We start from the raw sequence: 57671 nt of genomic DNA on the forward strand, positions 1-57671 counted from the left end.
AGTAGATTTCTGGGCTGAATGGTGTGGTCCATGTAAGATGATAGGACCTATATTTGAAGAAGTTGCAGGAGAATTAACAAATGCTAAGTTTGTTAAAGCTAATGTAGATGAATGCCCTAATTTAGCTGGTAAATATAGAGTTGCAAGTATTCCAACAATAATGGTATTTAAAGATGGTGCTCCAGTTGATACTTTAGTTGGATTTATGCCTAAAGATCAATTAAAGAATGCAATAGCTAAACATCTTTAAGATATAGAGGTGCTAAGTGGAAAGAGTCGATATTGCTATAATTGGAAGTGGGCCAGCAGGATTATCAGCAGCATTAAATGCAAAGATTAGAAATAAAAGTTTTATTGTATTTGGGAATAATAATTTATCAAATAAGATAACTAAAGCATCAAAGATAAATAATTATTTAGGTTTTTATGGTGTTACAGGAAAAGACCTAGCGGAAAAATTTAAAGAACATGTAGCTTCAATGGATATTAAAATTACTGAAGAAAGAGTTAATAATATTTATGCAATGGGTGAATATTTTGCTCTTATGGTAAATGAAAAAATGTATGAAGCTAAAGCTATTATTTTAGCCACTGGAATGGAAGTTGGTAAGACTTTAGAAGGTGAAGAAAGACTGCTAGGAAAAGGTGTAGGATATTGTGCAACTTGTGATGCACCTTTATATAGAGATAAGGTTGTAACTGTCATAGGATATAATAAAGAAGCTGAAGAAGAAGCAAATTATGTTAGTGAATTAGCTTCTAAAGTAAACTATGTTGCTATGTATAAAGATGAATATGATCTTAAAGATGACATAGAAGTAGTAGTTGATAGACCGTTAGAAATACTAGGAGATACAAAAGTAAATGCTGTTAGATTTAAAGATAAAGAAATTGAAAGCGATGGAGTTTTTGTATTAAGAGATAGTATATCACCTGGACAGCTTGTTCCAGGGCTACTGATGGAAAATGGCCACATTAAAGTTGATAGAACTATGGCTACAAATATACCAGGATGTTTTGCAGCTGGAGATTGTGTTGGAGTACCATACCAATATATAAAATCAGCAGGTGAAGGTAATATTGCTGCTTTAAGTGCAGTTAAATATTTAGATGGATTAGCTAAATAATATATTATTTAAAGATAGGTTATCGTTAAAATTATTTAATGATAACCTATTATTTTTGTGAATATATGTTACAATTATACATATATGGTGTAAAAAGGGGGAAGAGATATGGTTGTAAATAAATTATATAAAAATTTAATGGAACATTGGAATAAATATGGATATAGCGTTTATAAAAATCAGGATTTAAGTGAAGCGGGTAAAAATGATTGTGAAGAATTATATCTAAATGACCCTCTAGAAGCAGAAGTGAAAAATCAGTTAGCTACAGAACTTATTGAGATGTTCTTTGAAAATAATGATAGACAATATGTTGATGATGATATAATAAATTATTTAAATAGTAATCCTTTAGTAAGATATTATTTTGCCTTTGAAGAAAAATTAAATGTTTATATTAAAGAAGGATTAATAAGTAAGAATAATATTTTTTCAGCAGCACAAAATTATTTATTAGATAGTGATGATGTTGAAGGAATAAAATTTGCGTTATCACTGTTGAGATATTGTGCCAATGAAGAGGCAGAAGAAATATTAAAGGCTTTTTCAAATCATAATGAATTTATCTTTTACTGTATAGAAGGACTTAAGGAATATGATAAATGCAATAGCATAATTTTTGAAATAGCAAAAGCATCAAGAGGTTATGGCAAGATAATGGCCATAACTAATTTAGAATATATAAATGAAGAAATAAAGAAATGGGTAATTGAAGCAGAAGCAGATAATGAAATGTTGGAGACTGTCCTTGTGGCAATGACTTATAATAATGATTATTATATTGAATACTTCTTTGGTGATGAATATACAGAAGAAAAGTATAATTTATTGACTAAAAAGCTGAAAGAATTGTACACATTAAAAGGATTTTTTATTGAACACATAACTATAGATATAGTATATGGATACTGGAATTATTATAGAAAGTTTGGTAAGAATTTTAATTCTCTATATGTAATGTGTGAATTATTATCATTATTTTTAAAGGAAGATAAAGATGATGTACAGCTGATGGAAGTGATATCAATGTCATCTGATGATAAGATAAAGATAGAGGAAATGAAGAATATTATAATGAGTGACAATAATGATGGTGTTATTAAGAGGGCGCTTTCTGATGAAAGTAGTGATGTGGATGAAATAGTTGATATAGCATTAGCTATAAATGTATGTCTTCAATATGGCGATTTTGAAGAACGATTATGGAAGGATTCGTCACAAGTTAGCATTTACAATTATATTATGACTGAATGTGATAAAGAATCAAAAGAAAAGCTTATTGAGTTTGCAAAAGTATATTTGGATATAGATAGGGTCACAGGAGGAGCGGAACCTTTAGATGAGGAAAATCTAGATTATAGATATATTGTTGATAGCTGTTTATATTTAATTGTGTCATATATGGATGAACTAAAAGATAAATATATTGATATAAACATAAAGGCTTTAAGTGCAAGATATACTCCAACTAGACGAGCAGCACTCAATAATTTAAGGGGCATAAATTATGAATATTTAAACAACTATATTCATATTCTTGAAGGGTGTTATAAAAGAGAAGTAAATAAGGAGCTTAAGCAAAGTATTATAAGATTTTTAGATGGATTTAATAGCAAAAAGAAAAGGCAATATGAAAACATTGGTGATGTAAGGGTATCTCCATATACAAAAGATGCATTTTTAACTATAACCAAGGTGGAAGATATGGATAAATTTGATTTGACCATTGTAGAAAATAAAATAAGATCAGGAGCATTAGTTTATTTAAAGAGGGATAAGGATAATGCTGAAGCTGAAAATGCTATTATGGTGTTAACAGAAAAGGGATATTTACTAGGTTATGTATCAAAAGAAAATAATTATATATTAAAAAATTTAATGGATTGGGGTAAAATCTTATATGGACAGATAAAGAAAGTAGATGAAGATTATAAGTCTATGGAAATAAAGGTATATTTAAGTTATGTTGATGTAATGAGAGAAGTTAAGGATACATTTAATATGGTAACAGATCAATCAATGGGATATTTAAATTAAAAGATATGTAATTAAAAATGACGGATAGCAATCTCCGTCATTTTTAATTATCTAAAGCTTTTAAATGAAGCATCTGAAGGCATTCTCCAGTCTCCTCTTGGGCTAAGAGAGATAGAACCAACCTTTGGACCATCTGGAAGGGCACTTCTCTTAAATTGTTGAGTAAAGAATCTGTAAATAAACTTATCTAGCCATTTGGCAATTTCTTCTGGAGAGTAATCATCCTTAAAGGCCACTTCTGCTAAGAATTGAATTCTTTCTTTTGAAGAACCATGTTTAATAAAATGATATAGGAAGAAATCATGTAATTCATAAGGTCCTACTATATCTTCAGTCTTTTGAACAATGTCTCCATCCTTTCCTTTTGGAAGAAGTTCAGGGCTCACAGGAGTATCTAATATATCTAAAAGAGTTTCTTTAACTTCTTCAGTAGATTCCTTTTCTGCCACATATTTTACAAGATATCTTACTAAAGTCTTAGGAATTGACGGATTTACTGAATACATGCTCATATGATCTCCATTATAAGTACACCATCCAAGGGCAAGTTCAGATAAATCACCAGTACCTATTAATAATCCGCCTTCCTTGTTGGCAAGATCCATAAGTATTTGAGTTCTTTCTCTAGCTTGAACATTTTCATAAGTAACATCATGAATATCTTTATCATGACCAATGTCTTCAAAATGTTGCAGAGCAGCTTTTACTATATTAATTTCTCTTAAATCACAGTTTAATTCTCTGCAAAGAGTTAAGGCATTGTTATAAGTTCTATCTGTAGTACCAAAGCCTGGCATTGTAATGGTAATTATGTTTTCATGGTTTATTCCAAGCATATCAAATGTTTTCACTATTACAAGAAGAGCTAAAGTTGAATCAAGACCTCCTGAAATACCAATGACAGCTTTCTTTAAATTAGTGTGTTCAAGACGTTTTGCTAAAGCTGAACATTGTATATTGAATATTTCCTTACATCTTTCATCTCTTGCAAGAGGATTTGAAGGAACAAAAGGATGTTTATCCACATATCTGTCAAAGTTAGTAATCTTAGTGTTTTTAAAGGAAAAATCTATAGTTTTTATATTAAAAGGTAAAAGCTTGTTCATATCTCTAAAGCTTAGATTTTTTAGCCTTTCAGAATTTAATTTAAATAAATCAATAGATGTTGTAATAACTTCATTATTTCTTTGGAATCTTTCATTTTCTTTTATTATTGAGCCGTTTTCAGCAACTATTAAATGACCACTAAATAGTAAATCAGTAGTAGATTCATGAACTCCAGATGATGAGTATACATAAGCTCCAAGGCATCTAGCACTTTGATTTTCAATAAGTGATAATCTATAATCTTTTTTACTTACCAGTTCATTAGAAGCTGAAGGGTTACCAATAATATTAGCACCAGCTATTGAAAGGTATGAACTAGGTGGAATTGTTACCCATAAATCCTCGCAAACTTCCACACCAAATCTTGCTTCGCCAGCTGTAAATATTAAGTTTGTTCCAAAAGGAATATTATCTTGGAAAGGTAATGATGTGGTTTCATCAATTACGTTAACACCTTCAGTAAACCATCTTTTTTCATAAAATTCACTATAGTTAGGTATATATGATTTTGGAACAATCCCCAATATTTTACCGTTAAATATCATATAAGCACAGTTATATAATATATTATTATGTAAATGAGGTGCTCCTATGGTTATAAGCATATCTTTGTAAAGAGAGTGTTCAACTATATTTTTGATACCGTTTATAGAGGCATTTAATAAAGCAGAGTTTAAAAATAAGTCACCACATGTATAAGAAGTTACAGCAAGTTCAGGGAATACTAAGTACTTAACTTCTTTATCATAAGCTTCATCAATACATAAATTTATATTTTCTACATTAAAATCAACATCTGCAACTTTGGTTACAGGACATGCAGACCCTACTTTTATAAAATTCATAATATCATCTCCGTTATTTTAAATTTTAAATAAATTAAGTGATTCAATTTCTCCATAAGAGTCTGTCTCTTATCTTTAGTATTATATTATATAACTAATAAAATACATAAGCGGAGGTTTGTTTCATATATAATGATAAAAGGAAAACCTTAGAAAATCAATGATTTATATTGTGTAATGTGGTTAAAATACAAGATAAAATGCCAAAGTAAGGAATATAAATAAAAAGTATATAGGAATATTAAAAGAGTTAATAAAAAACTTATTTAATAATAAAAAATATCTTGATAAGTGTTAAATAGTATGATAATATAAGAATATACCAGTTAATGGTAAAGATAATATACTATTTTATACCAATATGATATATAATTTAATATAACAAAAGATAAATATAAGAATGGATTAATGGTTGAAAGGGGGAATAATTAGTGTTTGAAATAATAATTTGGTTATTAATTGCATTTTTAGTTGTAGTAATAGATATAGTAACTAGCAGCTTTATATTTATGTGGTTTTCCATTGGGGCAATTGTAGCAATAATTTTATCATTACTAGGACTAGCAATAAAAATACAAATACTTGCATTTTTGATTATAGGAATTGCTATGGTGTGTGTAGGATACCCATGGGTAAAGAAAAAATTTAAAGTTGAAAAGAATCATATACCATTGATGGAACAAACTTATATTGGAAAAATAATGATAGCAGAAAAAGATATTGATGAAAAAAGTGAGATAAAGGTAAGCGGTATATATTGGACAGTTATCAATAAAGGATCTAAGATCAATAAAGGTGATAAATTTGTAATTACAGGTATTGAAGGGAATAAATTAACTGTAAAATTAAAGGAGGATTAATATGGGATTAATAGTTTTAGTAATAGTACTTGCGATAGTATTGTTTGTAGTATTATCATCAGTAAAAGTAGTAAACACAGGATATTTGTATGTGGTAGAAAGATTAGGGCAGTTCAGTAGGATACTTGAACCAGGTTGGCATTTCATCATTCCAGGTATTGATTTTGTTAGAAAGAAAGTTTCAACTAAACAACAAATTTTAGATGTACCACCACAATCAGTAATTACTAAGGATAATGTTAAGATTTCAGTTGATAATGTTATTTTCTATAAAATGCTTAATGCAAAGGATGCAGTTTATAATATTGAAGACTATAAATCAGGTATTGTTTATTCAGCAACAACTAATATAAGAAATATATTAGGTAACATGACACTAGATGAAATATTAAGTGGAAGAGATTTGATTAATCAAAACTTATTAAGCATAATTGACGAGGTTACAGATGCTTACGGTATTAAGATACTATCAGTGGAAATTAAAAACATAATTCCACCAGAAGAAATACAAGAAGCTATGGAAAAACAAATGAAAGCTGAAAGAGATAAGAGAGCTATGATCCTTCAAGCAGAAGGGTTAAGACAATCTCAAATTGAAAAAGCAGAAGGTGAAAAACAAGCTAAAATATTAGCTGCAGAAGCTGAAAAACAAGCTAATATTAGAAGAGCAGAAGGTTTAAGAGAATCTCAATTACTTGAAGCTGAAGGTAAAGCTAAGGCTATTGAACAAATTGCCAAAGCAGAAGCTGAAGCAATTATGAAAGTTAACCAAGCTATTATTAACTCTGGTACTGATGAAAGAGTTATAGCACTTAAACAAGTTGAAGCTCTTAAAGAAATGGCTAATAATCCAGCTAATAAGCTTATATTACCAAATGAGACTTTATCATCATTAGGTAGTATTGCTGCCATTGGGGAAATGCTTAAAAAAGATAAATAATAAATTATGTTAATTAAGGAACTCTTGTGAGTTCCTTTTTTAGTTACATTATCATTGAAAAGGTATTGAAATATAGATATAATAACAATTAATTGAAAATATGTAATATTTTATAAGGTGATAAAAATGGATATCAGAAAGATTAAAATGGAAGATGCAAATAGTTATTTAGAAATGCTTTTAAATTCAGAACTTGATAAATGGGCTAGAGAAAATAATCTAACAAGGCTTGAACTTACTGTTGTTTCTTCTAATATAGTAGCTAAACATCTTTATGAAAAGAATGGATTTAAAATAGAAGGCACTAGAAAAAATGCAATGATTATAGATGATAAATATGTAGATGAATACTATATGGCCAAGCTATATAAAGATTAATGTTATTTCATAAAAAGCTTATCTTCAGTTTTAGCAGTTTTAATTTATTATATTCTACTGTATAATTATGTATAAAATGTAAAAGTAAAGAGGGGTGGGGATTTAAATGTTAGATAGAATTGTAATGTATTTAGTGCAAGCTAGGTACTATTTAGAAAGTTCCCTTGCTATAGGTTGAAGAAGATAAGATGAAAGATGAATATATCTTACAAGTGCGGAATATGTGTAAGATATTATATCCTCTTAATATTAATATAGATTATTTTCCAACCAATTTTATTGTGAAAGATGAAGTGCTTTGGTATATAGATTATGAGTGCAATGAATATATGGAGCAGTGGAATTTTGAAAACTGGGGAATAGAATACTGGTCTAAAACTAAAGACTTTAGGGAATATGCTCTAAAAGATAAAAAGGAAAAAAATAATATGGAATAAAGGGGAGGAATAAGTGGAGATAGGAATGTGGACAAAGCTTGCAATTATCGCAATGCTTATAGTGTTATTTATTTGTACAGTGTATTTTAGCAGTAGTAAAAGAAAAGAAAAATTGTTTTTAAAATATAATAAGAGTTTTGGTAAAGAACCGCAAAACTATAATAAAGAAGCTAATATAGAGTTTTTAAAAGATTTTTACAAAGCCAGGAAAGAAAATGAAAATGAAAATGAAGAAGAGGTAATTGATGAAATTACCTGGAATGATTTGGATATGAATAATGTATTTCAAAGGATAAATTATACTAATACTACCCTAGGTGAAGCATATTTATATAAAAGTATTAAGGAAATAAAGTATAGTAAAGAAAAATGGGATGAATTAGAAGGGCTTATTAAGGTGTTTTCAGAAAATGAAGACTTAAGAAATGAAATTAGATACAATCTTTCTACCATTGGAAAACTAAATGATCCAAAAGTATTTAATTTTATATATAGACCACAATTTAATAAGGTGCAAGGATATTTTAAATATCCTATTTTAGCAGGAGGATTTATTGCTTCGCTGCTGTTATGTATTATAAATTCTAAAATAGGAATTGGATTATCCATATTTTTCTTTTGTGCCAATATACTATTTTATCAAAGTGGTAAAACTGTCTTAGAAGATAGCTTTAAGATTATGAATTATTTAATAAATAATGTTATTGTTTGTCAGAAGTTATGTAAAATAAATCATAAGGAATTTAGAAAATATAAAAAGAAATTTAGAAAGATATTAGCTAATTGTAGAGAGTTAAATAAGATAAAGAGATATAGCTATTCATTAGTAAGAAAAAATAGTTCAGCATTGCTAGATGCTGATTTAGTTTTAGAGTATTTAAAGATGTTTTTTATGGTAGATATAATAGCATATCATAATATGGCCTCCATATTAGAAAAGAATAAAAAAGAATTCCAAGAAATATATGATTTAATAGCAATGATAGATTTTGCCTTATCTGTAGCTTATTATAGGGCAAGCCTTCAAGAATTCTGTCAGCCTATATTTTTAGAGAAAGATTATATAGAGTTGGAAAACCTTTATCATCCTCTTATTGATGAGCCAGTGAAAAATTCCATTTTCATAAAGGACAACATAATATTTACTGGGTCAAATGCTTCAGGAAAATCTACTTTTATTAAAGCTATAGCTTTAAATTGTATTTTGGCACAAGGATTGAATACAGCTTTATGTTCTAGCTATAAATGTAAGTTTTCTAAGGTTGTGACATCAATGGCCATTAAGGATGATATCTTAGAAGGAGATAGTTACTTTATTGCAGAAATAAAAAGTTTAAAGAGACTATTAAATTCATTAAATGGTGAAATACGTGTTTTAGCTTTTATAGATGAAATCTTAAAGGGGACAAATACCGTTGAAAGAATAGCTGCCTCTGCATCTATCTTAGATTATGGCAAAGAATCAAAGGCTAAGATTTTAGTGGCTACCCATGATATGGAACTTACAGAGATGCTAGGAGAAAAATATGATAATTATCATTTTAGAGAAACAGTGACAGATAAAGAAGTGTTATTTGATTATAAGCTTCATAAGGGGCCTTCTAAAACAAGAAATGCCATTAAATTGTTAAAGGCAATGGATTTTGATAAAGAGGTTGTAAATACAGCCAATGAAATCTATAGTGATTTTATAATTAATAAGAAATGGGACAGGCTATAAAGGGTAGAAAATGATTTATTTAAAGGATATTAGTGAATTTATTTTTTTATGTAATGAACCAAAAAAAGCAGATATTATTTTTTTGCCAGGAGGATCATATCCAGAGATTGCAGAAGAGGGTGCAAGGCTTTGGAAAGAAGGATATGCACCATATGTATTGCCCTCTGGAAGGTATAGCAAGCTTCTAGGGAGTTTTTCTGGCGTAGCTTCCAAGAATCATATATATAATAAAGAATATGAAACAGAATGGGAATTCCTTAAAGATGTATTAATTAAAAACGGCGTCAAGGAAGAGGCAATATTAAAAGAAGATAAAGCAACTTTTACATATGAAAATGCTTTATATTCAAAAATGGTTACCGATAAATTAGATATGGAAATAAAAACTGCAATTATCTGTTGCAAAAGCTTTCATGCAAGACGTTGTCTTATGTACTATGAAACTGTATATGAGAACACTAATTTTATTATTTGCCCTTCAGAAGTTAAAGGGATTAATAAGGAAAATTGGTTTAGTAGTGAAGAAGGTATAATTACTGTTTTGGGAGAGCTTGAAAGGTGTGGAAATCAGTTTAAAGATATATTTAAAGATAAGTATATAAGAAAATAGAGTGGAAAAAACACTCTATTTTACTTTGTTAAACTTTATTTTTAAAAGGTAAATAATATGTTATACTAAATAATAATTAATATTAGGAGTTGAAAAAGTATGAACATAATTATTTCACCAGCAAAAAAGATGAATGTAAATAATGATGATTTAGTTAATGAATATAAACCAGTATTTATGGATAAAACAAATATCCTTTATGATAAATTGAAATCTCTTTCTTATGATGAATTAAAGAAGCTGCTTGTATGTAATGATGATATAGCAGAATTAAATTATGATAGGTATAAATATATGAATTTAGATAAAAATCTATCGCCAGCAATTTTGACATATGAAGGAATTCAATATAAATATATGTCGCCAGATTCTTTTTCTGAAGAAGAATTTAACTATATAAAATCTCATTTAAAGATTTTATCAGGATTTTATGGTGTGCTTAATCCTTTTGATGGAGTAGTACCTTATAGATTAGAAATGCAAGCAAAACTTAAGGTAGATGATAAGAAAAATCTTTATGAATTTTGGGGGGATAGCCTGTACAATGAATTAAGAAAAGAAAGTAATGTGATCTTGAATTTAGCATCAAAGGAATATAGTAAATGTATAGAGAAATATTTAAGTGAAGATGATGTTTTTATAACTTGTGTCTTTGGGGAACTTAATGAAGATGGAAAAATAAAAGTTAAAGCTACAGAGGCTAAAATGGCTAGAGGACTAATGGTAAGATATATGGCTTCTAATAATATTACAGAGATAGATGATATTAAGAAATTCGTTGACTTATCATTTAAGTATTCAGCAGAATATTCTACTGATAAAGAATTTGTTTTTTTAAAACAAATATAAGCTGAGGAGGGTAATATGGGATATTTAATGATTTTAATTATAGTTATTTTTGCAGTATATTATGTAGTAAATGACAAAAAAGGAAAATTAGAAGTTTTTAAAAGATATCATGGAGAGGAAAAGAGGATAGTTACAGCTATAGATGACATAAGATGCTTTTTTGATATGAGAGAGGAAGATGAATATACATTAGATGATCAGACTTGGTATGATTTGAATATGGATGAAGTATTTAGAAAAATAGATAGAAGTTACTCCAGTGTGGGAGAAGCAATTTTGTATAGTATGCTAAGAAATCCTCTTATTAATAAAGAAGAAATAGTTGAAAGAGGAAAGAATATAGAAGCTATAAAAAATGATATAGACTTAAGAGCTAAACTAAAGTTAATTTTCTTTAACTTGGGATATGATAAGAAGAATAGGTTTATTGAAATGATTGAAAGCGAAAGAAAACCTAATAAGAGTAAGTATATAATATACAATATCTTAGGGAAAGTAATGCCCATAACATTTTTACTACTGTCCATATTTCTACAAAGACCAGAATTTTTAGCTGCCTTGGCTTTAAATATGTGGATTAATCTTTTTATTGCAGAAAAGGAACGTAAAAATGTTTCCACTGGAGGCCTTATTTATTTAAATAGGATGCTAGATGCAGCAGAAAAGATAGGTAAACTTAAAGGTGAGAGTATAGTAAATAATGAAGAAATAAAAAAGGTTATGAAAGGGCTTCAGGGAGTTGTAAGTAAGATAAGCATAATACATATTTTTACCATGTATGGAGGGTTTCTTGAAATATTTTCAGTACCATTTTTAACTGTTGAAAGTGCTTACTATGGAGTAATTAATGAATTAAATGATAAAAAGGAAAGTATCTTAAAGCTATACGAACTTTTAGGAGAAATAGAAGCATATATATCTATATGTGGATTCATAGAGGCTAAGGAAGAATATATAACAAAGCCTGTGTTTAAAAATCAGGTTAATATAAATATAGTAAATGGAATACATCCATTACTAGAAGAACCTGTTGCCAATACAATACATTTAAATAAAAAGGGAATGGTGCTTACAGGAAGCAATATGTCTGGTAAATCAACATTCTTAAGGATGGTGGGAGTAAATATTATTCTTGCGCAAGTTTTTGATTTGGTACTAGCAGAAAAATATGAAGGCTCAATATTTAATATAGTTACTTCAATAAGTCCTAAGGATGATGTTAATGCTGGAAAAAGCTATTATATGGCAGAAGTTGAGGGGATTCTTAGAATTATTGAAGCACTTAAAAAAGAAGTACCTGTATTTTGCATGATAGATGAAATATTTAGAGGGACAAATCCTATTGAAAGAGTTGCATCATCGGCTGCAATTTTAGAATATATAAACAGATATAATGCCATAACATTTGTGGCTACTCATGATAGAGAGCTAACGGATATGTTAAATGATAAATATGAATTTAGGTATTTTGCTGAAAATGTTGATAAGAAAAATGGAATGACTTTTGATTATAAGATAAAAAATGGAATATCTAAAACTAGAAATGCCATTAAGGTGTTAGAATATGTAGGATATCCTAAGGAAATAACTGAATATTCTAAAGAATATGCTAAAGAGCTTGATAAAATAATCTGATTTATGTATCTTTAAGAATATAAAGCGTCCAAACTGTACAAAATAATAAGGAGCCGGAGCAGGGTTACGTATTTTTTTGCTGCATGCATAAGCATGTGGCTTTTTTTATATATAAATATATATATTTATATATGAAACTGCCGATAATATTCGTAAAATGTATAAATTAAATTCCTTAATTGGTATAAAAAGAGAAAAATGCATTGACAAAGTAAAAATTCATTGTTAGTATAATAATATAAACGAAAAATAATTACATAAAATAAATTAATATTCGTATTCTCAAAACTGAATGGAGGCATGAAATGATAGGGTGTAAAAGTATATTTGTTGAAAAGAAAAATAGATTTAATGTTGAAGGTAAGAGCCTTTTAGAAGATTTTAAGACAAATCTTAGAGTAGAAAGTTTAGAAAATGTAAGAGTAGTAAATAAATATATTTTAGGAAAGGTCAATGAAGAAGAGTATAAAAAATCATTATATTCAGTTTTTTCAGAGAAAACTGTAGATAATCTTTATGAAGAGAAGATACCTATGGACAATGAAGAAATAGCTTTTGCTGTTGAATATTTACCAGGTCAATACGACCAAAGAGCTGATTCAGCATCAGAATGTTATGCATTATTGACTGCAGGAAAGAGAATAGAAGTGAAAACTGCTAAAGTAATTATTTTAAAGGGAAATTTAAGTGAAGAAGAAGTTCAAAAAATTAAGCATTACTATATTAACCCAGTTGATTCAAGAGAAGTAGATATATATAGTAAAGAGCTTTTAAGTGAGCTTGAAGATCCAAAAGATGTGGAAATAGTAAATGGATTCATACAAAAAAATGACGAAGAAATTGCTTTTTACCATAAAGAATTAGGATTAGCTATGAGTGTTAATGACCTTCTTATGATAAGAGATTATTTCAAGAATGAGGAGAGAAATCCAAGTATCACTGAAATAAAAGTAATTGATACTTATTGGTCAGACCATTGTAGACATACAACATTTTCAACAGCTATAGAAAATGTAGAAATAGAAGAAGGAAAGCTAAATAATCCTCTTATTAAATCTTATAATGCATATTTAAAGTCAAGAGATTTTGTTTATGGCAAGGAAACTACTAGAGATGAAAATCTTATGGATATAGCAGTAATTGTTATGAAGGAAATGCGTAAAAAAGGTTTATTAGAAGATTTAGATGTTTCAGAAGAAATAAATGCTTGTTCTATAAATGTAAACATAGAAACTGATAATGGTAATGAAGAGTACCTTGTAATGTTTAAAAATGAAACTCACAATCACCCAACAGAAATTGAACCTTTTGGTGGTGCAGCAACTTGTCTTGGAGGAGCTATTAGAGATCCATTATCAGGTAGAACATATGTATATCAAGCTATGAGAGTAACAGGAGCAGCTGATCCAACAGTAGAAATTGATGAAACTTTAAATGGAAAGCTTCCACAAAGAACTATCGTTTTAGGGGCAGCTCATGGATATAGCTCATATGGTAATCAAATTGGACTTGCAACAGGACAAGTATCAGAAATATATCATCCAAATTATGTAGCTAAAAGAATGGAAGTAGGAGCTGTTATAGCAGCAGCACCAAAAGAAAATGTTGTAAGAGAAGAACCAAAAGCTTCAGATTTAGTAATCCTTTTAGGAGGAAGAACAGGAAGAGATGGTATAGGTGGAGCAACAGGTTCATCAAAAGAACATACTGAAGAGTCAATAAATACATGTGGAGCAGAAGTTCAAAAAGGTAATCCACCAACAGAAAGAAAAATTCAAAGATTATTTAGAAATGAAAAAGTAGCTAAGATGATCAAGAGATGTAATGACTTTGGTGCTGGTGGAGTTTCAGTTGCAATAGGTGAATTAACAAGAGGATTAGATATAAACTTAGATATGGTTCCTAAGAAGTATGAAGGTTTAGATGGAACTGAGATAGCAATATCTGAATCACAAGAAAGAATGGCAGTAGTAGTAAATAAGGAAGATGCTAAAGAATTTATCAGTCTTTCAGCAGAAGAAAACTTAGAAGCTATTGTTGTGGCAGAAGTAACAGATACTGAACGTCTAAGAATGTTCTGGAGAGGTGAAAAGATAGTAGATTTAAAAAGAGAATTCTTAGATACAAATGGAGCTAGACAAACTACTGATGTAAAAGTAGAACTACCAAAAGAATATCCATTAGCTATAGGTGAAGAAGTTAATGTTAAGGAAAGATGGATGAAAACTCTTACAGAACTTAACGTGGCTTCACAAAAGGGGTTAGTTGAAAGATTTGACTCTACCATTGGATCAGGAACAGTAATGATGCCTTTTGGTGGAAAGTATGCATTAACTCCAGCAGAAGGTATGGTAGCAAAAATACCAGTTTTAAATGGTGAAAGTAAAGATGCTACACTAATGAGTTATGGATTTAATCCTGAACTTGGTATGTGGAGTCCATATCATATGGCTTATTATGCAGTAATAGAATCTGTAACAAAAATAGCTGCTATGGGTGGAGATTATAGAAAAATAAGATTAACATTCCAAGAATACTTTGAGAGATTAGGTAATAATCCATCAAGATGGGGTAAACCATTTGCTGCATTACTAGGTGCATATCAAGCTCAAAGTGATTTAGGACTTCCAGCTATAGGTGGAAAAGATTCAATGTCAGGAAGCTTTGGTCAATTAGATGTACCACCAACACTTGTATCTTTTGCAGTAGCTGTGGAAAAGGCAAGTAAGATAGTTTCTAATGAACTTAAGAAAGTTGGAAGTAAATTAGTATTACTAATGGCTGAGAAAAATGATGATTATACATTAAATGTTGAAACATTTAAAAACAACTTAGAAGCATTATATAAATTAACTTCTAATAAAAAAGTGTTATCAGCTTCAACAGTTAGATTTGGTGGAATAGCAGAAACACTTTCTAAAATATCATTTGGTAATAAGATTGGTATTAAATTCAATAGTTTAAGCAAGGAAGAGTTATTTGGCTTAAATTATGGAAGTGTAATAGTAGAGGTAGCAACTGATGAAGACTTAAATAAAGCCTTTGAGGGATGTAGCTATAAAGTAATTGGTGAAACTATAGAAAAGCCTGTAATTATATCAGAAGAATATGATTTCACTTTCAATATAGATGATTTAATAAATGTATATGAAAAGAAATTATCTACAGTGTTTAAAATTAAAACTGAAAAGTCACAAGAATCAGTTCTAGAAATTAAGGTTGAAGAAAAGAAAATAATATTACAAAGTAGTCCAAGCATCAAGACTGCTAAACCAAGAGTAATTATACCAGTATTTCCAGGAACAAACTGTGAATATGACTGCAATAGAGCATTTACTAAGGCAGGAGCTAAAACTACAGAATTAGTGTTTAAGAATTACTCTAAGAGTGCATTACTTGAATCAATTGAAGCACTGGAAAAACAAATAAGAGAAAGTCAAATAATAATGATTCCAGGAGGATTCTCAGCAGGAGATGAACCAGATGGATCAGGAAAGTTTATTGCTACAATCTTTAGAAATGAAAGAATTAAAGATGCAGTAAATGATTTACTAAAAAATAGAGATGGATTAGTATTAGGTATCTGTAACGGATTCCAAGCATTAATTAAATTAGGTTTAGTACCATATGGTGAAATAGTTGATATAGAAGAGAATATGGCAACATTAACTTACAATAATATCAATAGACATATGAGCTCAATAATAAGAACTAAGATTACATCTAACAAATCACCTTGGTTTAGTGAAGTAAATGTAGGGGATATTCACAATGTAGCAATATCTCATGGGGAAGGTAGATTTATTGCAAATGAAGAGCTATTAAGACAATTAATTGCTAATGATCAAATAGCTACTCAATATGTGGATTTAGAAGGACATGTATCACTGGACATGCCATTTAATCCAAATGGTTCAGTTTTAGGAGTAGAAGGAATAACAAGTCCTGATGGAAGAGTTTTAGGGAAGATGGGACACTCTGAAAGAATTGGAGAAGACCTATATGTAAATGTTCCTGGAAACTTCGATCAAAAGATCTTTGAATCAGGTGTTAAATACTTTAGATAGGAGCGTTTTTTATGAGAGTTGCAATATTTTTTGGATCAAAATCTGATACGGAAATAATGAAGGGAGCTGCTAACTGTTTAAAGGAATTTGGTATTTCATATAAAGCATATGTTTTATCAGCTCATAGAGTTCCTGAAAAGTTAGAAGAAACTTTAAGAGATATAGAAGCTGAAGGCTGTGAAGTAATAATTGCTGGTGCAGGCCTTGCAGCACACCTTCCAGGTGTAATTGCTTCACAAACAGTAATTCCTGTCATAGGAGTTCCTTGTAAAGGAGCAATAGAAGGTCTTGATGCATTATTTTCAATAGTGCAAATGCCAAAATCAATTCCAGTGGCAACTGTAGGTATCAATAATGCTTACAATGCAGGAATGTTGGCTGTACAAATGTTATCAATTGGTGATAAAGAGCTTAAAGCTAAATTAATTAAATATAGAAAAGATATGAAAGAAAAATTTATTGCTGAAAATGGTGAAGGAGTGGATCTATAATGGAAAAATTAGAAATGATGTACGAAGGTAAAGCAAAGAAAATATATGCTACAGATAAAGCTGATGAAGTAATTGTATATTACAAAGATGATGCAACTGCTTTCAATGGAGAAAAGAAAGGTCAAATAGAAGATAAAGGTGTAATGAATAATGCTATAACAGCTACATTATTTGAAATTTTAGCACAAAATGGAGTACCAACTCACTTTATTGAAAAGTTAAATGATAGAGAACAATTATGTAAGAAGGTAGAAATAGTACCTCTAGAAGTAATAGTTAGAAACGTGGCAGCTGGTTCAATGGCTAAGAGATTAGGATTAGAAGAAGGAACAGAGCTTAAGACTACAGTATTTGAATTATCATATAAAGATGATTCTCTAGGAGATCCATTAATAAATGACTATCATGCAGTAGCCATAGGAGCAACTACTTTTGAAGAGTTAAATAAGATATATGAATTAACAGCAAAAGTTAATGATATTTTAAAGGGATTATTTTTAAAAGCTAACATTAATCTTATAGACTTTAAATTAGAATTTGGAAGATATAATGGTGAAATAGTTTTGGCAGATGAAATTTCACCAGATACTTGCAGATTTTGGGATGCGACAACTGGAGAAAAGCTTGATAAAGATAGATTTAGAAGAGACTTAGGAAATGTTAAAGATGCCTATGTTGAAATATTAAGCAGACTTCAAAAATAATTTATAATGAAAAATTAAAAATTGAGGATGAAATTTTCTCCTTAATTTTTAATTCTACATTTTACATTAAGTTTCGGGGGTATTAAGAATGAGTCTTAAGGTAGACAATATTATAATGGATCCAAGTAATGATAAGTTTAAGGATGAATGCGGTGTATTTGGTGTTTATTCAAATAAGGAAATGGATGTTGCTTCAATGACTTATTATGGATTATATGCACTTCAACATAGAGGGCAGGAAAGTGCTGGTATAGCAGTTGCCAATGGAGCTGAAATAAATATGCATAAAGGAATGGGGCTTATTACAGAAGCCTTTTCACAAGAAAGTCTTGCAATATTAAAAGGGAATATAGCTATTGGGCATGTTAGATATTCCACATCTGGTGATACAAGGATAGAAAATGCGCAGCCACTTTTAAGTCAAAGCAAATTAGGATCTATTGCAATGGCTCATAATGGAACGCTTGTTAATGCAGATGTTATAAGAGAGTTATTGGAAGAGGCTGGACATGTGTTCCATACATCAATAGATTCAGAAGTTATAGCAAACCTTATAGCTAGAGGAGCTAAGAAAGGTGTTGAAAAAGCAATTTTAGATGCTATTCAGGCAGTAAGAGGTTCTTTTGCCATGGTTATCTTAACAGAAAATAAGCTTATAGGTGTTAGAGATCCACATGGAATAAGACCTTTATGTTTAGGAAAGATTGATGAAGGATATATCTTATCATCAGAAAGTTGTGCCCTTGATGCTGTTGGTGCAGAACTAGTTAGAGATATAGAACCAGGTGAGATAATTGTCATAGATGAAAAAGGTATTAATTCATACAGATATTCAGAAAATACGCAATGTCAAACTTGTGCATTTGAATATATATACTTTGCTAGACCAGATTCGATAATTGATGGACTTGATGTACATGAATCAAGAATAAGAGCTGGGGAGCAATTGTTTAAAGAACATAACATTGAAGCAGATGTGGTAGTAGCAGTACCAGATTCAGGAATACCAGCAGCTATAGGATATTCTAAAGCTTCAGGAATACCATATGATACAGGTTTTGTAAAAAATAGATATGTAGGTAGAACTTTTATTACTCCTTCTCAAGAAATAAGAGAAAGAGCTGTAGCAGTAAAATTAAATCCATTAAAAGCTAATGTAAAAAATAGAAGAGTAATTTTAATAGATGATTCAATTGTACGAGGAACAACCTCTAAGCATTTAGTTGAATCTTTAAGAAGAGTAGGAGCAAAAGAAGTACATTTCTTAGTGGCATCGCCTGTGGTTAAATATCCATGTTACTTTGGAATAGATACTCCATACAGAAAAGAGCTTATAGGAGCAAATCATTCATTAGAAGAAATCAGAGAAGCAATTGGTTGTGATTCTATTGGATACTTATCAATGAAGGGTATGTATAATTGTTTTAAGGAAGATCAAGGTTATTGTGTAGGATGTTTCAATGGAGTATATCCTGTGGCAACTCCTATAGAAGAAAAAGGTGCATAAGAAAGGTAGGATTTAATAATGATAACATATAAAGAAGCTGGAGTTAATATAGAAGAAGGTTATAGATCAGTAAAGCTAATAAAAGAATATGCCAGTAGAACAATGAGTGAATATGTGTTAAATGGTCTTGGAAGTTTTGCTGGAATGGTGGAATTACCAGAAGGATATAAAAAACCAGTTTTAGTGTCAGGTACAGATGGAGTTGGTACCAAGTTAGAATTAGCTTTCAAAACAAAGAAATATGACACTGTAGGTATTGACTGTGTGGCTATGTGTGTTAATGATATCTTATGTCATGGTGCAAAACCACTATTTTTCTTAGATTATATAGCTTGCGGAAAACTAGAAGCAGAAGTGGCTGCTGATTTAGTCAAAGGAGTATCAGATGGATGTGTAGAGTCAGGTTGTGCTCTAATTGGTGGAGAAACTGCTGAAATGCCAGGGTTCTATAAAGAAGGAGAATATGATATTGCAGGTTTTGCTGTAGGTATTGTAGATAAGGATAAAATCATCAATGGAAAAGACATTAAGCCAGGTGACAAGCTTATAGGTATAGCTTCATCAGGAGTACATTCTAATGGATTTTCTTTAGTAAGAAAACTATATACTGATTTAAATGAAGAGTTTAATGGTGAAGAGGTATGGAAGACGCTTATTACACCAACTAAATTATATGTAAAGCCAGTATTAAGCTTAATTGAAAAGTTTAATATTAAAGGGATGAGCCATATAACAGGTGGTGGATTTATAGAAAATGTTCCAAGAATGTTTAATGGAGCAGAGCTTACAGCTGAAATAAGAAAAGACAGCTATCCATTGCCAGCAATCTTTGAAGATATGATTAGCAGAGGCGTTGCTAGAGATCATATGTATAATACATTTAACATGGGTATAGGATTTGTTTTATGTGTAAATGAAGCTGATGTACAAGCTATTTTAAATGAATTAGAAGCTATGGGCGAAAAGGCATACGAAATTGGCGTTGTTACAGCTGGAGGTGAAGGAGTTTGCTTAAAATAGCAGTACTTGTATCTGGTGGAGGTTCTAACCTCCAGTCAATTTTAGATTATGAAAACAAAAACTATCAAGTGGAAATGGTTATTGGCAGTAAGGAAGGTATTTATGGCTTGGAAAGAGCAAAAAATGCAGGTGTTGAAACTTTTGTTGTATCTAAAAAAGAATATGGCAGTGAAGTTTCAAATAAAATACTAGAGCTGACTAAAGGTAAAGTAGACTTAATAGTTTTAGCAGGATATCTTTCAATTTTGGATGGGGAAATACTGAGAGAATTTAAAAATAGAATAATCAACATCCATCCATCATTAATTCCAAGCTTTTGCGGTGATAAGATGTATGGAATGCATGTTCATAATGCAGTAAAGAAATCAGGGGTAAGATACACAGGATGTACAGTGCATTTTGTTAATGAAGAAGTAGATGGTGGAGCAATCATCTTACAAGAAACAGTACCGGTGTATTTTGAAGATACTGCAGAAGATATACAAAAAAGAGTATTAGTACAAGAGCATAAATTGTTACCAAAGGCAATAGAGCTTATTGGTGATAAGAAAATTCAAATAATAGACGGAATAGTAAAGATAGATAAATAGGAGGCTTTTTATATGATTAAGAGAGCGTTAATTAGTGTGTTCAATAAGGAAGGTATATTAGATTTTTCTAAATTCTTATCAGAAAATGGTGTTGAAATAATTTCAACAGGAGGAACTTACAAGCACTTAAAGGATAATGGGTTAAAGGTTACTGAAGTTAATGAAGTAACAAATTTCCCAGAAATGTTAGATGGAAGAGTTAAAACATTACATCCTATTATTCATGCTGGTATTCTTGCAATAAGAGATAATGAAGAGCATATGGAAACTATCAAGGAAAGAAATATAGATACTATTGATATGGTAATAGTTAATTTATATCCATTCTTTGAAAAGGTTAGAGAGAACTTATCTTTTGAAGAAAAAGTTGAATTCATTGATATTGGTGGACCAACAATGCTAAGAGCAGCAGCTAAAAACTTTCAAGACGTTGTAGTTATTTCAGATGTAGCTGACTATGAAGCTGTTATGAATGAAATAAAGGAAACTGGTGATGTAAGTTATGCTTTAAGAAAGAAATTAGCAGGAAAAGTATTTAACCTTATGAGTGCATATGATGCAGCTATTTCTAACTTCCTATTAGGAGATGAAGAATATCCAGAATACCTTTCAGTATCATATAAGAAGAAACAATCTTTAAGATATGGAGAAAATCCACATCAAAACGCAGCATATTACACATCAACTGAATTTGATGGAGCTATGGAAGACTTTGAAGTTTTAAATGGTAAAGAGTTATCTTATAACAATATTAAAGATTTAGATATTGCTTGGAAAGTAGCTAATGAATTTGAAGAAATAGCTTGTTGTGCATTAAAACATAATACTCCTTGTGGTGTAGCTATTGGAGAGTCTGTTTTAGAAGTTTATAAAAAAGCTCATGATGTAGATCCAGATTCAATCTTTGGAGGAATTGTAGCAATTAATAGAACTATTGATAAGGCAACTGCAGAAGAGATGTCTAAGATATTCTTAGAAGTTATTGCAGCTCCAGGGTATGATGAAGATGCTTTAGAAGTATTAAGAGCTAAGAAGAATTTAAGAGTAATTAAATGTAATACTAAACCATGTGCTAAAAAATATATGGTAACAGTTGATGGTGGTATTTTAGTACAAGAAGAAGACACTAAGCTTTTAGATGAAATGAAAGTTGTAACTGAAAAAGCTCCAACTGATGAAGAAATGAGAGATATGATCTTTGGTATGAAGGTTGTTAAATACGTTAAATCTAATGCCATAGTAACAGTGAAGGACGGAGTTGCTGTTGGTATTGGTGGTGGACAAGTTAATAGAATTTGGCCAACACAAGATGCACTTAGAAGAGGTGAAGGGGCAACTATATTAGCTTCAGATGCATTCTTCCCATTTAATGATATTGTTGATGAATGTGCTAAGTATGGTATAAAGGCAATAATTCAACCAGGTGGATCAATAAGAGATCAATTATCAATAGATGCCTGCAATAAACATGGAATTGCTATGGTATTTACAGGAGTAAGACACTTTAAACACTAAAAAAATTAAAAATTAAAAATGAAAAATTAAAAGTTAATCCATCATATTGATATAATGTAAGTTAATTTTTCATTTTTAATTCTACATTCAATTATTTATAATGTTCGAATGATGGAGGATTTATAATGAAAGTTTTATTAGTTGGTTCTGGTGGTAGAGAGCATGCATTGGCTTGGAAGATGGCTAAAAGCAATAAGGTTTCTAAGATATTTGTAGCTCCTGGTAATGGTGGAACTGCCATAGAAAATAAATGTGAAAATATAAATATAACAGATATAGATGAATTAGTTGTTTTTGCTAAGAACAATGATATAGCATTAACTGTTGTTGGACCAGAAGACCCATTAACTAAAGGGATTACAGATAAATTTAAGGAAGCTGGCCTAAAATGTTTTGGGCCAGATAAAAATGGTGCACAGCTGGAAGGTAGCAAAAGCTTTTCTAAAGACTTTATGAAAAAGTATGGAGTTAAAACTGCCGAGTATGGTACTTTTACTGACTGTAATGAAGCAAAAGCATATTTAGAAAGCTGTGAATACCCAATAGTTATCAAAGCTGATGGTTTAGCAGCTGGTAAAGGTGTTGTTATAGCAGAAACTAAGGAGATGGCTTTAAATACCATCGATGATTTTATGGTATCTGATATATTTAAAGGTGCTGGACAAAAGGTTGTTATAGAAGAGTTCTTGGAAGGTGTAGAAGCATCAATACTTTCAATTTGTGATGGTAAAACTATAATACCTTTTATTTCAGCTAAAGACCATAAGCAAATTTTTGATGGTAACAATGGTCCAAACACTGGAGGTATGGGAGTTGTGGCTCCAAACCCATACGTTACAGAAGAGGTAATGAAGGATTTTGAAGAAAATATCATGACAAAGACTTTAAATGGTATTAAGGAAGAAGGCTTTGATTTTAAAGGAATAATTTTCTTTGGTCTAATGATTACTAAAAAGGGAACTTACCTTTTAGAGTATAATGTAAGAATGGGAGATCCTGAAACACAATCAGTTTTATCTTTAATGGAAAGTGATTTGGTGGAGATTATTGAAGCTGCACTAGAACAAAGGTTAAATGAAGTGGAAGTTAAATGGATGGATGGAGCTTGTGTTAATGTGGTTTTAGCATCAGGTGGCTATCCAGGAAGTTTTGAAAAAAGCTTTGAAATTACCATTGATGAATCTATAAAAGATAAAGTATTTTTAGCAGGAGCACAGCTACAAGATGAAATTTTAAGAACTAGCGGTGGTAGGGTATTATCTGTTGTTGGTTTAGGAACTACAGTAGAAGAAGCAAGAAAAGATGCATATGAAAAAGTGGAGTTAGTTAACTTCCAAGGGAAATACTATAGAAAAGATATTGGCATAGCAAAATAAAAGTATTTTTTACCCTATAATAGTAATTTTATAAATATGGTCAATAATGAGAAAAAGCGGATTAGTAATAATCCGCTTTTTAATATGGGGATTTAATGAATGAAAATTTATCTTTATGAATAGTATATATTGCAAATAAAAAAGCAATTAGGAGCGTTATGAAGAAGAAAATTGTTAGTGTGATAGTGGCAATTGTTTCGGTAGCTTGTTTTATTGGATGTAGTAGGCCAGCTGATAAAGAAGAGGTAGACATAGAATCAATAAAAGAGCAAGTACGGGCAGAGCTTGAAGAGGAAAATGAGAAAGCTAAGGAAGAAGAAGAGGAAAAACGTCAAGAGGAAGAACGGATAAAAGAACAAGTTAAGGAAGAGGTAGAACGACAAAACGCTAAAAATGATAATAAGGATGTAAATATTAATATAACTGAGGATTCTAAACCAGATTCAGTGGTGATTGTACAAGAAAAGCCACAACCTGTATATTATAGTAGTGATTTTATTTTTCCACAAAGTAGCACCGAATATTTATCTCAAAGTCAAGTAAGTAGTCTTTCTGATTATCAACTTGGCATAGCAAGAAATGAAATTTATGCAAGACACGGATATATATTTAAGTTAGATAGATTTAAAAGTTATTTTGAATCACAAAGCTGGTATGTACCAAGATATTCAGATGCCAGCAGCATAAGTTTAAATGAAATTGAAACTTATAATGTTGCCCTTATTAAGGCTGAGGAAGATAGCAGAGGAATACAGTGGTAAAAAATTTTATATTATCAATATAAAAGGCTTTGTTTTAATAAACTGTTGAAATTTGATTAACCTCTATAAATATGGTTATAATATATAATATAACTACTATTTAGGAGGTTTTTTATGCCAAGAGTTAATAATGTTATTCAGCAAGTTTCACAATTAAATACATATGAGCAAGAGAAGGTATTTGATTTTTTAAAGACTGTATTGATGTCAAATGGAATAACTAACTCTATAGATGAAGAAATCGCTGAAAATAGATTTAACAAGGGGAAGTGCTGTCCTTTTTGCAATCATGATAAAATATCTAAGTATGGAAAATATCATTGTAAGAATGGCGTTAAACAAAGGTATAAATGCCAAAATCCAGAGTGCAAAAAAACTTTCAATGATTTTTCTAAATCCCCAGTTTCAAGTAGTAAAAAGGGATTAGATAAATGGCTACTATATGCTCAATGTATGATAAATGGTAACACTATTAGGCAATGTGCCGAAATTGTTGAGATTAATATTGCAACAGCTTTCTTTTGGAGACATAAAATTATAGACGCTATTAGAAAATTTATTGGCTACGGCTCTCTTGAGGGTGTTATTGAACTCGATGAGACATACTTTGCCCTTAGCTATAAAGGGAATCATAGCAAAAGTTCTAATTTTACTATGCCAAGGGAATCAAGAAAGCGTGGTAAAGAAATAAATACAAGAGGTATATCAAAGGAATTTGCCTGTGTATTATGTGGTGTAGATAGATTAGGAAATATATATACTGGTTTAATATGTGATGGCAGACCTAACTATACTGATATAAATAGGGCTTTATCAGAGGTTGTTGAAGAAAATTCTATTTTATGTACTGATAAACATAGGAGTTATATCCCATTTGCGGCTCAACATAATTTTGAATTACATCAAATTAGGGGCGGGAGAAAAACTGTGGATATTTATAATATTCAAAGAGTCAATGCTTTTCATAGTAGCTTAAAAAGATGGATAAGAAAGTTTAATGGTGTTTCAACCAAGTTCCTAACAAACTACCTATTTTGGTATAAATGGACCCAATTATTTAAAACAGAAATGGAAAGGAATAAACCTAAAAAAGTTCTTTATTCATGCTAATTCAACACATTCTGTATCTTTAATAAAGGATTTTAAGATTAGAAGACCAATATATGTATAAAGGTAAAATTTGTTTTAATTTTACTATTTTTAGTGTACAATAAATATAATGATTGATGAACAATTGTATTATATTGTGAGGAGATTTGAAATGAATAAAAAGCTAATTTTAAAATTATTATTATTAACATTATTATCTTTTTCTCTTATCTCATGCGAACAAAAATATAACATTTCTAAATCTAATAAAGAAACTCAAACATCTATAGAAAAAGAAGAAGGTAATAGAAATCAAGATAGTTTACCTGGAGAAGAAGAAAAGAATAATATAAATCAAGGTAGTGACAATGTTATAGATGAAGAGAATACTGAAAATAAGAATATTAACAATCCTGAATTGTTTGTTGTTGCAGGAGGACGTAATAAAGTTTCTGGAATCTGTGAATATTCTTTAGCTGAAATTAATGCGGGTCGAAAAATTAAGCCTCCAATTAGCAACAAGAACTCTACCACCTATATTGTAGAAAGTGATGAGAATATCTATATAGATGTAATCTTTGAAGTATATAGCTTGATGAATAAAGCTGAAGTAGCTGGAGATATGATAAATACAAGAATAAAAATCAAAAATGTTGAGTATCCTTGTCTTTTCCTTGTAGAAAGTACTGATGGAACTAATTTAGAAAAATATGCTTTAATAAATCCTTTGGAAACAAAAAGAATTCATTATCTATCCCAAGTACCTACAGCAGACGCAACTACTGGTGAATTTGAAATTATTTTAACTATAAACGGAAAAGACTTCAGCAATAAGTTTAGTTTAGACAGTCTTCAATATTCTATAAAGGAAAATATGCAGGAAGATGTAAAACAAAGCTTAACAGAAGAAGAATATTATAAGATAATAAAAGAAGCTAAACAACGTCAACAGGATTATATTGATTCTATTGATGATTCTCATATTAAGCAGTCAGTACAAACCTCATACTCTGCTGCTATTGCAGAATCAACAGCATTGCATATAAAATATCCAGATGATACGGATACTATAGATTCAGCTTTAAAGAGAGTTCTTAATGGAGAATAATATTAATATATTGCGATTCAAATAGGATGTCCAAATGGACATCCTATTATGTTATGCTAATTTCAACACTATTTTAAAACAAAGCCATATAAAATAAAAGCGGATACTTTTAATCCGCTTTTTAATTATAACACAATATACAAATTTTCATATAGGAATATAATATATTATTAATGTTCATTGAGGAAAAGTAATGGGGCATAAATATAAAAAACATCATAAAGCAGAGAAAAAGAATATATCTGAAAATGATAAAAAAATTTTATATTTATTAAATATTCAGTTGCAATCAATAATGATATATTTAACTGCAGATGTATTCTTTTATAATTTTGCACTTATATTACTTGAATCAGCATGTGGCAATAAATCAGACTATAAGCCCAATGAAAATGTATTTTTAGTTAATGGTTGTGTTTTAGCACTTATAGCTAGTATATTAATATCCCATGTAAGTTTTACGGCTTATGAGAATATACACTTTAGAGATTTAAATGGGGAAATTGATTATAGTACCAATCCAGAAGAAAGTATAGCCATTTCTTCATTATATCTAATATTACTTTTTTTTATTAATTTAATTGGTGCTATAGAGTTATACAAAAGAGTGAACATTTGCACAATAAAAGTAACTCCTCAATGGATTATGGTACTAAAGATTCAGCTTCAAGCATATAAAATTAGATTTTTAGGAGATTATTCATTTTTAATTGCTACTTTAGAAAGTTTTGAACTTATAAATAGTAAGTATGATAATAGTAAAAGTAATGGTAAAAGTAATATTCAAAATCCAGATATTCCAGCATTAATTGGAGCATGTTTATACTTAGTTGAAAGAATTATGTTATTGTATGTAAGTTATCAAGTGTATTCACACTTAGTTAATGAGTGTGGTGATGTTATAGATTCTAAATACTTAGAACCTAATAAGCTTGCCATATTAGGAAATATAATAGGAGTTATTGCAAATAGTGTTTCTTTACAATCGTTTATAGAAATTTATAAGAGAAATGTTGATAGACCTATATTTGGAAGATGAAAAATCAAACTTTATTGTTATAGAAGTGTAAAAATAAAGTTTGATTTTTTACTTTTAATAATAAAATAGACATAATAATAATATGATATATTGATATAAGATTTTTAAGGTATATAAAGGAGCGTAGTATGAAAAGAGAAACTGAGCAGCTTATTCAGTAAACATTAGAAAATGTAGTAGGTTATATTGATCAATTACCTAATGGAGAGTTTATTCCTTCATCATGGCAACCACCAAAAGGATTTAAAAATGAAAGATTTAAGGTTAATAAGATCATAATATACCATTACCAAAAGCAGTTATTGCTATTTCACCTTGAAGTAATGCAGCAAATGATTTTCCATCAGTAAAAACAAATATTGAAAAGGATGTGATACTTGGAAGATATGGTCTTAAAATGAGTAATCAGATAGATAATCCTATTTATTTCTAAGGTGCAAATTATAAAGAACCCTATTTAGAAGAAAGCAAGGCTGCTTGGCAAGAAATGAGAGAATTCCTAGAGGAAATTTTCTAAGTTATATATTATTTTATAAGTTAAGTAGCTAAATTGAAAAAATAGAAAAGTGCTGAAAACCGGATTTATCATAAGGTTTTAGCACTTTTTTTACATATCTATATTACCACAAAATTACTAAAAATTCAAGACTGGCACTTATTTATAGTAAGGAGTAAGCTGTATTAGAGGTGATAGTAATGAGTGAAAATATTATTTTAACTATTCTAAATATAAAGAAAAAACAATTAATAATGAATATAAAAAAGTGTAATGAATTGACCATAAAATTTGGTGTTTCATTATCAGATGAGGCCATAGAAAGATTAATTAATAAAAGGTTTGAAGTATTAAAAAATACTGGGAGAATTGAATTTGATGAAGGTATTTTAAAAAAGTTAATTGAAGCATTTTGTGATTCACCATATATTATGCAAAATAATTATGAAGAAACTTTAGAAGAATTGTAGGATATTTTTTATTTTTTTAAAGGAGAAGCCATGGAGCAGATATCTGATGATGAACTTATTGAATTTATGAAAAGAGATTTTGATGGTAAATGTCAAGGCTCAATAGAGTATTTAAGTGGAACCAGTTTAGAAGAACTTTGCCGTGGTACAAGATATGGTCTTAATGGTTTAGAGTAAGGCTTAATAGGAGGGTGCTATGGATCATAATAATTTATATTATGTTAAGAATACTGCTTTAAATCTAGTTCCAAGAATAGAGGCGGCAGTTAGCAATAATGATTTGCAAAATATCTTTTTAAGCTTCAGATCACAGGAAGAAGAAATAATGCTATTAAAATACTATTTAGATAATAATGGAAATGATAATCCTTCAAATACTGGGTGGGAAAATAAGTTTAAAGAGTTATTAGATAAATGATAGCTCCTTTAATTAATGAAGAATAATATGCTTTTTAGTGGTAAATATAAATATTGAGGTGAATTAAATGGCTGTAAAACAAAAAAACACTAAAAAGAAAATGGCACTATTAGGTCTTAAAAAGGATAATGATGGAGATTACAGATATATCGATCCAGATGATACAACTTCAGAATTTGTTCCTGTAAGAAATAGAAATAAGAATAAAGAAAATAAATAACAATATAAATATGAAAAAGGAGGTATGAAAAGTAACCTTCATACATCCTTTATGTATTTTTAATAATTAATATTTGTCAGCAAATTTAATTTTATCTAGAAGCTTTTCTGTAGCCCGCGGCAATTGCTTCCTCTTCACTATTAAAGTTAATAAGGTATACAGAATCAGACATATTTTCATAATCTCTTTGCCCAGGGCAGTGATATATCTTTGATTTAGAATTTCCTCTAATTATAGTTTCTTCAGTAGAAGAACTATCTGCTGTATTTGATGAAGATGAATTATCAGGAGATTTTCCACTAGGTACTTCTTCACCGGCAAGTGCACTAGACCCAGTGGCATAATCTATAGTTATTCCAGGTTGTACATTATAAACAAATACGTTGAATTCAATACCTTCTCCATTATCTTCTACAGATTTTGCTTCCATTTGCACTCCAGTTGCCACAAGGTTGTTTCCTTCAAAAACAGGAGTTACTCTATATAAAACATGGTTGTTTGTTTCTTTTATATAGTCAGCAACCATATTTTCGTAAGGTAGCATTAAATTAGCATTAAAATATCTAGTTCCAGTTATTAAATTACTTTTGTTGGCATTTTCTGCTGTTAACTGAAATCCAATTAAATGTGATCTATTGTAAAGATATTTACCTTCAACTATATCATATTTAATTGATTGCCATCCACTAGGTTTAACTGAACTTATAGACTCTCTTTCTTCTGTAGGCATTAGGTCAGTACCTATATTGGCATAGGCAACACCACATCTACCTAAGCTATCCAGTGGGCTATATTCTTCAAATGAAGTAGTAGTTAAATCAGAATCAGAAAAATTCGGAATATTATTATTTAATACTATATAGTCATTTCCAGAATAAGCAGGTATATTATTAATGTCAATATTGCTTTCATTAGAATTTTCAGTTGGATTGTTTAAAACAATATTATTCTTATTAGAGCTATCTGTAACTTGTTCAATAATATTAAGAGCTTGTCCAACACCGTTAGATACTGAAGTGGATGAGCAACCAATAAGTCCACTTAAACAAAGTAGTGATCCTATTATCATGATTATTGAGTTTTTAAAATTAAGTAGTTTTTTCATTATCAGTTCTCCTATATATTTCTCTTGTAATCTTTTCATGAGATGAACCATTGAATTCTTCAAAATCAATTAATTTCCATGAATCATCATTTACATTAATATCAAAATGTAAATCTGCAGGGTAAATTCTATTCCATTTATAAATAATTAAAATATTGATTTTATCCTCATATAGTTTTAATAACTTATCTTCTACTAAAAAGAAACCATCATTGGATAAATTAAGAAAGTCTTCAGAAACCTTGATGTTTCCAGTGTCAATATCTTTAAAAAGTTTATAGGAATAATTATTCATAAATAAATTTTTATTGTGGATAAATTGCTTTATATTTAATCGAAGTATTTTATCCTGACTTTGCCTTCTTTTATTGAAGAGCATTCCATTTTTATCATCTAGACAGACAATAATATTCATAGTAAACCTCCTGATCTTTTTATTTCTGTTAATATTATAGCAAATATTATTATAGTAAATATAAGAAATTTATTTCCATAGAAATAAATGAAACTAGTACTTATAATAGCATTTATGGTATACTTCTTAATAGACATTAATGTCAATAAATTAAAGAAATAAGTATGAAGTATAGGAGTATTATAAAATTATGAATAAGCACAGGTTATTGGCAATATTACTTACACTAGGATGTATGATAAATTTAACTGGATGCAGTAGAGATATAGTAAAAGCAGCAAGTGGTGCAAATGTCCAAGAAAGGGCTGTTGAAGCTGAAAATGTTAATAAAGGTAAGAAATCAGATGGTGAGAATGATAGAATTTCACAGGAGGAGCTGGCTGATATTATATCTGAAGATGATACTTTGGAAAAAATAGTAGATCCAGCTTATGAAGAGGTGGAAAGATATTTAGATGAAGAAAGTGCATATAAGGGGTTTCAAGGCGTGGCATTGGTAGCGCAAGGCAATGAAATTAAATTTGCTAAAGCTTATGGAAATGCAGATTATGATGATAATATAGTAAATAAAGTAAATACACGTTTTGCTATAGCCTCAAATACAAAACAATTTACAGCAGTAGCTATAATGCAACTGATGGAAGATGGGAAAATAAATCTTGATGATACCATTGATAAGTATTTTCCAAAGTTTAAATATGCAAATCAGATAACAGTAAGAGAGTTATTACAAATGAGATCAGGTCTTGTAGACTATTTAAATGCAGCAGAATTGTATTTTAAAGATGAGGAGAGTTTAAAAATATTAAATGATTATAGAGAAAAGGCATATTTTGATGAATATGTATCAGATTCAAGATGGACAGCAGATATAATCCTAAATAATTTATATTTAAGTGAATTACAATTTGAACCTGGACAAGCATATGATTACTGTAATACAAATTACTATCTACTTGGTTTAATAATTGAACAAGCCTCTGGAGTTTCATATGAAGATTATATAAAAGAAAATATTTTTAAGCCTTGTGGAATGAAAATATCAAGTATGAGTGCAGAGGATACAGATGCAAAAGGTCATGGCAGTGTTGAATCAGGTGAAATTGTTGTAAATCCTAAATTTACGTTTGCAGCTGGTAATATATATACTAATGTATATGATTTACTTAGATGGGAGAGAATGCTACATACAGGAAAATTACTTTCACAAGAGTCTTATAATGAAATGATAACACCTTCAGAAGATAGTGGATATGGATTTGGTTTAATAATTAGTGATGGAATTATAAGACATAGTGGTGTTATTGATGGATTTAATTCTTACACAGAATATGACTCAGCAAAGGATATTACAATAATAATTTTAGAAAACTATGATCCATCAACATCAATTCTTGAAGCTAAATATGACGGTGCCATCATACGAGGATTAATAAAATAGAAATATAAATGCAGTTTAGATTAATAATCTAAACTGCGTTCTTTATAAAAAATTTATTTTATCATAGTTAGTATTTCATCTTCTGACATTGAAGAATCACAACGAGTTTCCAATTCTCCATTTTTGCTGACAATAAATCCAGGAACTGTTACAATGTGATATTTTTCTCTAAATGAACTTATTTCATTATCGGAAAAATTATCACTATTTACATAGTGAATTGTAGTATTTAGCTTGTTATATAAGTTACCTAACTTTTTAGCAAACTTACGGCAATACGGACATGTTTCTCTACCTATATAAACGACAGTAAGTTTTTCTGATGATAATAATTTATCAGCTTCTGTTGAAGGTATTTGCTTAAATGATTTTACGTCTTCTTTATATGTATTTTCTCCAAACATAAATTTTCCTCCTTATTTTTTTAAAATAATTATATCAAAAAAAGATAATCTATCAACTTAAATTTAAGATTAATTAATAAAAATATAAGATTAATTGTAAAATATAGGTATGTTAATAAATATTATAGGTTAATTTATTGATAATAATAAATAGAATTATGGTAATAGTTTTAAAGATGCTAAAAAATTTTGACTAAAGTAAAAAAACATATATAATAAAAGAAGTGATTTTTTTGCGAAAATAGATATGAGGTGACTTAGTTTTTATGAAGGATAAAGATAAATTACAAGAAGAGATTTTAAAGGCTGATATGAAGAACGTTGAGAAGATATGGAAAGAGTCAGATGGAGAACAGACATTAGCAGCATTATTAGAAAAAATGACTAAAGATGAGCTAGTTAAGGTTGCTAAAAAATATGATGTTAAAGGTATTACATCTTTAAAGAAGGCTGAAGTTGTTGAAAGAATAAGAGAAGTTATCATAAAGAATGTAGATTTAATGATTAATTCATTAGAAGAAACTTCAATAAAATTCTTACAAGAATTAATAAATTATGGTGGTGTTAAAAAGTATCAATGTGATTTATTAATAAATTCAAACTTTTTAAGAAATAGAGGTATTGTATTTACAGCATCTATAAATGGAGAATTATATGTTATCTTACCAGAAGAACTAAGAGTATTATTAAAAGAAAAGATAACAAAAGATGTTATGACCGCTGCTAGAGAAAAGAGCGACTTAATCAAGGCTATTGCAGGAAGTACATATTATTATGGGGTAGTTTCATATTCAGCCATAAGAGAAATTCTAGAATCTACATTTAATACTGAAGTTACAGATGAAAAAATAAAAGAGTTAGTATTAATTGGAGAAGAATTAGGATATGACTATGTTATAGAAGAAGATGGATTATGTCATATAGATGTTGAAAATTCAAATAAAATTGTTAAGCTTCAAAAGAAAAACAAGAAGAATATTTGTAAATTTGATAAGAAGACTTTAATAAAAGCGGGTGTTCCAGATTTTATGGAAGAACATAAAAGTGGGAAAAATTTACAAAGAGCTTTAGGTGAAATGTTTATAATAGATAAAGAAATTTTAAAAGATGAGATGGATTCATTTACTATAAGTATTAAAAATGAAATGCCTATGGAAAAATCTATAAATTTATTCTTAGATGCATATGAAATTGATAATGAAGAAGAAAAGAATATTTTTGCCTATGAATTAGAACATTTAGCTAAAAGTATAAAAAGATGGTCATTAAATGGATATTCTGAAAATGAAATAACAAAGCTTGAACAAAGAGTTGTTAATGAAGTGAATATAGGAAGAAATGATCCTTGTTTATGCGGAAGTAAAAAGAAGTATAAAAAATGTTGTGGAAGATAATACATAATATAGTACGAATATAAATTTTTATAATATGGGGATGTCGCATTAAGAATAAATAATACAATATATTGTGTTGATTTTTAATTATCAAAACAATATATTGTATATAAAATTTTTAGTGTGACATCCCCATATTTTTATTTGAAAAAAATTAAAAAAAATAAGGCGTTTTATATATTTTTTATACTATTTAAAAATATATAATATGTATTTTTCTGTAAAAAGCATAAATTACTAAGATTTTATCAAATATTATCTTACTGTACAAGAAATAAAAAGTAGCCTCATATAATATATTGAAGTTTAGAGTAAGGCTAATATTCAGTAAGGAGTGGTTAAGGTGTTGAGAGTATTTGTTTTTGCTATAGGTTTTATTATGGTTGCTTTTGCAATAAGATTTTTTATTGATGAAATTATGCTGTATAAAAATGGCGTAAGAAAGGAAGCAACTTTAATATTGATGAAACCTTATAATCATGTTGATATAAATAAATATAGAAATAAAGTATATGATGTTGGGATAGAACCTATTTTAGAAGTAGACAATGGGAATAAAAAAGTGATAATTGAATATGATGATTATGATGAATTTAAATATTTAAAAGTTGGTGATAAGGTAAAAGTTATATATCCCAAGGAAAACATAGGCGAGATAAAGAGATACTCATTTTTTAAAATATTTAAAACTAGTATAGCATTATCTTTAATAGCAGTTTTTATCATTTTTGTAGGAACAAGTTTATTATAAAGGTGGAACTTATTCCACTTTTTCTTTTATAGGAATATTATTTAATTGATTTCGAAAGGAATTTTTATTATTATTAAATATAGGAGTGACATATTTTTATGGAGAGTGAACTTATGGATAAAAATGAATCAAAATTTGTTTTAAATAGATTGTTAGTACAGTTATATGGAGATATATTGAAAATAGAAGAAAAGTCTTTGCAAGAAGGAGAGTTCTCCGATTTATCAGTTACTGAAATACATATTATAGAGGCCATTGGTATTAAAGGATGTAGGACTATGAGTGAAATTGCTTATGATTTAAGCATTACAGTAGGAACACTGACTACAGCAATTAATAAATTGATTAAGAAAGAATATGTAGAAAGAAAACGTATTGAAGAGGATAGAAGAGTGGTTCTTGTTAATCTTACAGATAGAGGAAAACTTGCTTATGATAATCATGCCAAATTTCATGCTGATATGATAGATAGGCTGATTGAAGGATTTGAAAAAAAAGAGGAACTTGTCTTGATTTCTACTTTAAGCAAATTAACAAACTTCTTTGAAGAAAAATATCATTTAATAAAAAAATAATAATTATATTTAAGGAATTAATTTTAAAAAATAAAATTAATTCCTTTTTTTTAAATAAATAAAAGCTAAGTGAAATATATATATAAATATATATTTTATTAGGGGTGGTGAATAAATGAAGAATAAATTTAAGCTGCTATCTATATTAAGTGAGGTGATATTGTTAAGTATATTATGCGGCTGCTCAGATAATAAAAAAAATACAGGAAAAGATGATGAAATTTATCAAATAGGAATAAATCAAATTGTACAGCATTCTGCCTTGGATTCAGCAAGGGAAGGATTTATTGATGGACTAAGAGAGAAAGGATATGTTGATGGAGATAATATAAAAATTGACTATGAAAATGCTCAAGGTGATGTATCCATTGCTCAAACTATAAGCAAACAATTTGTAAATAATGGTGTTGATATGATTTTTGCAATTTCCACATCTTCAGCTCAATCTGCTTATAATGCAACAAAAGAAATACCTATAGTCTTTACAGCTGTAACTGATCCTGTAGCAGCAGGAATAGCTAATAGCTTTGAAAGTTCTGGTAATAATGTTACAGGGATGTCAGATATGGTTTCTATGACAGAGCAAATTGCTTTATTGCAAGATATTATACCAAGTATAGAAAAAATAGGGGTTATCTATAATACTTCAGAAGCAAATTCAATAGTTCAAGTTGATGAATTAAAAGCTGCCGCTAAAGAAAGAAACTTAGAAGTGAAGGAAATATCAATTACCACTATCAATGAGATAAATCAAAATCTATCAGCAAATATAAAAGATATTGATGCATTGTATATTCCTACTGATAATACTGTGGCATCAGCATATGAATTAGTAGGAAGTATATGTTTAAACAATAATATACCGATGTTATGTGCTGAAGAAGCAGGAGTGAGTAAGGGCGGCTTGTGTTCTATAGGAATAGATTATTATAAGTTAGGAAAAGAAGCAGGATATAAAGCGGTGAAGGTTATTGAAGGTATGGTTCCTTCTGAGATAAAGATTGAAAAATCATCAGATATGACTGTTACTATCAATTCTGATGTAGCAAAAAAAATTAATATAGAAATACCTAAAGAAATTGAAGAAAATGCTCAAATTGTAACTGGAGGAGTGAACTAAATGAATCTTATAATTAATGCCATTGAAGAAGGTCTGCTATTTTCTATTGTTTCAATGGGAGTATATATAACATATAAGATTCTTGATTTTCCGGATCTTTCGGTGGATGGCACCTATCCATTAGGGGCAGCCATAACAGCAGTTCTTCTTGTAAATGGAGTTAATCCTTGGCTGGCAATTATAATTTCATCAGCTGGAGGGGCCATTGCAGGTTGGATAACAGCCTTTTTACATGTAAAACTTAAGATAAGTAATTTGATGTCAGGTATTCTTGTGATGATAGCTCTTTATTCTGTGAATTTAAGGATTATGGGAAAATCTAATATGCCGCTATTTAGCACAAATACCATATTTAAGAATGCTGATTTTCAACCTATCTTTATAATAATAATCATAGTAGTTATCTGTAAGATTATTATAGATACTTTTTTAAAGACTAAAAGAGGTTTCTTACTTATGGCAGTAGGTGATAATGAGCAAGTAGTATCATCTTTAGGAATAAATAAAAATAGTGTTAAGGTACTTGGATTAATGCTTAGTAATGGATTAGTGGGAATGGCTGGAGCCATTCAAGCCCAAAAGTATGGTTATGCAGATGTAAATATGGGGCAAGGAATTGTGGTAATGGGACTAGCAACAGTTGTGATAGGACTAACTATTTTTAGTAAGATTTCATTTATGAAATGCACAACTATATCTATTCTAGGAGCAATTATCTATAAAGTAGCTATTGCTATTGCTTTAAAAATAAATTTTAATCCTAATGATTTAAAATTAATAACAGCAATAATAGTTATAATTGCCTTAGCTTCTAATAATGGAATTTTTAAATTTAAAAATAAGAAAAATAAAGAGAGAAGGCGGAGAAAGTGCTGAAAATTAAAGATGTATATAAGGTTTTTAATGTAAATACCATTAATGAAAATAGAGTATTTGATGGATTTTCTCTTCAAGTAGAAAAAGGGGAGTATGTATCAATAATTGGGTCTAATGGTGCTGGCAAGTCTACATTACTAAATTTAATAACTGGAAATTTACCAGTGGATAGTGGAAGTATAATGATTGATGGCGAAGAAGTTGTAAAGAAAGAGGAGTATTATAGATGTCGTTATATAGGGCGTGTATTTCAAAATCCGTCTGTTGGAGTGGCTCCGAATATGAATATATTAGAAAATATGTCGTTAGCAGATAATAAAGGTAAACCATATGGAATAAAATTTGCTATAGATAAGAAACGTATAAATTATTATAAAGAAGAACTTAAAAGATTGAATTTAGGTTTAGAAGATAAGCTATATAATAAAGTTAACTTATTATCTGGAGGACAAAGACAAGCTTTAACTCTGATTATGGCTGTAATGTCTAATCCTAAAATATTGTTGTTAGATGAACATACAGCAGCATTAGATCCTAAAACATCCATAAAAATAATGGATATAACTAATAAAATTATAGAAGAAAAGAAGATAACAACATTAATGGTTACTCATAATATTAAGCAAGCTATAGAAAGTGGCAATAGATTGATAATGATGCATGAAGGAAAAACAATAATAGATGTTAGTAAAGAAGAGAAGGCAAAGCTAAATAGAGATAGGCTGATTGAAATGTTTGGTAAAGCTAATATGGAAGATGTGCTAAGTGATAGAAGTTTATTAAGCACATTTTAGCAATTGTTATATAAAAGAGTAGAAATAGAAGAATAGGAAAATATTCTAATTCATTTCTACTCTTTTTTGCATTATTTTATAGAAAACTAAAAAATTAAAAATGATTTAATAATAAATTAAATTACTTTTAAAGGAATATATGGTGATAATAAAAATACTAATTTAGTTAAAAAATAATCTATGTAAAAGAAAAAGGTAAAAATAAACAAAGTGTCTGAAGATGTTATCAATAGCAATAAATAAGCATTTTAAGAAAGGAGAGATTTGCATGCAATAAAAAATATGAAAAAAATTAGAAAAAAAGTTTGACAAAAAATAAACGATATAATACAATAAGGATGTGGACATGTTAAAAATATAACAAAGTCCTAAAGAAAATAAGTAATTCAATATAAACTATTAATCATAGATTTAAATTCAGGAGGGATTCAAATGAAAGTTACAAATGCTCAAGAATTAACAAAAAGAATTGAACAATTAAGAGAAGCGCAAAAACAATTTGCTACTTTTTCACAAGAACAAGTAGATGAAATTTTTAGGCAAGCAGCTTTAGCAGCTAATCATAACAGAATCAAACTTGCTAAAATGGCTGTTGAAGAAACAGGAATGGGTATAGTTGAAGATAAAGTTATCAAAAATAACTTTGCTGCTGAATATATATATAATCAATATAAGAACATGAAGACTTGTGGAGTTTTAGAAGAAGATAAAACAAGCGGAATAACAAAGGTTGCAGAACCGATTGGAGTTATATCTGCAATAGTTCCAACAACAAACCCAACTTCTACAGCAATATTCAAATGTTTAATAGCTTTAAAAACTAGAAATGCAATAATCATTTCACCACACCCAAGAGCTAAAAATTCAACTATTGAAGCTGCTAGAGTAGTTTTAGAAGCTGCAGTTAAAGCAGGAGCTCCAGAAGGAATAATTGGATGGATAGATCAACCTTCAGTTGAATTATCACAAAACGTTATGAGAGAATCAGATATAATTCTTGCTACAGGTGGGCCAGCAATGGTTAAAGCTGCTTACTCATCAGGAAGACCAGCTTTAGGAGTTGGAGCAGGAAATACTCCAGCAATCATCGATGAAACAGCTCACATTAAAATGGCTGTTAACTCAATATTACTTTCTAAGACATTTGATAACGGTGTTATTTGTGCATCAGAACAATCAATCGTTGTTTTAGAACAAGTTTATGATGAAGTTAAGAAAGAATTGGCTGAAAGAGGAGCTTATATCTTAAAAGGTGAAGAAATAGATAAGGTTAGAAGCATAATCCTAAATGAAAAAGGTGGATTAAATGCTGATATGGTTGGTCAATCTGCTTATAAAATAGCTAGAATGGCAGGAGTTAACGTTCCAGAAAGTGCTAAAGTTTTAGTTGGTGAAGTAACTTCAGTTGAATTAGAAGAACCATTCTCACACGAAAAATTATCTCCAGTTTTAGCAATGTACAAAGCTACATCATTTGAAGATGCTTTAAATAAAGCTGACAGATTAATTGAATTAGGTGGTATGGGACATACATCAATACTTTACACTGATCAAGTTAAGAATAGAGATAGAGTTTTAACATTTGGTGAAAGAATGAAAACTGCTAGAACATTAATCAATATGCCAGCAGCTCAAGGTGCCATCGGAGACTTATTCAACTTTAAATTAGCTCCATCATTAACTTTAGGATGTGGATCATGGGGTGGAAACTCAGTTTCAGAAAATGTTGGTCCTAAGCACTTAATCAATGTTAAGAGCATTGCTGAAAGGAGAGAAAATATGCTTTGGTTTAGAGTTCCAGAAAAAACTTATTTCAAATACGGATGTTTACCAATAGCTTTACAAGAATTAGCTGATATGGGTAAAAAGAAAGCATTCATTGTAACTGATAGAGTATTATTCGATATGGGGTACACTAATAAAGTTACGGATGTACTAGATGCAAACGGAATCCAATACAAAATATTCTCAGATGTTGAACCAGATCCAACTTTAAGATGTGCAAGAGCTGGTGCTGCTGAAATGACTGCATTCAACCCAGACGTTATAATTTCACTTGGTGGTGGATCAGCTATGGATGCTGCTAAAATCATGTGGGTTATGTATGAGCACCCAGAAGTTAACTTCCACGATTTAGCTATGACATTCATGGATATAAGAAAGAGAATATACAAATTCCCAACTATGGGTGAAAAAGCTATGATGGTTTCAATAGCAACTTCAGCTGGTACTGGTTCAGAAGTTACTCCATTCGCAGTTATCACTGATGAAAAATCAGGAGTTAAATATCCATTAGCTGACTATGAACTAACTCCAGATATGGCTATAGTTGATGCAGAATTAATGATGACTTCTCCAAGGGGATTAACAGCTTGTGCTGGTATAGATGTATTAGTTCACGCAGTTGAAGCGTATGTTTCAATAATGGCATCTGAGTACACTAATGGTTTAGCTTTAGAAGCAATCAGATTAGTATTTAAATACTTACCAGATGCTTACAATGAAGGGACAACTAATATTAAAGCAAGAGAAAAAATGGCTCACGCTTCATGTATGGCTGGTATGGCATTCTCTAATGCATTCTTAGGAATTAATCACTCAATGGCTCATAAGTTAGGTGCATTCCATCACTTACCACATGGTATGGCTAACTCATTAGTTATGACTGAAGTTATCAGATTCAACTCAGTTGATGCGCCAACTAAACAAGCAGCATTTGCTCAATACAAATACCCAAATGCAGCATGGAGATATGCTAGAATAGCTGATCACTTAGGATTAGGTGGAAATACTAACGAAGAAAAAGTTGAATTATTAATCAAGGCCATTGAAGAACTACAATCTAAAGTTAATATGCCAAAAACAATAAAAGAAGCCGGTGTAACTGAAGAGAAATTCTATGCTACATTAGATGAAATGGTAGAACAAGCATTTGATGATCAATGTACAGGTGCTAATCCAAGATACCCATTAATGAAAGAGTTAAAAGAAATGTATATAAATGCATTTGATGTAAAAGCAGATGCTCAAGCAGATGCTCAAGCAGAAGCAGCTGCTACAAGCAAAAAAGCTAATAAAAAGAAGTAATTAAAAATTAAGAATCAACTCAATAATGTTTATAAATTAATGCTTTGTGTAAATACCTCTAAATAGAAAAAGTTATTTAGAGGTATTTTTTTATAAATTTTTTTAATACTTAAATACCTTGTAATATTTTAAATATACTTGGATTCCATGTAATTCAGTACTAATACCTAAAAATACAAATATACCCATAAAAGCCATAAGAAAAATAACTATAAATTGAATAAAATTATTTTTTATATCTTTAAACATTTTTAATAATAATATTACCTTAAATTTATTAAATATAACATAATATAGTATTAAATAAGGAAGAGAAGATCATAAAGCTAGTGCAGATGGTATAGCTGAACCTATTAATTAGAGAAAAATATAATAGTAATTAATGTCAAGTATAAAAATGGTAAAGTGGTTAAAAGCCTATTATATAAGGAAAGTTAGAAATGAATATTATGGATATAAATCTTTATATATAAATTAATAGTATGTTTTGGCACATGTACCTTTTATTATTTAAGGAATACTTATAAAAATATGTTATAACTATATATGAGCAAGGTTGGTAGAAGTAAAAAGTACTTCAACTAATAAAATATTGGACAAGATATTGTCTGAAAAAATAAAAAGGAGTGGTACCAATGAAAAAAACAATAATTGCCATAATGTTATCAACATCGCTAATAGGAGGAATAGGAGCTACTATAGGAAGTAAAACTGTAGAAGCAGCTACCTTAAAAGCAAAAAGAGGATTTATTACAACTATAATAAAGGATAATGTAAAAGATTCAGAAGTATTGAATTTAAGTAGTGATTGTGGAGTATATCAAAGAAGAGTTATATTCAAAAAATATTTTGGATGTATAAATGGACAAACTATAAATATATATAAACCTATTTGTAATGGAGGAATTATAATAGGTAATGGAAGCAATTCTAATAATGAAAATGATTCTAATATAGGAAATGACAATAATAACAATACAGAGAATAAAGATGAAATAAATAATAATAATAACAATAATAATGCTTCAAATGGAGATATAAGTACAATAGTACCTCCTACGCAAACTGAAAAACCATCAACAGATAAAGATACATCAATTGATGAAAAACCATCAATTGAACAAAAACCAAATATAGAACAAAAACCTTCAGTAGATGAAAAGCCATCAGAAGAAATAAAACCATCACCGGAAAATAATAGCAACTTAGGTGAAGTAAATGATAAATTTATGACACAAGTTGAAAATTTAATATATGAAAAAGTAAATGAAGAAAGAACTAAGGCTGGTTTAGAAACTTTATCATATAATACTACAATGGAAAAGTATGCAAGAATTAAATCACAAGATATGGGTGATAATAATTATTTCAGCCATGAGGATTTAAGTGGTAATTTAATAACAACGCAAATGAAAAATGATGGAGTTACATATAGAGCTTGGGGAGAAAATATAGCTTATATAGGTGGAGTATCTGATGCTAATGCATTAGCAGAGCAATTTATGACAAATTGGATGAATTCACAGGGACATAGAGAAAATATATTATCATCTAAATTTTCAAGTATAGGTGTTGGTGTATATAAAATTGGCAATAAAGTATATGCAACACAAGAATTTTATAAATAAGTAAAATTAAAAAATATGTATTAAGTTTAATTTTTAAATTACGACAGTAGTGAAAATAGGGTAATTTTATTACTGTAAATAGGAGTGAAGAGGTTTGAATAAGAATAAAAAAATTAATAAAGAAAAAACTTTAGCTTTAGTTTTGGCTGGAGGATTAGTTACATCAACTTTAAATGTAGTAAATACTTCAGCAGATATGATACAAGATGTTAATTTAGTAGAATCTGTGAGTACATCTAATGAATCAGTTATACCAAATCAAACATTAAATTTTGATAAAAGTAAGCCATCAGACATAACTATAACTGGAGTTAAATTTAATAGCAAAGATTTAAATTCAATATCTATTACAAATGAAAAGGGAGATCCAATTAATTTTAAATTAAATGAAATTAATGTAGATAAAGATAGTGCAACAATTACAATACCTTCAAATGTTATATCAAATTTAAATTTAACTGTAGGTGTACATGCTATTTCTTTACATTTTTCAGATGGTTCAGCTACTATTGGAGCGGTATCGGTGAATGTAATTGATAGCAATTCAGCAGTGAATCCTCCAAAAGATGATAATACGATAGTTGTACCACCAGTTACACCGCCATCAGATGATAAAAATGATAAAGAAGATACTATCACAAAAAAACCAACAATAGAGTATCAAAAATTAACTTTTGATATGAACAATAAACAAGACTTAGTAGTAAGTAATGTTAATTTTGATAATACTAAATTAGAGTACATATATATTAATGGAAAAGAAATATCAGCAACAGAGCTGAAAATTGAAAATGATAAAATAATAATACCATCAAATGTTATATCTAATGTAATTAGTGTAGAAGGAAATTATACTATTTCATTTAAATTTTCTGAAGGAAGTTCATTAATAAATGCAGTAGATATTGAAGTTAAAGATAAAAATGTTATAGTACCACCAGTTACACCGCCATCAGGTGATACGGTAACGCCACCAAGTATTGATAAAGAAAATACAATTGTTATTGATAAAAATAATCTTAAGAGTATAGAAATTCCTAATTTTATTCCTAGTGGAAGCAATGTAAAATTTGTTACTATTAATGGCAAGAAATTACCTGTAAAATATATGAATATAAGAACTGCTTCTAATGAGGAAATAACTCCTGCAGTTTATGTTTATGGAGATAAATTAGTTATTCCTGTTGAAGTTTTAAAGTATGTTGGTATTGATGTTGATAAATATGATATTGAAGCTACTTTAGAAGATGGAACAACAGTTTCTAAATCAATACAATTAGAAGTGATAAATTCATCGAATAAAGAAGATGATAAAGTCACTGAAAAGCCATCAGATAATAATCAAATAACAAATAAACCATCAAATAAACCATCAAACAATGAGATAGCAAATGGTAATGCTAATAAAAATGATTCTATAAAACTAGAGAATAGTTCAAATAACAAACTACCTAACACTGGTGCAGCAGTAAGCAGTGGATTAATTGGTTCATTATCAACTTTAATTGGTGCTGTGTTATTAAGAAAGAAAAAATAATTGAATATAGTTATAATTTTATAATGTTAAAAGGGCTATATTGAAGGAAATTTTGTACTAGTCAACAAAAAAGGGGAATTCAAATTAGAATTCCCCTTTTTTGAAGTTTAAATAAACTAGATGGTGTTTTGAAAGATACCTTCTATGATACCAGTAACACAACCAAGAATAGAACCAGCTTGAAAAGGTGATAAATATATATAATTTTCAAGTAAACTAAATAAAACTACCGATATAAGGAGTATTATGCTGTGTAACATCATTTTAGAGTTTATAGGTCTTTTAGAAATTAATAATTTTTTTTCTTTAAGAAAGAATTTGCTGTATAGATGTAATTTTAATTTGTTGATAAAAATAAAAAAAATAAAAAAAAATACAATAAAACTTAAGAGAATTTTACAGAGAGAAATAAAAATAGTCAATGCATCACCTTAAAAATTGTTCCTATTATAATATATTAAATAAAGTGGAAATGTGTTTGATTTTTATGGTAATATATTATGAATAGATACATAAATGCGAGGTGAAAATATGAAGCCATTAGCAGATTTAGTGAGACCTACAGAATTAGATGAGGTATGTGGGCAAGAACATATATTAGGAAAAAATAAAATACTAGATAGAATTATAAAAAGTGGACATATCTCTAATATGATTTTTTATGGACCTCCTGGAACTGGCAAGACAACAGTTGCTAATATAATAGCTAAAAAGGCTGGTAAAAGATTTTATAAATTAAATGCAACCAATGCATCTTTGAAAGATATACAAGATATAACAAAGGAATTAGATACTTTTTTAGGAATAAACGGTGTTGTTTTATATTTAGATGAGATACAAAATTTCAATAAAAAGCAACAACAATCATTGTTAGAATATATTGAAGACGGAAGGATTACTCTTATAGCTTCAACTACAGAAAATCCTTATTTTTATATATTTAAAGCCATCTTAAGTAGATCAACTATTTTTGAATTTAAACCTGTAGGAGAAAAAGATATAAAGAAGGCTTTAGATAGAGCCATTACTTTAAGAAGTAAGGAATATAATGAGATTTGTATTAAAGTTACCAATGAAGCTAAAGAATATTTGGCTGCTTACTGTAATGGTGATGTAAGAAAGGCTCTTAATGGATTAGAGGTAGCTTTAAATTCCACTAAACCTAATGATGATAAAGAGATACTGATTGATTTAGAAGCTGCTAAAGATTCAACTCAAAGCAAGGTAATAGCTTTTGATATGGATGGAGATTCTCATTATGATATATTAAGTGCATTTCAAAAGTCTATTAGAGGTAGTGATGCTGATGGAGCAATTCATTATTTAGCTAGACTTATAAAAGGTGGAGATTTAATATCTATATGTAGAAGGCTACAGGTTATTGCGTCAGAAGATATAGGACTTGCTTACCCACAAGCTGCGTTTATTGTAAAGTCTTTAGTTGATTCAGCCAGGGAACTGGGGTTTCCAGAAGCTAGAATTCCTCTGGCGGAAGCTACAATACTATTAGCAACTAGTCCAAAATCAAATTCTTCATATGTTGCTATAGATAGAGCTTTAGATGATTTGGAAAATATAACTATAGATGATATTCCAATGCATTTAAAGGATGCACATTATGGAGGTGCTAGTAAACTAGGAAGAGGAATAGAGTATAAGTATCCTCACAAATATGAAAATCATTATGTAAAACAGCAATATTTACCAGATAATATTAAAAATAAAGTGTACTATGAATATGGTGATAATAAAATTGAAAAAACTATGAAAGAATACTGGAGCAGGATTAAAGGGAAATAATATTAAGATGAAGTATATTAAGCTTCATCTTTTATGGATATTTGATGTTATATAAATAGTAACAAGTTAGATGGCTATAAAAGATTCAAAGAGATTAATGGAGTAATAACAGCTATGATGAAATCAAGCTTTTCTTTGAATTCAAAATTGCTGTCGATTTTTTTTATATCTATGTTGACAAAAGCCGAGTACTTTGCTAAGATATAAACATCAAATAAAACATAGTAAAACAGTCAGAAATAAAAAGGGGTGGAGAAATGAAACTTTCAACAAAAGGAAGATATGGAGTAAAGGCAATGGTGGATTTAGCAATTCACTATGGAGATGCACCCGTTTCTATTAAGACGATATCTAGTAGACAAAGTATATCAGAGTATTATTTAGAGCAGCTATTTTCCCCTCTAAGGAAAGCTAAGCTTATTACAAGTATTAGAGGAGCTCAAGGAGGATATGTTTTAGCAAAAGAACCTAAAGATATAAAAGTTTCTGATATTATGAATATTTTAGAAGGTCCTGTGGAGGTTGCAGATTGCATTGATAATGTATCTTGTGATAATATAGATTGTTGTGCCACAAGATTGTTATGGACAAAAATTAAAAATAGTATAGATGAAGTTATGGAATCAATAACTTTACAAGATATAGTAGATGATTATAATGAAATGAAAGATAAAAATTCACTTTTAGAATTAAAGAGGAGAGAAGAATAATGAAAACAACTTATATGGATTATTCAGCTACAACATATGTTAAACCAGAAGTTTTAGATGCAATGATGCCTTTCTTTACAGAAAAGTTTGGTAACCCATCATCATTCTATGGAATATCAAGAGAAACAAAAATGGCAGTAGATAATGCAAGAGCACAAGTGGCTAAAGCAATAAACTGTGATCCAAATGAAGTGTATTTCACAGGTGGTGGATCAGAAGCTGATAACTGGGCAATAAAAGGTATTGCCACAGCTCATATGAAAAAAGGAAATCATATAATAACAACTAAGATAGAGCATCATGCAGTATTACATACTTGTGAATTCTTAGAAAAATTTGGTTTTGAAGTAACTTACTTAGATGTTAATGAAGAAGGATTTATTGATTTAAAACAATTGGAATCAGCGATAACAGATAAAACTATTTTAGTTTCAATAATGTTTGCTAATAACGAAATAGGAACAATCCAACCAATAAAAGAAATTGGAGCAATTTGTAGAGAAAAGAAAGTATTATTCCACACTGATGCTGTTCAAGCAATAGGTTCAGTACCGGTAGATGTTAAAGAAATGAATATTGATTTATTATCCTTAGCTGGACATAAATTATATGGGCCTAAGGGAATAGGTGCTTTATATATAAGAAAAGGTGTAAGAATAGATAACTTAATTCACGGTGGTGGACAAGAAAGAGGAAGAAGAGCAGGTACAGAAAATATTCCAGGAGTAGTTGGTTTAGGAAAAGCTATCGAAATTGCAACTGAAAATATTGAAGAAAATAGAGCAAGATTAACTGTATTAAGAGATAAGTTAATTGACGGAATCCTAGAAAGAATTCCATATGCTAGATTAAATGGACCAAGAGGAGATAAGAGATTACCAGGAAACTCTAATATAAGCTTTGAGTTTATTGAAGGAGAATCAATTCTTTTATCATTAGACTTTGAAGGAATTTGTGCATCTAGTGGTAGTGCTTGTACATCAGGTTCTTTAGATCCTTCACATGTATTATTAGCCATAGGATTACCACATGAAAAAGCACACGGTTCTTTAAGAACAACTTTAGGTGCTGCATCAACAGAAGAAGATGTGGAAAAATTATTAAATGAATTACCACCAATAATAGAAAGATTAAGAAATATGTCACCATTATGGTACGACTTTAAAAGAAAAGGAGAAAGATAATTATGATATATAGTGATAAAGTAATGGATCATTTTAAAAACCCAAGAAATGTAGGAGAAATAGACGACGCTAACGGAGTTGGAGAAGTTGGAAATGCTAAGTGCGGAGATATAATGAAAGTTTATTTAAAAGTTGAAGATAACATAATCAAAGATGTTAAGTTCCAAACTTTTGGATGTGGATCAGCTATAGCATCATCTTCAATGGCTACAGAATTAATTAAAGGAAAGACATTGGAAGAAGCATGGGAATTATCAAATAAAGCAGTTGCAGAGGCTTTAGATGGACTTCCACCAGTAAAAATGCACTGTTCAGTATTAGCAGAAGAAGCTATACATAAGGCAATCAATGACTATAGAAAAAATCAAGGGTTAAGCTTAGAAGGTTGGGAATTTGAAGAAACTGATCACGATGAATTACACGATGCAGTGCATGGACACGAATAAGATTTAAGGTGTGATTAGATGAAAAAGAAGAAAAAGGTAGTTATAGGTATGAGTGGCGGAGTTGATAGCTCCGTTGCTGCTTACCTTTTAAAGGAGCAAGGATATGATGTAATTGGTGTAACAATGCAAATATGGCAAGAAGATAAAGATTACACAGAAAGAGAAGGTGGTTGTTGTTCCCTTTCAGCAGTTGATGATGCAAGAAGAGTTGCTAATAAAATAGGAATACCTTTCTATGTAATGAATTTTAGAGATTCATTTAAAGAAAAGGTAATAGATTATTTTGTGCAAGAATACATAGATGGAAAGACACCTAATCCATGTATAGCATGTAATAAGCATTTAAAATTCGATGAGCTTTTAAGAAAAGCTAGAGGAATTGGGGCTGATTATGTTGCTACAGGTCATTATGCTAAGATAGAAGAAAGAGATGGAAGACATCTTCTGATTCGTTCAGATGATTATAGAAAAGATCAAACATATGCATTGTACAACTTTACTCAAGATCAATTAGCACATACTCTAATGCCATGTGGAGAATACACAAAGGATAGAATTAGAGAAATAGCTAAGGAAATTGGCTTATCTGTATATAATAAAAAAGATAGTGAAGAAATATGTTTTATTCCAGACAATGATCATGGGAGATATATTAAAGAAGCTAGACCATTAGAAGTAGTTAAAGGAAACTTTGTTGATAAGAATGGCAATGTTCTAGGACAACATAAAGGTATAGTATATTACACTATAGGTCAAAGAAAAGGTCTAGGAATAGCTCTTGGAAGACCAGTATTCGTTACAGATATTAATCCAATGACTAATGAAGTAGTTTTAGGACCAGAAACTGATATATTTAAGACAGATTTAGTTGCTAAGGATGTAAACTTTATTCCTTTTGATAAATTAGAAGGAGAAATTACAGTAGAAGCTAAAGTTAGATATTCAGGAAGGCCTGCTGAAGCTGTTATATCTCCAATGGAAGATGGTAAAGTTAAAGTAAGCTTCAAGGAAAAACAAAGAGCAATAACTAAGGGTCAATCAGTTGTATTCTATCAAGGAAACATTGTTGTTGGTGGTGGAATAATTGAAGGACTTGCATAAATTTAAAATTAACCATTAAAAAGAAACTCAAAGATTTGAGTTTCTTTTTCTATATCTATTTGATAGAATTTATTTAGTATGAGAAAAATAACAATAGATTAGAGAGTAATGATGAAAGAATTATTGGATCAATTAAAAGAATTAATTATAAATAAAGAATATAGTAAAATAAAATTGATGTTAGAGATAACAGATAAATATATTAAAGGAAAGCTTTTTGAGGAGTTTTTGGCCATGCTTTTTCAGGGAAATGGTTTTATAGCTACCATAAAAGGTGGAGCTTTTGATGGTGGAGCAGATATACTTTTATCTTATCCTAGCAATCCTAATAAGATAGTTTGGATTGTACAGGCTAAGAACTATCTTAATCCATTGAATAATAGTGATATTATTGCTGAACTTAAAAAGTTTGAGAAAAAAGCTAGCAAAGAATATAACTGTAGACAGTTTATGATAATATCGCTTAATGGATATATAGAAAATATAAGGCTATTTAATAAGACTAATATGTCTTTAGAGGATTTTAAATTCCTACAAGTTTTAATAGATAACTATAGTGAGGAGCAAAATAGGGACATACTTTTGCCAGATTTAAAGCCTCATAATAGATATACATATAAGGAAGTTAAGGCTATATTAGAAAATGAAAAAAGAGTTGCTGTTTCTAATGCAACAGGAACAGGAAAAAGTTTTATTATACTGCAAATGTTATTTGACTATTTAGATAGAAAATCTATTCTCATAGCACCAAGTAAGGAAATTATCATGCAATTAAAAAATATAGCTCCATGGTGTGTTAAAAGTTGCAAGTTTTATACATATAGCAAGTTAGCAGCTATGGATAGAAGTGGTAAGTTAAATGATATTAATGTAGAGTTGATATTATTAGATGAATTGCATAGAGCTGGTGCAGAAACTTGGGGAAAAGCTGTAAAGAAAATAATAGATAAAAATAAAGAAACTTCTATTGTAGGGTTTTCAGCTACACCTATAAGGTTTTTAGATAATAATAGGGATATGATTGAAGAGCTTCTACAGGGTAATTGTGTTACGCCACTTAGTCTTTCAGATGCCATTGTAAGAAAAGTATTGCCTAATCCAGTTTATGTTTCAGCAATTTATAATCTTGATAAAGAGATAAAAAAACGTATGGAACAAATGGAAGAAGAAATCATCACTAAAGAAGATAAAAAAAGATATATAAAAGAGCTTGAAGAGTATAAAAAGATATGGCAAAAGGAAAATAATATTCCAAACATAATAAAAAAGCATTTGCCTTATGGACATAACATTAAGTTTATCGTATTTTGTGAAAATAATTTTCATTTAATAAAAATGATACCAAAGGTAAATGATTGGTTTAAAAAGGCTTTTCCTATTTGTAAAAATATTAAAAGTTATACTATAACATCTCAAAGTAATAATGTAAAAAATACAATAAATGATTTTCAGGAAGATAATAATCAGCATGAAATAAAGCTACTATTTGCTATAAGTAAGTTAAATGAAGGGCTTCATTTAAAGAATATCAGTGGCATAATGATGCTTAGAAATACCAGATCACCAGTTGTGTATTATCAGCAGTTAGGAAGATGCCTCACTTCTGAAAATGTTGATAATCATCCAATAATATTTGATTTTGTAGATAATATTGATAATCTAGAATTGATTAATTTTAAACGTGATTTAATGAAAAGTGCAGAGGAAAATAATAAATACAGAGCTTCATTGGGGTTATGTGAAGAGCGAATTAATTTTGCCTTATATGAAGAACATGAAGATGTCATAAGTAAATTTAGAAATATTGAAAAAAAGATTACTTATAATTGGTATGATAATTTTAATTATCTAGTGAAATTCTATGAAGTAAATGGTCATATAGAAGTACCTAAAGATAAAGTAAATGAGAGACTTTATAAATGGTGCGCTCTACAAAGAAGCTTATATAATAAACAAGTTCTTAATGAGGAATTTGTACAGTGTTTAGAAGCAATAGATTTTAAATGGGATTTAAGGCTTGAGAAATGGAAAGAGAATTTAAAGTCGTATCATAATATATTAGAGAGTAAATACCATAGTAATATATTATATTATGAAATAGTCAATGAGAGTTATTACATACCTATTTATCAATTTGAAGGACTATCTATGGAAGAGGAAAAAATAATCAAATGGTTTTATAGGCAGATAAATATATTTAAGAAGGATGAAATGGAAGAAAGTAAAAAGAATATTTTCATCAGTGAGTTACGGAACATTGAAAAGTATGTAGAGAATAAGTGGCTTAAATCCATATGGAAGATAAAAAGCTTTTATAACTTTATGAAAAATGAATATAAAATTGATTGTAATAAATTTAAAATTGCTCCTGAAAAAGATGAATTAAAAGAGCAAATTTGTTTAGAATTTAATAATAAGAGTATTATTGAAAATACAATTGATAAAAATTTACCTAAATCATCAGTAAGAAGCAAGGTTAATTTAAAAGAAAAGGAAGAAATGCATTTTGTTGCAGCATTTATTAAAGAAAATATGTATTTAGAGAGTATGGAAGGCTATATAGATCATTTAAACTATATTTATTATAAAAAGTTATTGGAAGTTTTAAATAATGTACCATCGTAGTAATTGAGGGTACAATAGCAGCATTTTGTGGCAATAATTCTTCATAATGAAGAAAAGATTAAAAATAGTAAAATATATTAAAGCATACAGGCCATGAGAAAGTAAAGTAAATATTTTTTATTGCAATAACTTGAAATTTAAAGTAAAATCATTATGTTTAATAAATTTTACTTTATGTTTAAGGAGAAAAGCATGAGAGCAGTATATAGAAATCCAAAAGAATTAGCTTCAAAAATAAAAGATTTAGTAGATACTTATTTAGAAGATATGATAACTGAAGAAAAATTTGAAGAAACTATCATGGCTATGATAGAGAGAAATGAGGATAGAGTATATAAAAATGGTTTTATGCCATCTAAGTTAATCAGTGTTATAGGTGAAGAAAGAAAAGCTATAATAGACAAAGTATATGAAAAAATGAATAAATAATATTTTTGAAGAACAGAGCAATATCTGTTCTTTTTTATAAATTTAACTATTAATTAGTATAATCATATAAATTTTAAAAATAGTTACAAAAAATATAAACAAAATTTCTTTCCTGCATAAATATATGTTATAAGGGGGATTTATTATGGGGCAGGAAAAGAAAATAAAAGACTTTAAATTTTTATGTTTAAAAAATGATTATTTTAAAATAGGTATAAGAGAAGAGAGATTGAGAAATGATATTTTGTTAGTAAAGTTTGATGATGATACCACCATCTGTAGAATGTATATGAACAATACCCATGCATATGTTCAGTTCCCTTATAATAAGACAATGTTAAATGAAATAAGGTGCAATACATGGACACTAGATAATATAGGAAGGGGTAGTGGTATCTTTCTTAAAAGCCAAAGAGATGGTAAGAGTTTTAGAGAAGTATTAAAATGGTATGACGTGAATAACAAAGGATATGATTATACAATTCATGATTCAAGAAAAGATATGATATCGAAAGAAGAATATGATAAAAAGAGGAAGCTATATATTCGCAAGCATCCATTATCCAATACAAGTTATGCAGTATAAAATAAAAAAAGCAGCACATAGCTATCTTGGATATATTAATGATACACAAATATTGTCAAACTAGTGTAAAGATGCATAATGATGCTTTTTTACGTAGGAATATTAAAAAATAGAATCCTTAGGGCAGAGTATGTCTAAGGATTTTTTGTTTATTAAAAATGTTAAAAAAATAAATCTATTTAGACATTGACTAATTATGTAAATAATAATAATATGTTAATATAAATAAAAGTTAGCAATATTATCTGCTGATGGAGGTGAATTTTCCTTTTATTATAAGGAAAAAGGATGGAGAGTATGGATTTAAAAAACGAAAGAAATTTAAGTATGTTAGTGGATTTCTACGAACTGACAATGTCTAATGGATATTATGAAAATGGATATGCTGATTCAGTGGTATATTGTGATATGTTCTTTAGAAAAAATCCTGATGGAGCAAGTTTTTCAATTGTAGCAGGTTTACAACAGTTTATAGAGTATATTAAAAACTTAAGCTTTTCAGATTCTGATATTGAATATTTAAGACAAAAGAATATATTTAATGAAGAGTTTTTGAAATACTTAAGAGATTTCAAGTTTAGTGGAGATATTTATGCAATTCCAGAAGGAACTGTAGTATTTCCTAATGAGCCACTTGTTACAGTGAGAGCAAAGGTAATGGAAGCACAATTTATTGAAACAATGCTATTATTATCAATCAATCATCAAAGTCTTATAGCTACTAAAGCCAATAGAGTTGTTACAGCAGCTAATGGCAGAGTGGTAATGGATCTTGGAGCAAGAAGAGGTCAAGGGGCAGATGCAGCTATATTAGGAGCTAGAGCGGCTATAATAGGAGGAGTGAGTGCAACAGCAACTACCATAACAGGAAAAGATTTTGGGGTAGATATAGTGGGTACAATGGCTCACTCATGGATACAGTTCTTTGGTGATGAATATAAAGCATTTGAAGCTTATGCAAAGACTTATCCAGATAACTGTATACTTCTTGTTGATACATACAGCGTTCTTAAGTCAGGAATTCCTAATGCTATAAGGATAGCTAAAGAAATATTAGAACCAATGGGTAAAAGACTAAAAGGTATAAGACTTGATAGTGGAGATTTATCATATTTATCGAAGAAAGCGAGAAAAATGCTTGATGAAAATGGATTAAGAGATTGTAAGATACTAGCTTCTAATAGCTTAGATGAATTTATCATCAGAGATCTTGTAAGCCAAGATGCTAAGATAGATATTTATGGTGTAGGTGAAAGACTGATTACAGCCAAATCAGAACCGGTATTTGGTGGAGTTTATAAGCTGATGGCTGTAGAGGAAAATGGTGAAATAGTACCAAGAATTAAACTTTCAGAAAATGTAGAAAAGGTAACTAATCCTGGTTATAAACAAGTATGGAGATTGTTTGATAAGGAAAGTAATAAGGCAATTGCAGATGTTATTACTTTAGCAGATGAAGTTATAGATGACAGCAGAGAATATGAAATATTTGATCCTGTACATACTTGGAAGAAGAAGCTTGTAGATAATTTCTATGCTAAAAAGCTTCAAGTTCCTGTATTTATAAATGGAGAATGTGTTTATGAAAGCCCAGCAGTGTTAGATATTAAAGCTTATTGTATAGAAAGTGTAAACAGTTTATGGGATGAGCAAAAGAGGTTTACTAATCCACAAGAGTATTATGTAGATTTATCATCAGAACTTTGGAATTTAAAAAATGAAATGATTAACAAATATAGCTAAAAGTAATTAATAATTTTGAACCTGCATGATTTTTTATGCAGGTTCAAATTGTTTTATTATATGGAAAAATTAAATTCAGATAGTTTTTTTATTATAGATAACTAACCTATGATAGTTTTCTATATACTCTGAAATTGCTTTATTTATTACATCATCTTCACTTAAGTCAGGATGCTTTTTTAAAAAAATATTTAAGGTATCGATTATAGAATCTTTTAAAACTATTTTTTTCTGTGATGAGGAAGTAGTTGGTAGTGTAGGGTTATTATTTTGATGATTTTGCTTATGATTTTGCAAATCGCAATTAATGTTTCTAGTTATTGTTTCCAGCTCAAATATTCTCATTTCTAAGGCATATAGCCTATCAGCAGGGGAAGAGGGTTGGGCCATAGAAGTTTTGGGAGATTTCAATACTTCTTTATGCTTTAAAAAGTTTTTTCCATTGAAGGTGTAATCATATTTTCCCATTAGAGATTTAATGGAACTTTTCTTTATGCCTAAAAGAGTGCTTATTTCATTTAAGCTGATTTTTTTATTTAATTCTAAAATATAATTTACTTTTTTAACTTCACTTAAACTATTAAATTTAATTTTATCCATAATTCACCTCGCAAAATAAAATAAAGTATATAAATATTATACCATAAAATGGAAAATGGATAATAATTTTGTGGATAAATTTTCTTTGTAGTATAATATAGTAATTAACAGTAATAAAAGGAGAGAAAAACATTGATAAATCCATTACTTTTAATACTCCAAAGTATTTCAGGAGGAGTGGCAGGATATATTACCAATAAATATGCTGTAAATATGCTTTTTAAGGAATACACTCCATTAAAGCTGGGAGGAGTAGTTAAGAAAAATAAAGAAAAATTTATAGATGAAATAAGTACTCTAGTAGAAAAAGATATTATTAATGGAAAGACATTAAAAGAACATATACATGGTGAAGAGTTTAAGAAACAGTTAGATGTAACTGTAGAAGAGTTTTGGAATAGCGGCCTTAAAGAAGCATTTAATGATGTGAAAATAAAAGATATTTCATATTTTGAAGAAAGTAAAGAAAGCATCATGGAGTTTACAGAAGCTAAAATGAAACTTATATCAGATAAACTATTAAAAAATATAGTAGATAATATAGAAATAACAGAAATTTTATCAGCAAAGCATATAGTTTATATAACAGATATTGTTTATGAAGAAATTTTAAAATACATAAAGTCTGATGATAAAGTTTCTATATTATTAAAGGATATTTATCATCAAAATAATAATTTGATATTAAAAGATATAATTAATGAAGATGTGAAAATAAAGATAGAATCTATCATAGAAGAACTTATTATAAATTCATTAGAAAATATATTTGATGATGAAGAAAAACTTTTAAATATACTGGGAAAGATATATGAAGCCATTGATATAGATGAAATAATCAATAGTTTATTTAAGACAATAGCTTCTAACACATTAAATGATTATTTTTCTCCAGTAGAAAAAAAACAAATATCTTCAGCTTTATTTGCTAAGGGATGCACCTTTATAAATTCAGATAAAGGTACTGATAGCTTAAAGAATATTTTAAATGAAATAATAAAAATAGCAAAAGAATTAGATTTTACATTATACGAATTATTGCCAGAAGAATCAGCTATTAACCTTTCAAGATTTATCGAGGAAATTACCATTAAAGTTATACCAAGCATATCACAGTGGATTAGATTTAATAAGAATGAAGTTAATGAAATTATTGAAGAATCTATAGATGAATCCATTGAAGGAATGGATGGTAGTATTAAAAGGATAATAGTGCAAAAAGTTAGGGAGAGTCTTTTTAGTGATATCTCAGAAAAAGCCAGTGTGGTAGATAAGATTATTTCTTATATAGATAAATATGAAATGAACGAAGAATCAGTAAAGAAGATATCACAAGAGATAATAACTTATTTAAAGAGTAATAAGGTGAAAGATATAATAGGTAAGCTTGAAGAAGCAAATATTATATCTGAAAGTAAAATAATGGCACTAAGTAAGCTTATTATGGAAAAGATTAATATTCATGGTGAAAAAATATTAAGCCTATTAGTTGAAGCAGTATTCTCTAAAAAAATTAGTTCTCTCATTAATGAAGAGAACATTGGTTTATTAAAAATAAAGGTGAAAGAGCAGCTTATTTTATTGATTTGTAATGAACGAAAAGAAATATTAAGTTTCTTACAGCTAAGAGTAGTTAATATTATTAATGATAAAATTAATGAAACAATAAATATGCCTGTGAAAAATCTTTTATCAGAAAAGGAATTTACAAAGTTATCAGAGAAAGCTAATAGGTCATTATTACATCTGCTAAAGGATAGCAAGAGAGAGATACTAGAACCTATAAATAGAATAATAATAAGCAAGGTTAGAGAGATAGATCTGATAAAGATAGCAGAGAACGAAAAGGAATTATTAGGAAGTTCAATGATTAATTTAATATTAACTCTTGAAGAAGAAATGAT

General features: G+C 29.1%; 50 protein-coding genes and 1 pseudogene (2 of these 51 cut by a window edge). 46 read left to right on the forward strand and 5 right to left on the reverse strand.

Annotation, left to right across the window (positions count from 1 at the left end; all coding sequences use genetic code 11):
- The 3 genes from trxA to H8R92_RS04380 all read left to right on the forward strand — a co-directional run.
- On the forward strand, positions 1 to 250 hold the 3' portion of the coding sequence (gene trxA, locus H8R92_RS04370; RefSeq protein ID WP_186834816.1) for a thioredoxin. The gene continues 65 nt to the left of window position 1, outside the view; the window shows 250 of its 315 coding nt (coding positions 66–315); its start codon lies off the left edge, out of view; its stop codon occupies positions 248 to 250.
- A 16-nt stretch (positions 251 to 266) separates the two neighbouring features.
- The gene (locus H8R92_RS04375; RefSeq protein ID WP_022211107.1) at positions 267 to 1127 is read left to right on the forward strand and encodes an NAD(P)/FAD-dependent oxidoreductase; all 861 of its coding nucleotides are present in this window, start codon (positions 267 to 269) and stop codon (positions 1125 to 1127) included.
- A gap of 108 nt (positions 1128 to 1235) precedes the next feature.
- On the forward strand, positions 1236 to 3164 hold the full coding sequence (locus H8R92_RS04380) for an HIRAN domain-containing protein (RefSeq protein WP_186834817.1): 1929 nt from the start codon (positions 1236 to 1238) through the stop codon (positions 3162 to 3164).
- Between the two features lie 47 nt (positions 3165 to 3211).
- Here the strand turns inward: H8R92_RS04380 and H8R92_RS04385 are convergent, their stop codons facing one another.
- Complete coding sequence (locus H8R92_RS04385; protein ID WP_022211109.1) at positions 3212 to 5116, reverse strand: NAD(+) synthase; 1905 nt, start codon at positions 5114 to 5116, stop codon at positions 3212 to 3214.
- A gap of 431 nt (positions 5117 to 5547) precedes the next feature.
- Between H8R92_RS04385 and H8R92_RS04390 the strand changes: the two genes are divergently transcribed.
- The 23 genes and pseudogenes from H8R92_RS04390 (at position 5548) to H8R92_RS04500 (ending at position 29416) form a co-directional block, all read left to right on the forward strand.
- Positions 5548 to 5976, forward strand: a complete 429-nt coding sequence (locus tag H8R92_RS04390; protein ID WP_022211110.1) for an NfeD family protein — start codon at positions 5548 to 5550, stop codon at positions 5974 to 5976.
- 1 nt (position 5977) lies between these two features.
- The gene (locus H8R92_RS04395; protein ID WP_022211111.1) at positions 5978 to 6916 is read left to right on the forward strand and encodes an SPFH domain-containing protein; all 939 of its coding nucleotides are present in this window, start codon (positions 5978 to 5980) and stop codon (positions 6914 to 6916) included.
- Positions 6917 to 7042: 126 nt separating this feature from the next.
- Positions 7043 to 7294, forward strand: coding sequence for a GNAT family N-acetyltransferase (locus H8R92_RS04400; protein ID WP_022211112.1), 252 nt, complete (start codon positions 7043 to 7045; stop codon positions 7292 to 7294).
- 221 nt (positions 7295 to 7515) lie between these two features.
- Entirely contained in the window at positions 7516 to 7731 is a 216-nt protein-coding gene (locus H8R92_RS04405) for a hypothetical protein (protein WP_308779218.1), read from the forward strand.
- A 13-nt stretch (positions 7732 to 7744) separates the two neighbouring features.
- A complete protein-coding gene (locus tag H8R92_RS04410) occupies positions 7745 to 9451 on the forward strand; it encodes a MutS-related protein (RefSeq protein ID WP_302623608.1) in 1707 nt (568 codons plus the stop codon).
- 10 nt (positions 9452 to 9461) lie between these two features.
- Entirely contained in the window at positions 9462 to 10061 is a 600-nt protein-coding gene (locus H8R92_RS04415; RefSeq protein ID WP_022211115.1) for a YdcF family protein, read from the forward strand.
- Positions 10062 to 10160: 99 nt separating this feature from the next.
- The gene (gene yaaA, locus H8R92_RS04420; protein ID WP_022211116.1) at positions 10161 to 10910 is read left to right on the forward strand and encodes a peroxide stress protein YaaA; all 750 of its coding nucleotides are present in this window, start codon (positions 10161 to 10163) and stop codon (positions 10908 to 10910) included.
- A gap of 27 nt (positions 10911 to 10937) precedes the next feature.
- On the forward strand, positions 10938 to 12545 hold the full coding sequence (locus tag H8R92_RS04425; protein WP_186834843.1) for a MutS-related protein: 1608 nt from the start codon (positions 10938 to 10940) through the stop codon (positions 12543 to 12545).
- 305 nt (positions 12546 to 12850) lie between these two features.
- The gene (locus H8R92_RS04430) at positions 12851 to 16612 is read left to right on the forward strand and encodes a phosphoribosylformylglycinamidine synthase (protein ID WP_022211118.1); all 3762 of its coding nucleotides are present in this window, start codon (positions 12851 to 12853) and stop codon (positions 16610 to 16612) included.
- Between the two features lie 11 nt (positions 16613 to 16623).
- Complete coding sequence (gene purE / locus H8R92_RS04435; RefSeq protein WP_022211119.1) at positions 16624 to 17103, forward strand: 5-(carboxyamino)imidazole ribonucleotide mutase; 480 nt, start codon at positions 16624 to 16626, stop codon at positions 17101 to 17103.
- Positions 17103 to 17807 (forward strand): phosphoribosylaminoimidazolesuccinocarboxamide synthase, encoded by a 705-nt coding sequence (gene purC / locus H8R92_RS04440; RefSeq protein WP_022211120.1) that lies wholly within the window; start codon positions 17103 to 17105, stop codon positions 17805 to 17807. Before purE ends, purC begins: the two co-directional genes overlap by 1 nt.
- An 88-nt stretch (positions 17808 to 17895) precedes the next feature.
- Positions 17896 to 19314 (forward strand): amidophosphoribosyltransferase, encoded by a 1419-nt coding sequence (purF, locus tag H8R92_RS04445; protein ID WP_022211121.1) that lies wholly within the window; start codon positions 17896 to 17898, stop codon positions 19312 to 19314.
- A gap of 18 nt (positions 19315 to 19332) precedes the next feature.
- The gene (gene purM, locus H8R92_RS04450; RefSeq protein ID WP_022211122.1) at positions 19333 to 20334 is read left to right on the forward strand and encodes a phosphoribosylformylglycinamidine cyclo-ligase; all 1002 of its coding nucleotides are present in this window, start codon (positions 19333 to 19335) and stop codon (positions 20332 to 20334) included.
- Positions 20322 to 20924: a phosphoribosylglycinamide formyltransferase gene (purN, locus tag H8R92_RS04455; RefSeq protein WP_022211123.1), complete on the forward strand. Its 603-nt coding sequence runs from the start codon at positions 20322 to 20324 to the stop codon at positions 20922 to 20924. The genes purM and purN overlap by 13 nt, the downstream gene beginning before the upstream one ends.
- 12 nt (positions 20925 to 20936) lie before the next feature.
- Complete coding sequence (purH, locus tag H8R92_RS04460) at positions 20937 to 22439, forward strand: bifunctional phosphoribosylaminoimidazolecarboxamide formyltransferase/IMP cyclohydrolase (RefSeq protein WP_022211124.1); 1503 nt, start codon at positions 20937 to 20939, stop codon at positions 22437 to 22439.
- Positions 22440 to 22564: 125 nt separating this feature from the next.
- Positions 22565 to 23815, forward strand: coding sequence for a phosphoribosylamine--glycine ligase (gene purD / locus H8R92_RS04465; protein ID WP_022211125.1), 1251 nt, complete (start codon positions 22565 to 22567; stop codon positions 23813 to 23815).
- A gap of 158 nt (positions 23816 to 23973) precedes the next feature.
- Positions 23974 to 24576, forward strand: a complete 603-nt coding sequence (locus tag H8R92_RS04470) for a YARHG domain-containing protein (protein WP_186834818.1) — start codon at positions 23974 to 23976, stop codon at positions 24574 to 24576.
- A 114-nt stretch (positions 24577 to 24690) separates the two neighbouring features.
- Complete coding sequence (locus tag H8R92_RS04475) at positions 24691 to 25686, forward strand: IS1595 family transposase (RefSeq protein ID WP_436231586.1); 996 nt, start codon at positions 24691 to 24693, stop codon at positions 25684 to 25686.
- Between the two features lie 151 nt (positions 25687 to 25837).
- On the forward strand, positions 25838 to 26773 hold the full coding sequence (locus H8R92_RS04480) for a hypothetical protein (protein WP_186834819.1): 936 nt from the start codon (positions 25838 to 25840) through the stop codon (positions 26771 to 26773).
- A 193-nt stretch (positions 26774 to 26966) separates the two neighbouring features.
- Entirely contained in the window at positions 26967 to 27812 is an 846-nt protein-coding gene (locus H8R92_RS04485) for a hypothetical protein (protein WP_022211491.1), read from the forward strand.
- Positions 27813 to 28562: 750 nt separating this feature from the next.
- Positions 28563 to 28955 (forward strand): annotated as a pseudogene (locus tag H8R92_RS04490) (DUF6323 family protein).
- A 19-nt stretch (positions 28956 to 28974) separates the two neighbouring features.
- Positions 28975 to 29196 (forward strand): hypothetical protein, encoded by a 222-nt coding sequence (locus H8R92_RS04495; RefSeq protein WP_022211954.1) that lies wholly within the window; start codon positions 28975 to 28977, stop codon positions 29194 to 29196.
- Positions 29197 to 29263: 67 nt separating this feature from the next.
- Positions 29264 to 29416 carry a hypothetical protein gene (locus H8R92_RS04500; protein WP_022211953.1) on the forward strand — a complete coding sequence of 51 codons (153 nt, stop codon included), beginning with the start codon at positions 29264 to 29266 and terminating at the stop codon, positions 29414 to 29416.
- 91 nt (positions 29417 to 29507) lie between these two features.
- Here the strand turns inward: H8R92_RS04500 and H8R92_RS04505 are convergent, their stop codons facing one another.
- Positions 29508 to 30521 carry a DNA/RNA non-specific endonuclease gene (locus H8R92_RS04505; protein WP_022211952.1) on the reverse strand — a complete coding sequence of 338 codons (1014 nt, stop codon included), beginning with the start codon at positions 30519 to 30521 and terminating at the stop codon, positions 29508 to 29510.
- Positions 30505 to 30936 (reverse strand): ribonuclease Z, encoded by a 432-nt coding sequence (locus H8R92_RS04510; RefSeq protein WP_186834820.1) that lies wholly within the window; start codon positions 30934 to 30936, stop codon positions 30505 to 30507. The genes H8R92_RS04505 and H8R92_RS04510 overlap by 17 nt, the downstream gene beginning before the upstream one ends.
- Before the next feature lie 190 nt (positions 30937 to 31126).
- On the opposite strand from H8R92_RS04510, the gene H8R92_RS04515 reads away from it, so the two are divergent.
- Positions 31127 to 32377 carry a serine hydrolase domain-containing protein gene (locus tag H8R92_RS04515; RefSeq protein WP_186834821.1) on the forward strand — a complete coding sequence of 417 codons (1251 nt, stop codon included), beginning with the start codon at positions 31127 to 31129 and terminating at the stop codon, positions 32375 to 32377.
- A 53-nt stretch (positions 32378 to 32430) separates the two neighbouring features.
- Here the strand turns inward: H8R92_RS04515 and H8R92_RS04520 are convergent, their stop codons facing one another.
- A complete protein-coding gene (locus tag H8R92_RS04520) occupies positions 32431 to 32781 on the reverse strand; it encodes a DUF6568 family protein (RefSeq protein WP_186834822.1) in 351 nt (116 codons plus the stop codon).
- Positions 32782 to 33047: 266 nt separating this feature from the next.
- Between H8R92_RS04520 and H8R92_RS04525 the strand changes: the two genes are divergently transcribed.
- From H8R92_RS04525 to H8R92_RS04610, 18 genes are all read left to right on the forward strand, one after another.
- A complete protein-coding gene (locus H8R92_RS04525; RefSeq protein ID WP_186834844.1) occupies positions 33048 to 34175 on the forward strand; it encodes an SEC-C metal-binding domain-containing protein in 1128 nt (375 codons plus the stop codon).
- Between the two features lie 343 nt (positions 34176 to 34518).
- The gene (locus H8R92_RS04530; RefSeq protein ID WP_022211348.1) at positions 34519 to 34926 is read left to right on the forward strand and encodes a DUF3592 domain-containing protein; all 408 of its coding nucleotides are present in this window, start codon (positions 34519 to 34521) and stop codon (positions 34924 to 34926) included.
- Positions 34927 to 35039: 113 nt separating this feature from the next.
- Complete coding sequence (locus H8R92_RS04535) at positions 35040 to 35501, forward strand: MarR family winged helix-turn-helix transcriptional regulator (protein ID WP_022211349.1); 462 nt, start codon at positions 35040 to 35042, stop codon at positions 35499 to 35501.
- A 115-nt stretch (positions 35502 to 35616) separates the two neighbouring features.
- On the forward strand, positions 35617 to 36621 hold the full coding sequence (locus tag H8R92_RS04540; protein ID WP_022211350.1) for an ABC transporter substrate-binding protein: 1005 nt from the start codon (positions 35617 to 35619) through the stop codon (positions 36619 to 36621).
- Positions 36622 to 37497 (forward strand): ABC transporter permease, encoded by an 876-nt coding sequence (locus H8R92_RS04545; RefSeq protein ID WP_022211351.1) that lies wholly within the window; start codon positions 36622 to 36624, stop codon positions 37495 to 37497.
- Positions 37491 to 38291, forward strand: coding sequence for an ABC transporter ATP-binding protein (locus H8R92_RS04550; protein ID WP_022211352.1), 801 nt, complete (start codon positions 37491 to 37493; stop codon positions 38289 to 38291). Before H8R92_RS04545 ends, H8R92_RS04550 begins: the two co-directional genes overlap by 7 nt.
- Positions 38292 to 38723: 432 nt before the next feature.
- On the forward strand, positions 38724 to 41378 hold the full coding sequence (adhE, locus tag H8R92_RS04555; RefSeq protein WP_022211353.1) for a bifunctional acetaldehyde-CoA/alcohol dehydrogenase: 2655 nt from the start codon (positions 38724 to 38726) through the stop codon (positions 41376 to 41378).
- A gap of 635 nt (positions 41379 to 42013) precedes the next feature.
- The gene (locus H8R92_RS04560; RefSeq protein ID WP_022211354.1) at positions 42014 to 43006 is read left to right on the forward strand and encodes a CAP domain-containing protein; all 993 of its coding nucleotides are present in this window, start codon (positions 42014 to 42016) and stop codon (positions 43004 to 43006) included.
- A gap of 94 nt (positions 43007 to 43100) precedes the next feature.
- Positions 43101 to 44543, forward strand: a complete 1443-nt coding sequence (locus tag H8R92_RS04565; protein ID WP_186834823.1) for an LPXTG cell wall anchor domain-containing protein — start codon at positions 43101 to 43103, stop codon at positions 44541 to 44543.
- Between the two features lie 531 nt (positions 44544 to 45074).
- Complete coding sequence (locus H8R92_RS04570; RefSeq protein ID WP_186834824.1) at positions 45075 to 46343, forward strand: replication-associated recombination protein A; 1269 nt, start codon at positions 45075 to 45077, stop codon at positions 46341 to 46343.
- Positions 46344 to 46600: 257 nt separating this feature from the next.
- Complete coding sequence (locus tag H8R92_RS04575; protein ID WP_022211357.1) at positions 46601 to 47053, forward strand: RrF2 family transcriptional regulator; 453 nt, start codon at positions 46601 to 46603, stop codon at positions 47051 to 47053.
- The gene (gene nifS / locus H8R92_RS04580; RefSeq protein WP_022211358.1) at positions 47053 to 48237 is read left to right on the forward strand and encodes a cysteine desulfurase NifS; all 1185 of its coding nucleotides are present in this window, start codon (positions 47053 to 47055) and stop codon (positions 48235 to 48237) included. Before H8R92_RS04575 ends, nifS begins: the two co-directional genes overlap by 1 nt.
- A gap of 2 nt (positions 48238 to 48239) precedes the next feature.
- A complete protein-coding gene (nifU, locus tag H8R92_RS04585) occupies positions 48240 to 48683 on the forward strand; it encodes a Fe-S cluster assembly scaffold protein NifU (RefSeq protein ID WP_022211359.1) in 444 nt (147 codons plus the stop codon).
- An 18-nt stretch (positions 48684 to 48701) separates the two neighbouring features.
- Positions 48702 to 49784 carry a tRNA 2-thiouridine(34) synthase MnmA gene (gene mnmA / locus H8R92_RS04590; protein WP_022211360.1) on the forward strand — a complete coding sequence of 361 codons (1083 nt, stop codon included), beginning with the start codon at positions 48702 to 48704 and terminating at the stop codon, positions 49782 to 49784.
- A 108-nt stretch (positions 49785 to 49892) separates the two neighbouring features.
- Complete coding sequence (locus H8R92_RS04595; protein ID WP_186834825.1) at positions 49893 to 52409, forward strand: Helicase associated domain protein; 2517 nt, start codon at positions 49893 to 49895, stop codon at positions 52407 to 52409.
- 192 nt (positions 52410 to 52601) lie between these two features.
- Positions 52602 to 52838 carry a TIGR04540 family protein gene (locus tag H8R92_RS04600; RefSeq protein ID WP_022211362.1) on the forward strand — a complete coding sequence of 79 codons (237 nt, stop codon included), beginning with the start codon at positions 52602 to 52604 and terminating at the stop codon, positions 52836 to 52838.
- 145 nt (positions 52839 to 52983) lie between these two features.
- Complete coding sequence (locus H8R92_RS04605; protein ID WP_022211363.1) at positions 52984 to 53424, forward strand: hypothetical protein; 441 nt, start codon at positions 52984 to 52986, stop codon at positions 53422 to 53424.
- A gap of 288 nt (positions 53425 to 53712) precedes the next feature.
- Entirely contained in the window at positions 53713 to 55167 is a 1455-nt protein-coding gene (locus H8R92_RS04610; protein ID WP_186834826.1) for a nicotinate phosphoribosyltransferase, read from the forward strand.
- A gap of 75 nt (positions 55168 to 55242) precedes the next feature.
- Here H8R92_RS04610 and H8R92_RS04615 read toward each other — a convergent pair whose 3' ends face one another.
- Positions 55243 to 55767, reverse strand: coding sequence for a hypothetical protein (locus tag H8R92_RS04615; protein WP_022211365.1), 525 nt, complete (start codon positions 55765 to 55767; stop codon positions 55243 to 55245).
- A gap of 132 nt (positions 55768 to 55899) precedes the next feature.
- Here H8R92_RS04615 and H8R92_RS04620 point away from each other — a divergent pair, with 132 nt between their 5' ends.
- A protein-coding gene (locus H8R92_RS04620; protein WP_022211366.1) for a DUF445 family protein crosses the window boundary here: on the forward strand, positions 55900 to 57671 show its beginning. Its footprint extends 2437 nt past the window's final position; the window shows 1772 of its 4209 coding nt (coding positions 1–1772); its start codon is at positions 55900 to 55902; its stop codon lies off the right edge, out of view.

This window comes from Clostridium lentum (genome assembly GCF_014287815.1).
GTDB classification, from domain to species: Bacteria; Bacillota; Clostridia; order Clostridiales; family Clostridiaceae; genus Clostridium; species Clostridium lentum.

Coding starts and splice junctions, on each gene's coding strand:
- H8R92_RS04535 (WP_022211349.1), top strand. CDS start 35,040: ATGGATAAAAATGAATCAAAATTTGTTTTAAATAGATTGTTAGTACAG.
- yaaA (WP_022211116.1), top strand. CDS start 10,161: ATGAACATAATTATTTCACCAGCAAAAAAGATGAATGTAAATAATGAT.
- H8R92_RS04485 (WP_022211491.1), top strand. CDS start 26,967: ATGGGGCATAAATATAAAAAACATCATAAAGCAGAGAAAAAGAATATA.
- H8R92_RS04545 (WP_022211351.1), top strand. CDS start 36,622: ATGAATCTTATAATTAATGCCATTGAAGAAGGTCTGCTATTTTCTATT.
- H8R92_RS04405 (WP_308779218.1), top strand. CDS start 7,516: ATGTGTAAGATATTATATCCTCTTAATATTAATATAGATTATTTTCCA.
- purD (WP_022211125.1), top strand. CDS start 22,565: ATGAAAGTTTTATTAGTTGGTTCTGGTGGTAGAGAGCATGCATTGGCT.
- H8R92_RS04560 (WP_022211354.1), top strand. CDS start 42,014: ATGAAAAAAACAATAATTGCCATAATGTTATCAACATCGCTAATAGGA.
- H8R92_RS04385 (WP_022211109.1), bottom strand. CDS start 5,116: ATGAATTTTATAAAAGTAGGGTCTGCATGTCCTGTAACCAAAGTTGCA.
- H8R92_RS04505 (WP_022211952.1), bottom strand. CDS start 30,521: ATGAAAAAACTACTTAATTTTAAAAACTCAATAATCATGATAATAGGA.
- purM (WP_022211122.1), top strand. CDS start 19,333: ATGATAACATATAAAGAAGCTGGAGTTAATATAGAAGAAGGTTATAGA.
- H8R92_RS04515 (WP_186834821.1), top strand. CDS start 31,127: ATGAATAAGCACAGGTTATTGGCAATATTACTTACACTAGGATGTATG.
- purH (WP_022211124.1), top strand. CDS start 20,937: ATGATTAAGAGAGCGTTAATTAGTGTGTTCAATAAGGAAGGTATATTA.
- H8R92_RS04475 (WP_436231586.1), top strand. CDS start 24,691: ATGCCAAGAGTTAATAATGTTATTCAGCAAGTTTCACAATTAAATACA.
- H8R92_RS04495 (WP_022211954.1), top strand. CDS start 28,975: ATGGATCATAATAATTTATATTATGTTAAGAATACTGCTTTAAATCTA.
- H8R92_RS04395 (WP_022211111.1), top strand. CDS start 5,978: ATGGGATTAATAGTTTTAGTAATAGTACTTGCGATAGTATTGTTTGTA.
- H8R92_RS04540 (WP_022211350.1), top strand. CDS start 35,617: ATGAAGAATAAATTTAAGCTGCTATCTATATTAAGTGAGGTGATATTG.
- H8R92_RS04400 (WP_022211112.1), top strand. CDS start 7,043: ATGGATATCAGAAAGATTAAAATGGAAGATGCAAATAGTTATTTAGAA.
- nifS (WP_022211358.1), top strand. CDS start 47,053: ATGAAAACAACTTATATGGATTATTCAGCTACAACATATGTTAAACCA.
- adhE (WP_022211353.1), top strand. CDS start 38,724: ATGAAAGTTACAAATGCTCAAGAATTAACAAAAAGAATTGAACAATTA.
- H8R92_RS04600 (WP_022211362.1), top strand. CDS start 52,602: ATGAGAGCAGTATATAGAAATCCAAAAGAATTAGCTTCAAAAATAAAA.
- H8R92_RS04595 (WP_186834825.1), top strand. CDS start 49,893: ATGATGAAAGAATTATTGGATCAATTAAAAGAATTAATTATAAATAAA.
- H8R92_RS04610 (WP_186834826.1), top strand. CDS start 53,713: ATGGAGAGTATGGATTTAAAAAACGAAAGAAATTTAAGTATGTTAGTG.
- H8R92_RS04415 (WP_022211115.1), top strand. CDS start 9,462: ATGATTTATTTAAAGGATATTAGTGAATTTATTTTTTTATGTAATGAA.
- H8R92_RS04470 (WP_186834818.1), top strand. CDS start 23,974: ATGAAGAAGAAAATTGTTAGTGTGATAGTGGCAATTGTTTCGGTAGCT.
- purE (WP_022211119.1), top strand. CDS start 16,624: ATGAGAGTTGCAATATTTTTTGGATCAAAATCTGATACGGAAATAATG.
- H8R92_RS04425 (WP_186834843.1), top strand. CDS start 10,938: ATGATTTTAATTATAGTTATTTTTGCAGTATATTATGTAGTAAATGAC.
- nifU (WP_022211359.1), top strand. CDS start 48,240: ATGATATATAGTGATAAAGTAATGGATCATTTTAAAAACCCAAGAAAT.
- H8R92_RS04500 (WP_022211953.1), top strand. CDS start 29,264: ATGGCTGTAAAACAAAAAAACACTAAAAAGAAAATGGCACTATTAGGT.
- H8R92_RS04570 (WP_186834824.1), top strand. CDS start 45,075: ATGAAGCCATTAGCAGATTTAGTGAGACCTACAGAATTAGATGAGGTA.
- purF (WP_022211121.1), top strand. CDS start 17,896: ATGAGTCTTAAGGTAGACAATATTATAATGGATCCAAGTAATGATAAG.
- H8R92_RS04520 (WP_186834822.1), bottom strand. CDS start 32,781: ATGTTTGGAGAAAATACATATAAAGAAGACGTAAAATCATTTAAGCAA.
- mnmA (WP_022211360.1), top strand. CDS start 48,702: ATGAAAAAGAAGAAAAAGGTAGTTATAGGTATGAGTGGCGGAGTTGAT.
- H8R92_RS04480 (WP_186834819.1), top strand. CDS start 25,838: ATGAATAAAAAGCTAATTTTAAAATTATTATTATTAACATTATTATCT.
- H8R92_RS04615 (WP_022211365.1), bottom strand. CDS start 55,767: ATGGATAAAATTAAATTTAATAGTTTAAGTGAAGTTAAAAAAGTAAAT.
- H8R92_RS04525 (WP_186834844.1), top strand. CDS start 33,048: ATGAAGGATAAAGATAAATTACAAGAAGAGATTTTAAAGGCTGATATG.
- H8R92_RS04430 (WP_022211118.1), top strand. CDS start 12,851: ATGATAGGGTGTAAAAGTATATTTGTTGAAAAGAAAAATAGATTTAAT.
- H8R92_RS04605 (WP_022211363.1), top strand. CDS start 52,984: ATGGGGCAGGAAAAGAAAATAAAAGACTTTAAATTTTTATGTTTAAAA.
- H8R92_RS04575 (WP_022211357.1), top strand. CDS start 46,601: ATGAAACTTTCAACAAAAGGAAGATATGGAGTAAAGGCAATGGTGGAT.
- H8R92_RS04510 (WP_186834820.1), bottom strand. CDS start 30,936: ATGAATATTATTGTCTGTCTAGATGATAAAAATGGAATGCTCTTCAAT.
- purC (WP_022211120.1), top strand. CDS start 17,103: ATGGAAAAATTAGAAATGATGTACGAAGGTAAAGCAAAGAAAATATAT.
- H8R92_RS04380 (WP_186834817.1), top strand. CDS start 1,236: ATGGTTGTAAATAAATTATATAAAAATTTAATGGAACATTGGAATAAA.